The 57,671-nt window shown below is 43.6% G+C and carries 57 protein-coding genes, 1 pseudogene, 1 riboswitch and 1 other annotated feature (2 of these 60 running past the window's edge); of the genes and pseudogenes, 49 read left to right on the top strand and 9 right to left on the bottom strand.

What is annotated here, in order from left to right:
• The 5 genes from DUK53_RS06700 to DUK53_RS06680 form a co-directional block, all read left to right on the top strand.
• A protein-coding gene (locus DUK53_RS06700) for a CocE/NonD family hydrolase (RefSeq protein WP_036132503.1) crosses the window boundary here: on the top strand, window positions 1-741 show its 3' portion. Its footprint begins 957 nt before the window's first position; 741 of the gene's 1,698 nt are visible here — the last part of the coding sequence; its start codon lies beyond the left edge, outside the window; its stop codon occupies window positions 739-741.
• Window positions 742-940: 199 nt separating this feature from the next.
• Window positions 941-2,218, top strand: coding sequence for a D-alanyl-D-alanine carboxypeptidase PBPD1 (gene pbpD1 / locus DUK53_RS06695; RefSeq protein WP_052164994.1), 1,278 nt, complete (start codon window positions 941-943; stop codon window positions 2,216-2,218).
• 325 nt (window positions 2,219-2,543) lie between these two features.
• The gene (locus tag DUK53_RS17960; protein WP_036093043.1) at window positions 2,544-3,146 is read left to right on the top strand and encodes a xenobiotic acyltransferase family protein; all 603 of its coding nucleotides are present in this window, start codon (window positions 2,544-2,546) and stop codon (window positions 3,144-3,146) included.
• Between the two features lie 51 nt (window positions 3,147-3,197).
• A complete protein-coding gene (locus DUK53_RS06685) occupies window positions 3,198-4,571 on the top strand; it encodes an O-antigen ligase family protein (protein WP_036132507.1) in 1,374 nt (457 codons plus the stop codon).
• 22 nt (window positions 4,572-4,593) lie between these two features.
• Complete coding sequence (locus tag DUK53_RS06680) at window positions 4,594-5,664, top strand: CgeB family protein (protein WP_052164975.1); 1,071 nt, start codon at window positions 4,594-4,596, stop codon at window positions 5,662-5,664.
• Window positions 5,665-6,172: 508 nt separating this feature from the next.
• On the opposite strand, the gene DUK53_RS06675 is transcribed toward DUK53_RS06680, so the two are convergent.
• Window positions 6,173-6,991 (bottom strand): histidine phosphatase family protein, encoded by an 819-nt coding sequence (locus tag DUK53_RS06675; RefSeq protein ID WP_036093046.1) that lies wholly within the window; start codon window positions 6,989-6,991, stop codon window positions 6,173-6,175.
• A 982-nt stretch (window positions 6,992-7,973) separates the two neighbouring features.
• Between DUK53_RS06675 and DUK53_RS06670 the strand changes: the two genes are divergently transcribed.
• Window positions 7,974-8,606: an NlpC/P60 family protein gene (locus DUK53_RS06670; protein ID WP_036132509.1), complete on the top strand. Its 633-nt coding sequence runs from the start codon at window positions 7,974-7,976 to the stop codon at window positions 8,604-8,606.
• Window positions 8,607-9,483: 877 nt separating this feature from the next.
• On the opposite strand, the gene DUK53_RS06665 is transcribed toward DUK53_RS06670, so the two are convergent.
• From DUK53_RS06665 to DUK53_RS06655, 3 genes are all read right to left on the bottom strand, one after another.
• Entirely contained in the window at window positions 9,484-11,139 is a 1,656-nt protein-coding gene (locus DUK53_RS06665) for a peptide ABC transporter substrate-binding protein (RefSeq protein WP_036132515.1), read from the bottom strand.
• A gap of 685 nt (window positions 11,140-11,824) precedes the next feature.
• Window positions 11,825-13,534, bottom strand: coding sequence for an aminodeoxychorismate synthase component I (gene pabB / locus DUK53_RS06660; RefSeq protein WP_036093050.1), 1,710 nt, complete (start codon window positions 13,532-13,534; stop codon window positions 11,825-11,827).
• Entirely contained in the window at window positions 13,512-14,114 is a 603-nt protein-coding gene (locus DUK53_RS06655; RefSeq protein WP_036093052.1) for an anthranilate synthase component II, read from the bottom strand. Before DUK53_RS06655 ends, pabB begins: the two co-directional genes overlap by 23 nt.
• A gap of 552 nt (window positions 14,115-14,666) precedes the next feature.
• Window positions 14,667-14,883, top strand: a binding site (T-box leader).
• 267 nt (window positions 14,884-15,150) lie between these two features.
• On the opposite strand from DUK53_RS06655, the gene serS reads away from it, so the two are divergent.
• The 34 genes from serS to DUK53_RS06490 all read left to right on the top strand — a co-directional run bounded on the left by serS (window position 15,151) and on the right by DUK53_RS06490 (window position 45,824).
• Complete coding sequence (serS, locus tag DUK53_RS06650) at window positions 15,151-16,437, top strand: serine--tRNA ligase (protein ID WP_036132518.1); 1,287 nt, start codon at window positions 15,151-15,153, stop codon at window positions 16,435-16,437.
• A gap of 211 nt (window positions 16,438-16,648) precedes the next feature.
• Window positions 16,649-17,305 carry an HI_0552 family protein gene (locus DUK53_RS06645; RefSeq protein WP_052164976.1) on the top strand — a complete coding sequence of 219 codons (657 nt, stop codon included), beginning with the start codon at window positions 16,649-16,651 and terminating at the stop codon, window positions 17,303-17,305.
• Window positions 17,306-17,481: 176 nt separating this feature from the next.
• The gene (licT, locus tag DUK53_RS06640; protein WP_036132691.1) at window positions 17,482-18,330 is read left to right on the top strand and encodes a BglG family transcription antiterminator LicT; all 849 of its coding nucleotides are present in this window, start codon (window positions 17,482-17,484) and stop codon (window positions 18,328-18,330) included.
• 478 nt (window positions 18,331-18,808) lie between these two features.
• Window positions 18,809-19,528 (top strand): glucosamine-6-phosphate deaminase, encoded by a 720-nt coding sequence (locus DUK53_RS06635; protein WP_036093215.1) that lies wholly within the window; start codon window positions 18,809-18,811, stop codon window positions 19,526-19,528.
• A gap of 22 nt (window positions 19,529-19,550) precedes the next feature.
• The gene (locus tag DUK53_RS06630; protein WP_036132520.1) at window positions 19,551-20,984 is read left to right on the top strand and encodes a 6-phospho-beta-glucosidase; all 1,434 of its coding nucleotides are present in this window, start codon (window positions 19,551-19,553) and stop codon (window positions 20,982-20,984) included.
• Window positions 20,985-21,091: 107 nt separating this feature from the next.
• The gene (locus tag DUK53_RS06625; RefSeq protein WP_124892639.1) at window positions 21,092-21,259 is read left to right on the top strand and encodes a TIGR04197 family type VII secretion effector; all 168 of its coding nucleotides are present in this window, start codon (window positions 21,092-21,094) and stop codon (window positions 21,257-21,259) included.
• 3 nt (window positions 21,260-21,262) lie between these two features.
• Window positions 21,263-21,397, top strand: coding sequence for a hypothetical protein (locus DUK53_RS17920; protein ID WP_255410880.1), 135 nt, complete (start codon window positions 21,263-21,265; stop codon window positions 21,395-21,397).
• Window positions 21,398-21,407: 10 nt separating this feature from the next.
• Complete coding sequence (locus DUK53_RS06620; protein WP_052164977.1) at window positions 21,408-21,770, top strand: DUF3958 family protein; 363 nt, start codon at window positions 21,408-21,410, stop codon at window positions 21,768-21,770.
• Entirely contained in the window at window positions 21,767-23,344 is a 1,578-nt protein-coding gene (locus DUK53_RS06615; RefSeq protein WP_081964447.1) for a polymorphic toxin type 15 domain-containing protein, read from the top strand. The genes DUK53_RS06620 and DUK53_RS06615 overlap by 4 nt, the downstream gene beginning before the upstream one ends.
• Window positions 23,345-23,354: 10 nt before the next feature.
• Window positions 23,355-23,894 carry a T6SS immunity protein Tdi1 domain-containing protein gene (locus DUK53_RS06610; protein ID WP_036132523.1) on the top strand — a complete coding sequence of 180 codons (540 nt, stop codon included), beginning with the start codon at window positions 23,355-23,357 and terminating at the stop codon, window positions 23,892-23,894.
• 223 nt (window positions 23,895-24,117) lie between these two features.
• Complete coding sequence (locus DUK53_RS06605; RefSeq protein WP_036132531.1) at window positions 24,118-25,449, top strand: AAA family ATPase; 1,332 nt, start codon at window positions 24,118-24,120, stop codon at window positions 25,447-25,449.
• Window position 25,450: 1 nt separating this feature from the next.
• Window positions 25,451-26,329 carry a DUF4435 domain-containing protein gene (locus tag DUK53_RS06600; protein WP_036132533.1) on the top strand — a complete coding sequence of 293 codons (879 nt, stop codon included), beginning with the start codon at window positions 25,451-25,453 and terminating at the stop codon, window positions 26,327-26,329.
• A gap of 134 nt (window positions 26,330-26,463) precedes the next feature.
• Entirely contained in the window at window positions 26,464-27,924 is a 1,461-nt protein-coding gene (locus DUK53_RS06595; protein ID WP_036132535.1) for a glycoside hydrolase family 1 protein, read from the top strand.
• A gap of 109 nt (window positions 27,925-28,033) precedes the next feature.
• Complete coding sequence (locus DUK53_RS06590; protein ID WP_124892637.1) at window positions 28,034-28,561, top strand: TetR/AcrR family transcriptional regulator; 528 nt, start codon at window positions 28,034-28,036, stop codon at window positions 28,559-28,561.
• Window positions 28,562-28,615: 54 nt separating this feature from the next.
• The gene (locus DUK53_RS06585; protein ID WP_036132538.1) at window positions 28,616-29,032 is read left to right on the top strand and encodes a MarR family winged helix-turn-helix transcriptional regulator; all 417 of its coding nucleotides are present in this window, start codon (window positions 28,616-28,618) and stop codon (window positions 29,030-29,032) included.
• Window positions 29,033-29,046: 14 nt separating this feature from the next.
• Entirely contained in the window at window positions 29,047-30,006 is a 960-nt protein-coding gene (locus DUK53_RS06580) for a ring-cleaving dioxygenase (protein WP_036093060.1), read from the top strand.
• Between the two features lie 64 nt (window positions 30,007-30,070).
• Entirely contained in the window at window positions 30,071-30,841 is a 771-nt protein-coding gene (locus DUK53_RS06575; RefSeq protein ID WP_036093061.1) for an alpha/beta hydrolase, read from the top strand.
• A gap of 58 nt (window positions 30,842-30,899) precedes the next feature.
• Window positions 30,900-31,544: a histidine phosphatase family protein gene (locus DUK53_RS06570; RefSeq protein WP_255309528.1), complete on the top strand. Its 645-nt coding sequence runs from the start codon at window positions 30,900-30,902 to the stop codon at window positions 31,542-31,544.
• Between the two features lie 4 nt (window positions 31,545-31,548).
• Window positions 31,549-32,361 carry a sugar-phosphatase gene (gene yidA / locus DUK53_RS06565; RefSeq protein ID WP_036132542.1) on the top strand — a complete coding sequence of 271 codons (813 nt, stop codon included), beginning with the start codon at window positions 31,549-31,551 and terminating at the stop codon, window positions 32,359-32,361.
• Window positions 32,362-32,370: 9 nt separating this feature from the next.
• Window positions 32,371-32,505, top strand: coding sequence for a (4Fe-4S)-binding protein (locus DUK53_RS06560; RefSeq protein WP_077947559.1), 135 nt, complete (start codon window positions 32,371-32,373; stop codon window positions 32,503-32,505).
• Window positions 32,506-32,697: 192 nt separating this feature from the next.
• Window positions 32,698-32,973, top strand: coding sequence for a GNAT family N-acetyltransferase (locus DUK53_RS06555; protein ID WP_036132544.1), 276 nt, complete (start codon window positions 32,698-32,700; stop codon window positions 32,971-32,973).
• 135 nt (window positions 32,974-33,108) lie between these two features.
• Window positions 33,109-34,545 (top strand): glycoside hydrolase family 1 protein, encoded by a 1,437-nt coding sequence (locus DUK53_RS06550; protein ID WP_036132546.1) that lies wholly within the window; start codon window positions 33,109-33,111, stop codon window positions 34,543-34,545.
• Between the two features lie 140 nt (window positions 34,546-34,685).
• A complete protein-coding gene (locus tag DUK53_RS06545) occupies window positions 34,686-35,069 on the top strand; it encodes a hypothetical protein (RefSeq protein ID WP_036132548.1) in 384 nt (127 codons plus the stop codon).
• 5 nt (window positions 35,070-35,074) lie between these two features.
• On the top strand, window positions 35,075-35,665 hold the full coding sequence (locus DUK53_RS06540) for a VanZ family protein (RefSeq protein ID WP_052164979.1): 591 nt from the start codon (window positions 35,075-35,077) through the stop codon (window positions 35,663-35,665).
• 316 nt (window positions 35,666-35,981) lie between these two features.
• A complete protein-coding gene (locus DUK53_RS06535; RefSeq protein ID WP_036132550.1) occupies window positions 35,982-37,055 on the top strand; it encodes a chitinase in 1,074 nt (357 codons plus the stop codon).
• 150 nt (window positions 37,056-37,205) lie between these two features.
• Window positions 37,206-37,730, top strand: a complete 525-nt coding sequence (locus DUK53_RS06530) for an HdeD family acid-resistance protein (RefSeq protein WP_036093072.1) — start codon at window positions 37,206-37,208, stop codon at window positions 37,728-37,730.
• A 260-nt stretch (window positions 37,731-37,990) separates the two neighbouring features.
• A complete protein-coding gene (locus DUK53_RS06525; protein ID WP_036132552.1) occupies window positions 37,991-38,791 on the top strand; it encodes a ChbG/HpnK family deacetylase in 801 nt (266 codons plus the stop codon).
• Window positions 38,788-39,201, top strand: coding sequence for a fluoride efflux transporter CrcB (gene crcB / locus DUK53_RS06520; protein ID WP_036132554.1), 414 nt, complete (start codon window positions 38,788-38,790; stop codon window positions 39,199-39,201). The genes DUK53_RS06525 and crcB (DUK53_RS06520) overlap by 4 nt, the downstream gene beginning before the upstream one ends.
• A complete protein-coding gene (gene crcB / locus DUK53_RS06515; protein ID WP_036093076.1) occupies window positions 39,201-39,563 on the top strand; it encodes a fluoride efflux transporter CrcB in 363 nt (120 codons plus the stop codon). Before crcB (DUK53_RS06520) ends, crcB (DUK53_RS06515) begins: the two co-directional genes overlap by 1 nt.
• Before the next feature lie 304 nt (window positions 39,564-39,867).
• Window positions 39,868-39,912, top strand: a riboswitch (PreQ1 riboswitch).
• Window positions 39,913-39,922: 10 nt separating this feature from the next.
• Window positions 39,923-40,414 carry a preQ(1) synthase gene (gene queF / locus DUK53_RS06510; RefSeq protein ID WP_036093078.1) on the top strand — a complete coding sequence of 164 codons (492 nt, stop codon included), beginning with the start codon at window positions 39,923-39,925 and terminating at the stop codon, window positions 40,412-40,414.
• Window positions 40,415-40,420: 6 nt separating this feature from the next.
• Complete coding sequence (gene queC, locus DUK53_RS06505; protein ID WP_036132557.1) at window positions 40,421-41,095, top strand: 7-cyano-7-deazaguanine synthase QueC; 675 nt, start codon at window positions 40,421-40,423, stop codon at window positions 41,093-41,095.
• Entirely contained in the window at window positions 41,092-41,520 is a 429-nt protein-coding gene (queD, locus tag DUK53_RS06500) for a 6-carboxytetrahydropterin synthase QueD (protein WP_036132558.1), read from the top strand. The genes queC and queD overlap by 4 nt, the downstream gene beginning before the upstream one ends.
• The gene (locus DUK53_RS06495; RefSeq protein ID WP_036093084.1) at window positions 41,517-42,131 is read left to right on the top strand and encodes a 7-carboxy-7-deazaguanine synthase QueE; all 615 of its coding nucleotides are present in this window, start codon (window positions 41,517-41,519) and stop codon (window positions 42,129-42,131) included. The genes queD and DUK53_RS06495 overlap by 4 nt, the downstream gene beginning before the upstream one ends.
• A 189-nt stretch (window positions 42,132-42,320) precedes the next feature.
• Entirely contained in the window at window positions 42,321-45,824 is a 3,504-nt protein-coding gene (locus DUK53_RS06490; protein ID WP_036132559.1) for a pectate lyase-like adhesive domain-containing protein, read from the top strand.
• A gap of 43 nt (window positions 45,825-45,867) precedes the next feature.
• On the opposite strand, the gene DUK53_RS06485 is transcribed toward DUK53_RS06490, so the two are convergent.
• Genes DUK53_RS06485 through DUK53_RS06475 form a run of 3 tightly spaced genes read right to left on the bottom strand, consistent with a single transcriptional unit; the run spans window position 45,868 to window position 49,383 of the window.
• Window positions 45,868-46,917 carry a sensor histidine kinase gene (locus DUK53_RS06485; protein WP_036132566.1) on the bottom strand — a complete coding sequence of 350 codons (1,050 nt, stop codon included), beginning with the start codon at window positions 46,915-46,917 and terminating at the stop codon, window positions 45,868-45,870.
• Window positions 46,918-47,589 carry a response regulator transcription factor gene (locus DUK53_RS06480; protein ID WP_036093090.1) on the bottom strand — a complete coding sequence of 224 codons (672 nt, stop codon included), beginning with the start codon at window positions 47,587-47,589 and terminating at the stop codon, window positions 46,918-46,920. It abuts the gene before it with no gap.
• A 57-nt stretch (window positions 47,590-47,646) separates the two neighbouring features.
• Entirely contained in the window at window positions 47,647-49,383 is a 1,737-nt protein-coding gene (locus DUK53_RS06475; protein ID WP_036132571.1) for an ABC transporter ATP-binding protein, read from the bottom strand.
• 334 nt (window positions 49,384-49,717) lie between these two features.
• On the opposite strand from DUK53_RS06475, the gene DUK53_RS06470 reads away from it, so the two are divergent.
• Window positions 49,718-50,392 (top strand): Crp/Fnr family transcriptional regulator, encoded by a 675-nt coding sequence (locus tag DUK53_RS06470; RefSeq protein WP_036093093.1) that lies wholly within the window; start codon window positions 49,718-49,720, stop codon window positions 50,390-50,392.
• A gap of 133 nt (window positions 50,393-50,525) precedes the next feature.
• Window positions 50,526-51,170 (top strand): fructose-6-phosphate aldolase, encoded by a 645-nt coding sequence (fsa, locus tag DUK53_RS06465; RefSeq protein WP_036093095.1) that lies wholly within the window; start codon window positions 50,526-50,528, stop codon window positions 51,168-51,170.
• 24 nt (window positions 51,171-51,194) lie between these two features.
• Here fsa and DUK53_RS06460 read toward each other — a convergent pair whose 3' ends face one another.
• Complete coding sequence (locus tag DUK53_RS06460) at window positions 51,195-52,097, bottom strand: alpha/beta hydrolase fold domain-containing protein (protein WP_036093096.1); 903 nt, start codon at window positions 52,095-52,097, stop codon at window positions 51,195-51,197.
• Window positions 52,098-52,176: 79 nt separating this feature from the next.
• Between DUK53_RS06460 and DUK53_RS06455 the strand changes: the two genes are divergently transcribed.
• The 3 genes from DUK53_RS06455 (at window position 52,177) to DUK53_RS06445 (ending at window position 54,741) form a co-directional block, all read left to right on the top strand.
• Window positions 52,177-52,449 carry a helix-hairpin-helix domain-containing protein gene (locus DUK53_RS06455; protein WP_036093098.1) on the top strand — a complete coding sequence of 91 codons (273 nt, stop codon included), beginning with the start codon at window positions 52,177-52,179 and terminating at the stop codon, window positions 52,447-52,449.
• The gene (locus DUK53_RS06450) at window positions 52,449-53,144 is read left to right on the top strand and encodes an NAD-dependent protein deacylase (RefSeq protein WP_036093100.1); all 696 of its coding nucleotides are present in this window, start codon (window positions 52,449-52,451) and stop codon (window positions 53,142-53,144) included. Before DUK53_RS06455 ends, DUK53_RS06450 begins: the two co-directional genes overlap by 1 nt.
• Before the next feature lie 280 nt (window positions 53,145-53,424).
• Entirely contained in the window at window positions 53,425-54,741 is a 1,317-nt protein-coding gene (locus DUK53_RS06445; RefSeq protein ID WP_036132577.1) for a hemolysin family protein, read from the top strand.
• A 49-nt stretch (window positions 54,742-54,790) separates the two neighbouring features.
• Here the strand turns inward: DUK53_RS06445 and DUK53_RS18005 are convergent.
• Window positions 54,791-54,958: pseudogene (locus DUK53_RS18005) on the bottom strand (hypothetical protein); the annotation flags it as partial.
• Window positions 54,959-55,040: 82 nt separating this feature from the next.
• Between DUK53_RS18005 and DUK53_RS06435 the strand changes: the two are divergent.
• The 4 genes from DUK53_RS06435 to DUK53_RS06420 form a co-directional block, all read left to right on the top strand.
• Window positions 55,041-55,451, top strand: coding sequence for an isochorismatase family protein (locus DUK53_RS06435; protein WP_052164980.1), 411 nt, complete (start codon window positions 55,041-55,043; stop codon window positions 55,449-55,451).
• A gap of 345 nt (window positions 55,452-55,796) precedes the next feature.
• Entirely contained in the window at window positions 55,797-56,750 is a 954-nt protein-coding gene (locus DUK53_RS06430; RefSeq protein WP_036132579.1) for a LacI family DNA-binding transcriptional regulator, read from the top strand.
• A 63-nt stretch (window positions 56,751-56,813) separates the two neighbouring features.
• Window positions 56,814-57,182 (top strand): hypothetical protein, encoded by a 369-nt coding sequence (locus tag DUK53_RS06425; RefSeq protein WP_036132581.1) that lies wholly within the window; start codon window positions 56,814-56,816, stop codon window positions 57,180-57,182.
• Between the two features lie 29 nt (window positions 57,183-57,211).
• Window positions 57,212-57,671: the 5' portion of an HAD family hydrolase gene (locus DUK53_RS06420; RefSeq protein WP_036132583.1), read on the top strand. Its footprint extends 146 nt past the window's final position; only the first 460 of its 606 coding nucleotides appear in the window; the start codon lies at window positions 57,212-57,214; its stop codon lies off the right edge, out of view.

Here is a 57,671-nt window from a genome sequence, read left to right as displayed (position 1 = left end):
TGGCTAAAAGGGGAACCATTACCGCACACAGCGCCGATTCAAATTTTCACGATGGGAATTAATAAGTGGCAGGGAGCTAAAAATTGGCCGTTGGAGAACACGAATTTCACGCCATTATATTTCCACAGCGAAGGCAAGGCGAATACGCTTCATGGTGATGGAACAGCGGATTTCAAACGGCCACAAACTGCTGAAACGAGTGATGTTTTTGCATATGATCCGGAAAATCCGGTGCCATCTCACGGCGGTGGAACGCTTCATAAAGCTATTCAAGCCGATGGTCCGCGTGATCAACGCCATTTAGAGGAGCGCGAAGATATATTGTGTTACACAACAGGCCCGTTTACCGAGGAAATCGAAGTAACAGGACCAGTCGAAGTTGTTTTATGGGCGAAAACAGATGCTATAAACACAGATTTCACGGCTAAATTAATAGATGTTCTGCCAGACGGAACCGCTTATAATCTCACAGAAGGCATCATTCGCGCTTCTAAACAACACGGAGATAAAGTGCAGAACGGATTGCATAAATATACGATTAATTTATGGTCTACAAGTAATGTATTCCTGAAAAATCATGCCATTCGTGTTGAGATATCATCTAGTAACTTCCCAAGGTTCGACGCGAATCCAAATACAGGTGCCAGCTTTATCGACACGACGGAGAGCGTTGTTGCCAATCAAACTATTTTTCACGATGTAGAGCATCCATCCCATATTTTGCTGCCGATAATTAAGTAATTTCATGACTAAAGTTCCTATACTAGCCATTTAATTCATGGTAGAATGGTGAGGTATCTCTAATTTTAAAGTACCTTTCAAGAGGCTAAGGGAGCTTGATCTTGACTGTTTAATAATAAAAAAAGATAGTGTATGAAGGAGCGGTAAGGTGAGAATTTTTTCAAAAATAGGTGTTGTCTTTTTAGCGGCAACTTTGGCAATGAGCAGTTTAGTACATGGACCGGTGACGGCGGATGCGGCAGTAGCACCACCAACTGTCAATGCAAACGCGGCAATTACAATTGAAGAAGGCACAGGAAAAATTTTATACGGCAAAAATGCGGATCAACTCATGGGCATTGCGTCAATGACCAAAATGATGAATGAATACTTAATCTCGGAAGCTGTAGCGAAAGGCAAGCTGAAATGGGACGATAAAGTCACGATTTCGGATTATGCGTATGAAATTTCGCAAGATCGCTCGCTTTCCAATGTACCGCTCAGACGTGGCGAGGAATACTCTGTTGAGGAACTTTATCAAGCCATCGCGATTTATTCTGCGAACGGTGCAGCCATTGCGGTTGCTGAAAAAATCGCTGGTTCAGAGGCCAAATTCGTCGACATGATGAACAAGAAGGCCGATGATTTGAAACTTGGCGCGCACAAATTTGTCAATGCAACAGGCCTGAATAACTCCGATTTAAAAGGCAAGTTTCAAGTTGGAGGCGCGAAAGATGAGAACCAAATGACGGCTCGTGGCATGGCAAAACTGGCACAGCACATCATTCAAGACTATCCCGATGTACTGAAAACATCAAGTATTGCTAAGAAGAAATTCCGCGAAGGTACCAGCGACCAGATTGATATGACGAACTGGAATTGGTTACTGCCGGGCTTGATTTATGCGCGTGAAGGCGTGGACGGCTTGAAGACAGGAACGACTGATTATGCAGGACAATGTCTCACGGCGACTGCGGTTCAAGACGGTATGCGCGTGATTACAGTAGTGATGCATGCGAATGGCGGAACTAGCGCACATGACAAAACCCGTTTTGACGAAACGAATAAAATGCTCGATTTCGCTTTTAACAATTTTAAAGTAATGGAAGTTCGCAAAGCAGATACAGCGGTGAAAGAGACGCTCGCCGTTAATAAAGGCAAGGAAGATAGCGTTGCCCTAATGACGAAAGACGCTGTGAAAATCGTTGTTCCAAAAACGACAACCGAGCCAAAACTAGATGAAAAAGTGGCATTAGATGAAAAAACAATCGATGCACCGGTGAAGAAAGACACGAAAGTCGGGACAATGGCAGTTCAGCTGAAAGACGGTGATACGCTGGGTTACGTAGACGGCAAGAAAACCGATACAATCAATGTTGTCACAAAAGACGATGTCGATAAAGCAAACTGGTTTATGTTGATGCTCGGTAGTATCGGTGACTTTTTCGCAGGCATTTGGAATTATGTTGTAGATGGAATCAGTGGTTGGTTTAATTAAATAGAAAATAGACTGAGCTCAACGCAAAATCGAGCTCAGTTTTTTCATTGTGTAAAAAATATTAAATTCCGTTCACAGTATAGACATTTCATTCACGGAACGACTCAATTCGAGTTGCTTCTGAGCGGGGTTAAAACGGCAATAATAGGATTAAGCGCATTTATCCATGATGTATAATAAAATACGTTTACAAAAAAAGAGCTCAAAAGGAGTATTTGCATTTAAAAACAACTCGTTTTGTATTGAAAATAAAACATAGCTCCTTTATACTATTAATAAGCTTAAGGACATTGATTGCTTCTAAAAATGATGGGGGATCTACAATATGAATATGAAACAGTATATGCCATTGGGGCTAAGAGGTTATATGAATCTGATTAAATGTAGAAAACGATTTCCAAAAAACAGAATTCAGTCGAGTCAAATTGGCGCGAATGTTACATTAGGAAAGGAGTGCTGGATCAATAAAGATGTTATCATCGGCAGCAACGTGAGTATTGGCGACTATTCCTATGTCAATAAAGGGGCGATTATTGCTTCCGGAATTATAGGAAAGTACTGCTCGATTGCCGCTTACTGCCAAATTGGTTTAGATGAACATCCAATCGACAAACTGTCCACCTCACCATTCACTTACGACAGCAGAGATTGGGACAATTTTCAAAATCCGCCGGTCATTGGGAACGATGTTTGGATAGGCGGGGGAGTTCTCGTAATGCAAGGTGTGAACATCGGTGACGGTGCTATATTGGCTGCCGGCGCTGTGGTAACGAAAGATGTGCCGCCGTACGCGATTGTTGGCGGCGTCCCTGCTAAAATTCTCAGAAAAAGATTTGCGGAAAATACCATTGAAAATCTCGTAAAAGAAGCTTGGTGGGAGAAACCAGATCCACCAACGAATCTAGATATAAAAAACTTCATTAAATAAATGTAGCAAACAACGACCCGATTGTATCTACAGATTTGAGAGGACATTACCATGAATAGATGGAATGAAACTTGGGATGGTAAAAAACGAAATGTGATTATTTTCTTCATGCTGTTGAGTGTAGTGGTTCCTTTTGTACCAGCTATTTTGGCGATGCTTGTTATCGCGATTACTTGCTACATGATGAAGGATATACCGCTTCAAAAATTGAATTATTATCTTTTTATAGGCGTTGTGATAAGCGGGTTTTTAGGACCATATCTTGCCCTGCCAGCATTTCCGAGCTTCTTTCTTTTCCGAATTTTAATTATCCTACACATGCTTTTATTTTTATTCGAAAAAAAGGATTTCAAGAAATTAGATCGCGTCAAAATACCGTTAATCCTGTTCATAATCTGGATTTTGTATTCTATTTTTAGCTTATTATGGACGCAATCTCCATCGCTCAGCATCATGGCGATATATTACCAAATAGAGTCATTTTATCTACTATTTGCGTTTATTTATTACATCGATAACTTTGCAAAATTAAAGCAAATTCTAACGTGGATCGTACTCATCTATATCGTGACGATAGCGATTGGTCTATGGGAAAGCCTAACGGGAGATCATCTGAAATACTCTGCGGGCAACATTTTATCTTACGGAGACACGCGACCTACAGGGCTACTCGTCAACACGAACGATTACAGCTCCTACCTCGCATTCTATATCCCAGTTTTACTACTCTGCCTTTTCCACAAAAAAACAATTTTCAAAAGCCTTATCGGCATCGCAGCACTTGGAATTCTAACCTTCATCATCTTAGAAACCGAGTCCAGATCTGGGCTGATCGCTTTTGCAGTCGTCGTTTTACTAATGCTGTACAAAATATTTCATCATAAAATCATGTTCTTTTTCGGATTGATCATGAGCACGCTAATAGGATTATGTTTCTTACTCGTTCAACATGGAGCGCAATTAACGGCCTATTTCACGGGAAAAACAGATTCCACCAACCAAAGAGCATTTATGTACGAGACCATTTTCCAGCTGTGCAAAGAGCATCATTTTCTAGGCGTCGGCATAGGTGTCACGCCAAAATTCGTTTTTACGGCATTATACGGGACATCGAATATACCGGATACGATGCAGCGAACGATGAGCGCGCATAACCTATGGCTTTCGAACCTATCCGATGTGGGTATTCTTGGCTTTTTTCCATTCATTTTGTTTGCTATATGGTTCATTGTCCACACTATGAGAGTATATGCGCAAAACCAGCAGTTACTAGCAGCAATCCCAATCTGTATTTTAGTCGCGTTTGCAGCGATATCGATTGGCAGTAGCAGTATTTTCGAAATGCGAATTGTGTGGCTCGGACTCGGTTTAGCTGCTACGCTCATCAATTTAATAGAGCAGAAACGCGACATACAAATAACTTGAAAATTAGAACAGGAGTGGCGATATGAAGAAACAGCTCAAAGTTTTAGCCGTTGGAGCGGGTTGGCGAGGTTCTAATAGTAAATCGCTTTTCAATGGCTTTTCTAAGCTAGGATGCGACGTTCGAATTATTGAAACGGACGGCTATTTTTACAATTATTCCATACCAGAACGGTTATACATGAAGGTTCGCAAGGTTCCGCTGAAAGTTAAATTTCAAAAATTCAATAAAACCATTGAGCGGACAATTGACTCCTATCGACCAGATATTTTATTTGTTGTGAAGGGGCTCTGGGTGACTGAAGCAATCATTCAGTACGCTAAGTTAAGAGGGATTACAACGATACATTTCCATCCAGATTTTCTTTTTGATGATCGTTATCACACGTCGCTGATTTTGGATAAGGCGATTCTTTCGTATGATATGGTGGTGACTGCGAAGACAACCGAAGTCGAGAAATATAAGCAGTATGGATGTCGCAATGTGCACTTTATGAAGTATGCATATGACCCAGATATTCATCACCCAGTACAGTTGAGCGCAGCCGAAAAACGTGGATTCCAAACTGATGTAGCGTTCGTTGGCAGGATGGAGCCACCGAGGGCAGACGCATTAAATAGCCTTGCAAAAGAGAATTATGATTTAAAAGTATGGGGAACAAAGTGGGACAAGATTCCAAAAAACTACGAATTAAATAAGTATTGTGAAGGTCGGCCCATTTTTTGCGAGGAAATGGCGAAAGTTTTTCAAGGTGCAAAGGTTTCGGTGGGGTTTTTGACGCAATTATCCGCAGAGCAACACACAGCGCGGACGTTTGAAATTCCAGCATGTCGGGGCTTTTTTCTGGGAACACGAACCGAGGAACATGTCGAAATTTTTAAACCCGGAGTGGAAGCAGATTTCTTCGGTAGCACAGAAGAATTAGCAGAAAAAGTGGCATTTTACACTCGAAATGACGAGTTGAGGGCGCGCATTGCACAAAAAGGCTATGAAAAAGTCATCAAATTAGACGCAACGTATGAGAACCGTGTGAAAGGTATTTTGGATTTTGCAGAGATTGTTCAGAGTGGGTCTGATCGATTGGTGCTTCGCTGAGGTGTGGCGTGACCTTCAGAATTATAATTCAGACAAAATTTCTAGAAAAATATACAACAAAAAACCACCACGGAAAAGGGAGTAACCACTGTGGTCAAAAAGGGAGTTTGGTCTTTCAGCGAAGCGACAAACGCTCACCTCCGTCGTTAAAAGCTGTGTTCCGATGCTCACGTACCTTAGTACATTCCGCGTCGGTACGCGCTTTTGCCTAGGATCTAAGCATTTGTCGCTTCGCTGAGGTGTGGCGTGACCTTCAGAATTATAATGAAGACAAAGTTTCTAGAAAAATATATAACAAAAAAACCACCGCGGAAAAGGGAGGAACCGCGGTGGTCAAAAAGGGAGTTTGGGATTTTATTCTCAGGGGAAAGAATAAAAATTTAATTTGTTAGCTTATAACTATATAATAACGGTCGTCGGGGAGATTTAGCTGTGATCTAGATTAGAATTTAATTAAAAAATAAACTTGGTGCGCGTATTTGGATGACGTGCGCCAAGTTTATTGGTGTTATTTTTCTTTTGCGCCATTTTCAACGTAGCTTAAGTCGTTAACGTCGCCAATCGTGAATTTGCCGTCTTTGTACTCGATTTTTGTGACGCTGGCATTTTTTAAGCCACCATCTGGTAGTTTATAGCCCGGTGAAATGCTGTCAAGTAGGGCGCCGATGCTCAAGCCATGGGATACGAGGAGTACATTGTGGTCGCCTTTTTTGCTTTCTTTTTTCGCGACTTCGTTAATGCCTTCTTGTAGGCGCGCGGTGATTGTTGCGTAGTCTTCGGCTGGCCAGTTGGCATTGTCTTTCACGCGCTCTTTATCCAGCGCCGCGACACTATTCGCAAAATCTTTCGGTGAAATGCCTTCGCTTTGCCACTGTTCTAGCGTTTTTCCCTGGCTTTTTGCGATGTCAGTCCACATATTGTGATTTAAATCGCCTTCATATGTCCCAAAATTAAACTCACGGAAGCGCGGATCTGTCTTCAACTCCACACCATCGGATTTCTTATTTTCTTTCAAAATAATATCAGCCGTCTGAATCGCTCGTCCGCTATCACTGCTATACGCTGAGCCAAATTTAACATCTTTCAAACCTTTACCGGCATCCGTGACAACTTCTTCACCAGCAGGCGTAAGTACAGCGTCAGACCAACCTTGCACGCGATCTGTCGTGTTAAGCATCGTTTTCCCGTGTCTCACTACGTAAAAAGTAACCGTTCCATCTTTTGCCGTGGTATCCTTGTCCTTAGAGTCAGCGCTCGTGTTACTGCAACCAACGACTAGCATTAAACCACAAACCAACATCAAAATCTTTAACATCTGCTTTTTCATCATTTTGCTCCTTTTTTGTTAAAATTTTATCTCGACAGTTGAGGGAAACTGTTGAAAACTGGTCAAAAAAAGAAACCCAAACAGATTCAAGCGGCATCAAAAAGACGCGACTTCAAATCCATTTAGGTTATGCCCGAATAAACGGTAACAATCCTTACAGAATATGATATGTAAATACAAAATTTATTAAGTTTAATATAGCACGTATTGTAAACGTTTTCAAGGTAATTGTTAAAAAATTTTTCAAACGCAAAAAAATCGCTATGGAAAATGTTGAATTCACAGCAATCATAGTTTCTCGATTTGGTTTGTGAGTTGTTGCAATAAGTAGCTTGTCCTTCAGAGTTATAATTAAGACAAAATTTCCAGAAAAACACACAACAAAAAACCACCGCGGAAAAGGGAGTAACCACTGTGGTCAAAAAGGGAGTTTGGTCTTTCAGCGGAGCGACAAACGCTCACCTCCGTCGTTAAAAGCTGTGTTCCGATGCTCTTCTACACTGCGTTTCGCATAACTTCTCACATGGTCGGGGATAAGACTCCCTCCCTGTTTTCAGTCAATGTACCTTAGTACGCTCCGCGTCGGTACGCGCTTTTGCCTAGGATCTAAGCATTTGTCGCTTCGCTGAGGTGTGGCGTGTCCTTCAGAATTATAATGAAGACAAAGTTTCTAGAAAAATATACAACAAAAAACCACCGCGGAAAAGGGAGTAACCGCGGTGGTCAAAAAGGGAGTTTGGGATTTTCATTCTTAAGGGAAAGTATGAAAATTTATTTGCTTGTTGTTAGCTTATAAATATATAATAAAGCACCGAGAAAAAAATTTGCTGTGAGTTAGATTAGAATTTGATGAAAAATAACTTTTGGATTTAAAGGGATTGACGCGGGTTTGTAGCCTCCTTGTAATGTGCATCTGGTATGATGGGTTGCAAATGGGGAAAAGGGAGTGCATGTTTTGACGTTGAAATCTAGGAACAAATGTATGGCTATGTTACTTGTAATCATTCTGGCAGTAAGTGTCTTGATATTACCGAAGTCTGGGGAAGCGGCAAAAACTTACAAAATGACGACAACTGTAGAGAGCAATATTCGAACTGGGGATAGCGTGAAGTATGCAATTATTGGATATTACAAAGCAGGAACAACTGTTACATTCAACGCCAAAACTAAAAATAACTGGTACCGCATTACATACAAAGGCAAAGTGGGCTATGTATCGGGGAAATGCTTAGCGCCATATAAGGCACAGTCATTTACGGCACTGAATGTCGAAGCAAAAAAACATTTAGGCAAAAAGTATAAATGGGGCGCAACTGGTCCAACTTCATTCGATTGTTCAGGCTACACAAGCTATGTTTTCAAACAATCGATCAACAAAGCGATTCCACGTACGGCGAAGCAACAATACAATGCATCTACTAAAATTAAGGCCAATCAGCTAAAAGAAGGCGATTTGGTATTCTTCAATTACGGTAGCGGCATCGCGCATGTCGGTATCTATGTCGGCAGTGGAAAAATGATCAACGCACAAAATAATGGCGTAAAATACGATAATATTTCGAGCGGCTATTGGAAAAGATACATTGCAGGATATGGCCGCGTCGTGAATTTTTAAAAGCAGGGGTTGGGGAATATCTCCAATCCTTTTTTGCGCTCAGCGAAGCGACAACCGCTCATCTCCGTCGTTAAAAGCTGTGTTCCGATGCTCGTGTACCTTAGTACATTCCGCGTCGGTACTCGCTTTTGCCTAGGATTTAAGCATTTGTCGCTTCGCTGAGGTGCGGCGTGACATTCTGCATTAGGAATTTAGACAAAGTTTGGTGAAAAATACATAACAAAAAACCACCGTGGAAAAGGGAGGAACCTTGTGGTCAAAAAGGGAGTTTTATCTCTCAGCGAAGCGACAAACGCTCATCTCCGTCGTTAAAAGCTGTGTTCCGATGCTCACGTACAAATTGTCCGCTCCGCGTCGGTACTCGCTTTTGCCTAGGATCTAAGCATTTGTCGCTTCGCTGAGGTGCGGCGTGACATTCTGCATTAGGAATTTAGACAAAGTTTGGTGAAAAATACATAACAAAAAACCACCGTGGAAAAGGGAGGAACCTTGTGCTCAAAAAGGGAGTTTTATCTCTCAGCGAAGCGACAACCGCTCATCTCCGTCGTTAAAAGCTGTGTTCCGATGCTCACGTACAAATTGTCCGCTCCGCGTCGGTACTCGCTTTTGCCTAGGATCTAAGCATTTGTCGCTTCGCTGAGGTGTGGCGTGACATTCTGCATTAGGAATTTAGACAAAGTTTGGTGAAAAATACATAACAAAAAACCACCGTGGAAAAGGGAGGAACCACGGTGGTCAAAAAGGGAGTTTTACGAGCTTTCATCCAAAAAGGGGGAAAGAATGAAAGTTCGTTTGTTGTTGTTAGCTTATACTTACATATTAACGGTCGGGAAGGAAAACTTGCTGTGAGTTAAATGAGAAATTGATGAATGTTTTCCTAGTTTTTTGCCATTTCTATGAATTTGTAGCTGTATGGTGAGCCGAAAGCGTGTTTTTGAACGCCGGTTACTTTCGGATTCTGCAATACGGCCGTTTGGTGTTGATATAATGGCAGAATTGCAGCATCATCATCAAGTAGTACTTTTTCGGATTCGACAAAGGCGTTCCATCTTGCATTTGGCTCTGTAGCTAGTGTTGTATCGGTCGATTTAACGAGTTGGTCGTACTTGGGACTGTTGTAATTCATGCTGTTGTTGTAGTAATCAGATAGGAATAGACTGCTATATGTCCACGGATCCTTAAAATCGGGCATCCATGCGGCAAGCGAAAGATCATAATTGCTAGTGCGAGTCAGCTCCGTCGCGCTCTTGGCCGGCATCGTCTTAATATTGATCGTCACACCGGGCAGATTTTTTTCAAATTGATCTTTTAGGAAGGTAAAAATCGTTTTTGTCGTATCCTGGTCATCGCCTAAAAGTTCAAGCGTGATGGTATCTGTTCCCAGTTCTTTTTTTGCTTGAGCCAAATATTTGCTCGCTTCTACTTTATTAAAAGTGAGATGGTCCCCGCTGTCCGCTCGGAAATCAGCGCCTGTTTCTGGATTCTGCACAAAGTCTTTTGGCAATAATCCGTTCGCTGGAAATGAGCCGTCGCCTAGTATTTCGCTTGTTAATGCTTCTTTATCTACTGCCAAATTTAGTGCGTGACGCAGAGAGTTATTTGCAAGAGGTGTGGGTTTGCCGTCACGTTTTTGATTCAGGCGTAAGTAGCTGACGAGTGCATCTTTTTCGGTTAGAAAATCGGAGCGATCTTTATACTGTTTCGCGTATTCTCCAGAAAGTGGTGCACGGTCGGCTTCTTTTGTCGTGTATAGATTTACACCAGCGTTAATGTCTTTTGCTACCTGTACAGAGATTTCATCGACAGCTACTTGTTTTTTGTCCCAGTATTCGTTGTTTTTCGCGTAGGTCCATTTTTTGGCGGTGTTTCCATCCCAGTCTTTCATAACGAATGGGCCATTATACAACGTGTGGGTTGCATCTGTTCCATATTTGTCGCCCTGCTTCTCCACAAAAGCTTGTTTTTGCGGGAAAAAGGTTTCGAATGATAGTAGCGATATGAAGTAAGGCACTGGTTTTTTGAGTGTGATTTTTAAGGTTTCTTTGTCTGGTGCGGTCACGCCGAGTTCTGATACAGGCAATTTACCCTCGTGAATTTCCGTGGCATTTTTAATTGAATCTTTAAAAAGTGCTGCATAACTCGGCGCTGTTTTTGGGTCAACCGCGCGTCGCCACGCATATACAAAATCGTCCGCGGTGACTTGCGAACCATCAGACCATTTCGCGTTATCTCTTAGTTTTATCGTATATTCCGTCTGATCTTTGCTGATTACGGGCATACTTGCCGCAACGCCAGGCACGAAATTATCCTTTTTATCCAACGTGTAGAGCCCTTCAAATACTTGGTTTTGCGCAGTGAAACTAACAAAGTCTTCCTCCGCAGTCGTATTAAGCGTGAGCAATTCCCCTGTCTCTAAAAAGTTGATTTGTTCCGCCGCTTTTTCATTTGTTTTGCTTGTGTTTCCTCCGCAAGCCGCTAAAAATAGAACGCTTACTAATGATACAGTTGCAAATGCTTTTTTTGTGAAATGCATGTTGTTCCTCCTTTTTTCTGACTATTTTTATTAATTATATGTATTCCGATTGGATATGTCAACATTCAGCGAAGCGACAAGCAATCATCTCCGTCGTTAAAAGCTGTGTTCCGATGCTCATGTACCTGAGTACATTCCGCGTCGGTACGCGCTTTTGCCTAGGATCTAATTACTTGTCACTTCGCTGAGGTTTTGCGTGGCTTTCAAGGTCAGGAATTAAGAAAAGTAACACAACATAAAAATACACGCAAAAAAACCACCGTGGAAAAGGGAGGAACCAGGTGGTCAAAAAGGGAGTTTCGTCTTTCAGCGAAGCGACAAGCAATCATCTCCGTTGTTAAAAGCTGTGTTCCGATGCTCATGTACCTGAGTACATTCCGCGTCGGTACGCGCTTTTGCCTAGGATCTAATTACTTGTCGCTTCGCTGAGGTTTAGCGAGACCTTCAAGGTTAGGAATTAAAGCATTAATATTCAAAAACATAAAAATACGCGCAAAAAAACCACCGTGGAAAAGGGAGGAACCACGGTGGTCAAAAAGGGAGTTTCGAGCTTTCATCCAAAAAGGGGGAAAGAATGAAAGTTCGTTTGTTGTTGTTAGCTTATACTTATATAATAACGGTCGGGAAGGAAAACTTGCTGTGAGTTAAATGAGAAATTGATGAATGTTTGGCTAGCTTTCTTTCATTAATGTAAATCGATGTTGACCCAGCCTCGGACGCTGTTGATTAGCCAGGTTTTTGTGGCTTTTAACAGGTCGTTGCGGTGCAAGATTCGCTCGGTAATCGTGTTTTCGGCTAGGAGGGTTTCGCGCATCGTGCCTCCTAGTAAGCCGGATGATTGTTTTGGTGTGACTAGTTGCCCGTCTATTTCTGCGACGAGGTTACCGTTGATGAATTCTGTAATCTCGCCGCGTTCATTCCATAGTAGCGTTTCGTCGTAGTCAATTCGGCGCCGCTTTTCGTACATAGTCCGATTGGTCGTTTTGTGATAGAGAAATGGGTCGGTGCTGGTGATGGACTTGTCGGCAAAATGGGCGGTCCATGTGATTGGATCCGAAATGATGAGTGTGCCTTCCACTGTAATGTCGCCAGCGTTATTTGAGAGCAGACGAACTTTCCAAATATCGTTTGGGTGCTCTTTCGCGAATGCTTCTAGGGCCTCATTTGCGGCATCAATGTTCCACGTGAAACCAAAATAATGGGCGCTTTTTTCGATGCGTTTTAGATGTAAATCGGTGCGATAATAGGTGCCATCTTCCAAGCGTAGACTTTCCAGTAATTCAAATTCTGGTAAGTAGGTGGTGAGAAGGGCTGCTTTGGCTTGAACTTCTTCGTACTCAGCGCCGCTACGTGAATCCCAGACAATGCCACCGCCAACGCCGTATTCAGCTGTTTTTTCTTCTGTGTCGACCACAACGGTTCGGATCGGGACGTTAAAAATAGCTTCCTTATCTGGTGTTACATAGCCGATCGCGCCGCAATATACATTACGCGGGGAGGTTTCTGATTCGGCGATAAGCTGCATCGTTTTCACTTTAGGTGCGCCGGTGATGGATCCACATGGGAAAAGCGCTTCGAAAATAGCTGTCAAATGGACTTCTGGCAATGTTTCAGCGACGACTGTCGAGGTCATCTGCCAAACGGTGGGGTAGCGTTCGACATCAAATAGTTGGGGAACTTTGACGGAACCTGGTTTGGCGATTTGGCCGAGGTCATTGCGTAATAAATCTACTATCATCACGTTTTCCGCTTGATTTTTTGCAGAAGCTGCTAGCCAGTCGCGTGCTTTAAAGTCATCTTCTAGCGTCATGCCGCGCTTTGCGGTGCCTTTCATCGGCTTGGTTTTGATGACGCCGTCTTTCCAATGGAAAAAAAGTTCGGGCGAGGCGGATAAAATATGGAACCGGCCAGTTGATAAATAGGCTGAATAATCCGCTTGCTGTGCCGTTTTTAGCTGTTCGTAAAAATTCTCATCTTCCTCTGTAAAATCGCTTTGTAACCGGATAGTATAGTTGGTTTGATATGTATTTCCGGCTGCGATTTGCTCTCGAATTGAGTGGATACCCTTTGCGTAGGAGCTGTAGTCGGTGGTTGGTTGCCAGTCTAATTTTGGTGGCTGTGAGAGTGGAGTAGCGGTTTGCTCAATCTCACGCATTTCACGAAAAACGCCGAACCAAAGAAGTGGCATTTTGCCGGGTTGGTGTGTGATTAGATTTTTATTGAAGGCCGCAGCTGCTTCATAGCCAATATAACCCGCGACATAATAGCCGAGATCAACAGCCTGCTCGACTTGTTTCATGCGTTCCATCACGTCATCTAGATTGTCCGTTTGAATAATGGCTTCGGGAGACGAGAATAGTTGTGTTTTTCCTTTAAAATCGAACTGCATTTTCATTTTCGTAGCTCCGTTCCGTTAGTTTTACAAAGTTCTCCAAGATTTCGTGCCCGTGTTCGGAAAGAATGGCTTCGGGATGGAATTGAACGCCTTCTATTAAAAATTTGCGGTGACGAACGGCCATGATAAGGTCATCCTCGGTTTTTGCAGTGATGAGTAATTCGTTTGGAAAATGGGACTCTGCGGCTACGAGGGAATGATATCTGGTCACAGAAAAACGCGCGCTTAAGCTTGTAAACACGCCTTCTTGGTCATTTGTAATTATCGATGTTTTGCCGTGAACGGGTTCAGGAGCGCGAATGATTTCACCGCCAAATGCTTGAACGATAGCTTGGTGACCCAAACAGATGCCAAGAATAGGGATTTTACCAGCAAATTCGCGGATGACGGCTAGACTGATTCCCGCGTCATCGGGTGTACCGGGTCCAGGTGAAATGACGATCGATTCGGGATTTATTTCACAAACTTCGGCTACGGTTATTTGATCATTTTTCACAACACGTACTTGTTTGCCGAGCTCTAATAAATATTGATATAAGTTGTATGTAAACGAGTCGTAATTATCGATTAACAGGATCACAATATCACTCCTAAATGGAATTTCAATGGATATACGTCCACCCTATTTATAGCAAACTAGTTACGGTTTGTCCAATAAGCAGACTTGTGATTTCACAAACTTTGTTGGGTTGAAATGCGGGGGTGAGGAGGATGATTGCAAAGGAGGAGAGGAATTGTTATAATGAGTGAGAAAAGGAAGCTGTGTGGCAAACACAACTTCCAATTACAAACACCATTTAAGATGGTGACAGCCTGAATATTTCAAATGCCACTCAGCTCTCAAGCCTAGGAGTGGTTTTTTACTTGCTATCGTTAATGATTCGAATACAGTCATGCTTTTTCCTTTCTGGAAGAAACCACGAACAACATGGCATCACCTACTTTCTTAGCTAGGCTGCCAACCACATCATAAACTTGATTTTAAGCCTATTATAGCATGGGTTTCCAGGGTTTCTTTGATGATTATGTAATGCAATTTTTAGGTGAATATTACAAATTTGGAATGGTGGGAAGTTTTCTGTTTTGGCTTGCTAATTCTGAGGTTATGGGGTAGAATGTTCTTAAATAATGAATTAAAACGTTGACAAGAGCTAGTAGTAAAAGTTGGGCTTTTTAGAGAGCTGATGGTTGGTGGGAATCAGTAGGAACGCTTTTATGAATCCGTCTTGGAGTGAGCAGAGGAAATGTGAGTAATCTGCTTCGGTGGGAACCGTTATATCAATTGAGCTGGAGTTTGAGATGTTTCTCGGACTCAATTAGGGTGGCAACGCGGTACTTCCGTCCCTTTCCATGTATTATTTGGGGAGAGATTTGGGGGTCTTTTTTTCGTTCAAAGAAAGCATATTCTGCTTTCTTTGAACGAAAAAAGCCTAGCGACAAACGATCATCTGCGTTGTTAAAGCTTCCGTTCCAGTGCTCACGTACAAGTCGTACGCTCCGCGCTGGTACTCGGCTTTGCCTAGCATCTAATCATTTGTCGCTAGGCTGGTCAAGGTCTATTTCAAATCTAACAACCAAGTAAAATCAAGATTATATTTTTATGAGGAGGAAAAGAAATGTTGGATGTTAAATTATTACGTGAGGATTTTGATGGTGTGAAGGCGAAGTTGTCGCATCGTGGGGAAGAGCTTGGGGAATTTGAGAAGTTTGGTGCGCTTGATACGCGGCGCCGGACGTTGATTATTGAAGTGGAGACGTTGAAGAGTCAGCGTAATGAGGTTTCGCAGGAGATTGCGCAGTTGAAGCGTGATAAGCAAGATGCGGACGCAAAAATTGAGGAAATGCGTGTGGTTGGAGATCGGATTAAGACGTTTGATATTGAGTTGAACGAGATTGATGAGAAATTGCGCAATATTTTGATGGCGATTCCGAATATTCCGCATGAGTCTACGCCGATTGGTGATACGGAAGATGATAACGTGGAGGTTCGCAAATGGGGCGAGGTTCGGACGTTTGATTTTGAGCCAAAAGCGCATTGGGATTTGGGTACGGATTTAGGAATTTTGGATTTTGAGAATGCGGCGAAGGTTGCGGGAAGCCGGTTTGTTTTTTATAAGAAACTGGGTGCTAGACTGGAGCGGGCGTTGATTAATTTTATGATGGATTTGCATGCGACGGAGCACGGGTATGATGAAATGTTGCCGCCGTACATGGTGAATCGCGATAGTATGACGGGGACTGGGCAGTTGCCGAAGTTTGAGGAGGATGCGTTCTTGATTGAGAAGGAGGACTATTTCTTGATTCCGACGGCGGAGGTTCCGGTGACGAATTATCATCGTGATCAGATTATGAATGTGGATGACCTACCGCAAAAGTATACGGCTTACAGTGCGTGTTTCCGTTCTGAGGCGGGTTCTGCGGGCCGCGATACGCGTGGTTTGATTCGCCAACATCAGTTTAACAAAGTGGAAATGGTGCAGTTTGTGAAACCTGAGGATTCTTATGCGGCGCTCGAGGCTTTGACGGATAATGCGGAGGAAGTGTTGCGTCTGTTGGAGTTGCCGTATCGTGTGCTGAGCATGTGTACTGCTGATTTAGGGTTCACGGCTGCGAAAAAATACGATATCGAAGTGTGGATTCCGAGTGGTGACAGCTACCGCGAGATTTCTTCTTGTAGTAATTTTGAGGCGTTCCAAGCGCGTCGTGCGAATATTCGTTTCCGTCGCGAGCCAGGTGCGAAGCCTGAATTTGTGCATACGCTAAATGGTTCTGGACTTGCGATTGGCCGTACGGTTGCAGCGATTTTGGAGAATTATCAGTTGGCTGATGGCTCTGTCGCGGTTCCAAAAGTATTGCAAAATTATATGGGTGGCGTGGAAGTTATCACAGCACCGAAAAAATAATAGATTATGTGAAAAGGGCTTTTCTCTGAATGTGGGGGAGAGTCTTTTTTATTTGGAAGATCAGGAAAATTATTGAATCAGGAGAGGGCAGTAGTATAAAACTCCCTTATTCACCTAGATGTTATGAAAGAAATTTATAAAAGGCTTGTTTTCGTGCAAGCCTTTTTGAGGTATAATGGCATACAAAGATTGGATAAAGGAGTATGACATAATGCGATTTTATGAGGAAGATTTTGTGCTTTTTGATCGGGATTATTTTCAGTTTCGGCAAATGAAGGAGTTTACGCCGACGCTGGTGGAGGGTGTGAAGGCGGAATATAAGGCTAAGTGGGATGTTTGGAAGGATTTTGCGGCGTTGTGTCAGCGGGAAACGGTTGGTTTTGGGAAGCCGAAAGTGGAGAGTTGGACGAATGGATGGCAGGTTCGGTCGCATTTTTGGGCGTATTATAAGGGGTTGTCGCGGCAGGATTCGGCGAGTATGATTGCGATTTTGCTGAACAAGAATAATTTTCGGATTTATTTAGAGTGGCATGCGTATCGGAGTTCGGATTCGGTGACGAGTTATGAGGATCACGCGAAATGGGTCGCGTTTTTGCCGGAGTGGATTCGGGAGTTGGGAATTGATGTGCGGGAATATCGGGTTTGGACGTCGTATGAGGATGAGCCGGATAATTTTGTGACGTTGGCGGATTATTTGGAGGATCCGGAACCGATTCTTGCACTCTTGGAAAATTCGAAAAAATGGCTGCGAATTGGGCGAATTATTCCGAGAGAGGAAGCGGTGAAATGTGTTGCTATGGAAGAGATTGTAAGGAAGTCGATGATGGAATTGGCGTATTTATACAGTAAGACGGAAAGCTTCGAATAAATTTGAAAAATTCCGTTGACAGCGCTTTCGAAATGGTGCTATACTTAGGCATAGGAAAAGGATTGTTACTGATTCGATCAGGCATTACCAACATCGACGGGGGAGCACGTATTGGAGTACGTGTGGCTGCGTGTGATATTGGTATTTTTTTCGTCCATGAAAGCGAGGAGGCTTCTATGAAGATTATTAAAGCGATTAATAATAATGTTGCTCTGGCGGTGAATGAGCAGGGACATGAGCTCGTGATAATGGGCAAGGGTGTTGGATTCCAGAAGAAGATGGATGATATTATTGATGATGCGGTGATTGAGAAGGTTTTTGTTTTAGAAACGGACGAGTTGTCTGAGAAATTGATGGACTTACTTGGCGAAATTCCAGCGATTCATTTGGAAATAGCGGATGAAATTGTGAATTATGCGAAGGAAAATTTTGATGCGAAAATCAGTGATAATGTGTATTTAACGCTCACGGATCATATTAGTTTTGCGATTGCGCGTCATGAAAAAGGGATGCTGATTCGCAATGTGATGTTGTGGGAAATCAAGAAGTTTTACAAGGATGAGTTTAAGATTGGTCTGAAGGCGCTGGAGATTATTAAGGAGCGGCTCGGGATTCAGCTTGGTGAGGATGAGGCTGGGTTTATTGCGCTGCATATTGTGAATGCGCGGACGGATGGTCAGGCGATGAAGACAACGCTTGATATGACGCAGGTTGTGCAGGATGTGCTGAACATTGTGACGTACCATTTTAATGTGGTGTTGGATGAGTCGTCTCTGAATTATACGCGTTTTGTGACGCATTTGCAGTATTTTGCGCAGCGGCTTTTGCGGAATGAGATTGTGGATTCTGGCGATGATTTTCTGTTTGATCAGGTGCAGGTGAAATATCCGGAGAGCTTTGCGTGTACGGGAAAAATTGACGCGTATTTGCAAAAGGCGCATCACGCTACGCTTACGAAGGATGAACGGGTGTATTTAACGCTTCATATTCACCGGGTGACGGAGCGGAATCGGACAAATGAATAAGATGGCAATCAAATGAAGGATTGTTACTGGTGCGACCAGGCATAACCTAGATTGATGGCAAGAACGGGGCATATTTTTTGTGCTCGGGATTGTTGTTGGTTTGGGTTTTTGCTATTAGGGGATTTCCGGGCTTTTATGGTTTTCTGGTTTTGCGCCTTCGGATCTAGCTTCAACGGCTAACTCCTCGAAAACTTCACGCCCTCCATAAAAATCAAAAGCAGATTTTTACTGCGGCCGCTCCAGTTTTTTTCGGAGCTGAACGAGCCGTTTCAGCTTTTCAGTGATCTAGCTTCACGCGCTAGTCTCTCGGAAATTTCGTGGTCTCCGCAAAAACCAAATGAAGGTTTTCACTGCGCCCTCTAACAATTTCTTTCGAGCCTAACGAGCGCGTTCAGCTTTTCGTTTGACCTGCAATGCATTACACAGTTTACACTTGTTTTAGGTTATAAAATATAGAGGAAGATTGGGAGCTGATTTTTTGAAATTTATTATCACGGATTCGTATGAAGAAATGAGTACGGTTGCAGGACAGCATTTATTGGGTTATATGTATCAGGATCGCCGCGTTAATATGTCGATCACGGCTGGGAATACGCCACTTCGGATGTATGAGCAGCTTGTTCCGCAGGTGAAGGGGAAATCTTATTTTGATAATGTTCATTATTATAATTTTGATGAGATTCCGCTCAAAGGAACTGGTGATCCAGGTGTGACGATTAGTAATTTGGCGAAGTCGTTTTTCACGCCAGCGGGGATTCCGGCTGAGCAGATTCATGTGCTTGACGAAACGAATTATGAGACGCATGACGCGCGGTTGAAAGCGGACGGCGGGCTTGATGTGATGCTGCTTGGTATTGGTGCGGATGGCCATTTTTGTGGGAATTTGCCGGATACGACGGACGTTCATGACGAGACGGTTGCGGTTCCGACGACGCCTGAGATGAAAGAGATTTTGATTGGCGAAGTCGGTGGCGATGCATCGAAGGTTCCTGATTTTTATGTGACGATGGGGCCAAAAGCGGTGATGCAGGCGAAAAATATTATTATGTTTGCGAATGGGAAGCATAAAGCGGAAATCGTTAAAAAAGCCTTTTTCGGTGAGGTTACGAAAGATGTGCCGTCTTCTATTTTACAATTGCATCCATCGATTACGGTTATTTTAGATAAGGAAGCAGCGTCATTATTAACTAATATTTAATATAGAGAGGAAGAAAATTATTATGACAAAATCACCATTTCCAGAAGGATTTTTATGGGGCGGCGCGGTTGCTGCCAATCAATGTGAGGGCGCGTATTTAGAGGATGGCAAGGGCTTGTCGCCGGTCGATGTTTTGCCGTCTGTTGAAGGAGGCCGTTGGGATGCGGTTATGAATCCGACGAAAGCGCTTGAAACGAAATATGATTATTATCCGAGCCATGAGTCGATCGATTTTTATCACCGTTATAAAGAGGATATTGCGTTGTTTGCGGAAATGGGATTCAAGTCGTTCCGTTTGTCGATTAGCTGGCCGCGTATTTTCCCGAATGGCGATGATGCGACGCCGAATGAGGCGGGCCTTGAGTTTTATGATCGCGTTTTTGATGAGTGTGCGAAATATGGCATTGAGCCTGTCGTGACGATTAACCATTTTGATACACCGGTGGAACTTTTCAAAAATTATGGTGGCTGGAAGAACCGCAAATGTATCGATTTTTATATGAATTTCTGTGAGGTTATTTTTAATCGCTATAAAGGAAAAGTGAAGCATTGGATGACGTTTAACGAGATTAATATGATTTTGCATCTGCCGTTTTTCGGTGGTGGTATGGATGTGAATGGGGAAGCGAATCCGGAAGAGGCGAAGTATCAAGCGGCGCATCACCAGTTGGTGGCTTCTGCGATGGCGACGAAATTGGCGCATGAGATTGATCCGGAAAACCAGGTTGGTTGTATGTTGGCGGCTGGTTCGACGTATGCGTTCTCATGTGATCCGAAAGATGTTTGGAAAGCAATGCAAGCGGATCGTGAGGGTTATTTCTTCATTGATGTGCAGGCGCGCGGCTACTATCCAAGCTATAGCAAGCGATTCTTCAAAGAACACAACATTAACTTGGTGATCGAAGACGGCGATTTGGACGTTCTGAAAAATCATACGGTCGACTATGTGGCGTTTAGTTATTATTCATCGCGCCTAACAAGTGCGGATCCTGAAGTGATGAAGGAGACTGAGGGCAACGTTTTTGCGACATTGCGTAATCCGAATTTGGAAGCGAGCGAATGGGGTTGGCAAATCGATCCACTTGGCCTGCGTATCACGATGAACGCGATTTACGACCGCTATCAAAAACCACTTTTCGTTGTGGAAAATGGTCTTGGTGCAGTGGATACGGTGGAGGCTGATGGATCGATTAACGATGATTACCGGATCAATTACATGCGTGAGCACGTGCGCGAAATGGGTGAGGCGATCGAGGACGGTGTCGATTTGATTGGCTATACGCCATGGGGTTGTATCGACCTTGTTAGCGCTGGTTCTGGCGAGATGAAGAAGCGTTACGGTTTCATTTATGTGGATCGCGATAATGAGGGTAATGGTACACTGGATCGTTCTAAGAAGAAGTCGTTCCATTGGTATAAAAAAGTGATTGAGAGTAATGGTACTGATTTAGTTTAATAAGGTTTGAAAAGGAGCATCCTGTCTTAGATAGGGTGCTTTTTGGTGTGGCTGTACAATCGGAAAAATATTGAATATAATAGAAAGATACGGAGGTGGGAGCTAACATGAGCCAAATAAAAAGTAATCTTGGTCGGGCAAATCAGGTGGCGACTTCGATGGGACATGCGGGAGATGCGATGCGGCAATCGGGTTTGAAGCAGGTGCAATTGGCGAATCGGACGAGTGTGAAGGTGAGTCACGACGCGAAACAGTGTTCGGATAAAGCCGAGTAATTGATGATGCAATTGGGTAAGAGTTTTGGGCGGGACGTGGCGCATATTCGTTCGGTCGCGCAGGAGTTTGAACGAGTGGATCGCGAAGTTGGGAATGGACTTGATTTTTCGGGGACAGCTCCACGTATTGGGAAATGAGGGATGGCAGATGCGTGATAAAGATAGAGAAATAGATAGTTGGAATCAGCGGTTGCGGAATGTCGCAGATGACCAGTATGCGAAGGAACGGGAGATTCGAAGGCAGAAGCAATTGTTGGATGAAGTGGACTTTGTACATAATCGGAACAATCAGCTGTTTCATGAGCTTGGCAGTACATGGCATCGAGATCGAGAAATGGCGGTATTTTTGGATACGCAACGACATGAATACCAGCGGCAACATTTTCATGTGGTGGATGGCATGGAGGAGGAGCAGGTCAGGTTGGAACGTGAAAAACGTGCGCTGATGGACAAGGAATCGGATTATTATGTGGCTCGTCGAAAAGTAGAGTTAGGCGGTGAGCAGGCATGAGTTTGAATGTTTTCTTGGGTGAAATCGAAGCGCAATCGGAGAGCATGGTGGCGTCGTATCATGATATGATAGAGGCAATGGAAGGTTTGATGCGTGCGGTGAATGAGTTCGCTTTTGACAGAGAGTTGCAGGGGAAAACGTATGACAGCGCGAAACAGTATTTTGCAGCGACATATCGACCATTGGCGCAGGGCATGATTTGTTTGTGTGAGGAATTGATACGACAAAATCAAGCGTTGCCACAAAAATTTCAAGCCGATGTAGCGACGACAGATGTGATTGAGGATGAAATTCGGAATCAGATTCGGCAATTGGATGGGCAGATTCAAGATATCGAAAAGTTGAGCAATAATGTGGTTGGCATGGCGCTAATCACGCCAATCTTTGTGGATTTGAAGCGGAAGTTGCAGGAGAAGTTAGAAGCTTTGTATCGATTTGATGCGGAGACGGCGACTTCATTTGATCGAGCGATGGATTTGACGGCGAATATTGTTCGTGGGTTGGCGGAAATCGATAGTGATAAAGCCTTTCAAGCCAAAACTGGAACTTTTAATATGATGGGCTTGAATATGGCGTGGCGTTCGGCATTGCAGAAACAATGGACGGCGCGAGAAGAAGCGATGGCGAAATTGGCAAAAGATAATGAAACAGCTAGATTGATTAAGGCGGCAGAAAATGGCCCACTACCTGTTATACCAGAAGGAAATATAGCGGGATTTGTCACGAAAGACGGAAAATTAGATGGGAAAGCGACTTATGACAATGCGAAATGGCAACAAGCCCATGTCTTGGCAGGGATGAAGAATGCTATTTTCTTGATTGATATGGTCGCCCCTATTTTCGATATCTACCGCTGGAAAACCGGACTCGATCCAATAACTCAAGAGAAGCTCAGTCCTTTTGAGCAAAACGAGGCGGCAGCATTTACGGCATTGAATTTTGTTCCATTTGGGAAGTTAGGAAAAGCGGCAAAAGCCATCAAAGCATCGACGAGAACGGATGAATTTAAGTTCTTGTTTGAAGGCGTTGGCGAGATAAAACAAGCGGAAAATGCGAGTAAAGCCACGAAAATAGCCAAGTTCATGAAATTAAATAAAATTGAAGTGACATTCAGTCGTAACCCAAATCATGACCCCGCAGAATTTGCGAGACAACTAGCAGACCAAGAAAAAGGAATGAACGAGTTGACGGTTAGTGAGTACTTAGCGAATCGGGAGATGTATTTGGCGAAAGGTAGAGCTTTGGAAGGAAATGTGGCCCAGAAGGCTGCCCGAGAAGAAAACTTTACTCAAAAAGTTAATGAATTAAGAAAAAGCGGCATATCGCTTACAGAGGCTAGGAAACAAGCTAAGTCATGGATGGATACACAAGCCGCATTGCATAATCCAGACCAAATTGCCGGTGGAAATCCTTTGAATATAGGAGGGCTTGGAGATAGACGTATTAATTCATCAATTGGAGGCCAGTGGAGGTATCGAATAGATATTGTTGATGAGCAAATAAACCAGATGATAAGTCAAGTACCAAAAGAACAATGGAAGGACATTTATTTAAATGTTAGCTTAAAACATTAGGAGGTAGGGCATGAGCGTGTTAGAAGATTTTAAATTGGTTGAAAGAGTTTCTGATGATATTTTGGAAGAGTATCGTGCTAAGCTACCAGAAGAAATGATTAACTTTTGGACGAAGTATGGATTTGGTATTTTTATGGGAGGCTATTTTAAATCAGTAAATCCAGCAGAATATAAAGATGTCTTAGAGAGCACAAGCGAACGGTATACAGATGGTATCGTCCTGTTCGCAACTGGCATGGGTGACTTAATAATATGGTCGGATGGCTATGTACGATTGCTTAATTATCGATATGGTATAGTGAAAACTATTTTCTTCTCATTTGAATTCTTTTTTGAAGATACTGCGGACGAGGAATTTCGGATAGCAGATCTTATGTGGAATCCATACCAAGAAGCTGTAAAAAAACTAGGAACTCCCAGCTATGATGAGTGCTTTGGCTATGTTCCAATTTTAGCCCTAGGTGGTTCAGAAAAAGTAGAGAACTTGCAGAAGGTGAAGCTAAAAGAGCATATCCTATTAATTTCAGCTTTAGCAGGAGCAATTCAATAAGTAAAACTGAAATAAAATACAACCATTTGGGGAGTTAAGGAAAGCTGTAAAAACCATAAGAGTATCCACCAAACCGTTTAATTTCAATTTATAAAGGATGTTTTTCATAAATTATTCGTTAAAGCCAAAAAATATGTTTGAAAGATGGCATAGTGAATAAGTAAGTAATAGAAACCAGTATCAATTGAGGGAAAATATATATTTATGAAGGGGAGCACATAAAATGATTGACTATATATATGTGAAAAAAATATTTGGAGAGTTTGATTATAAGATATCTTTAGAGAATCAGATAAAGCTTATAATTGGGCCCAATGGTTGTGGGAAAACCACTTTCTTTAAAATAATTCATTCTTTGATATCACAACGTCACGCTGGATTGTATGATTTAGAATTCGAGAGTATTGAAGTGGGACGAGGCAATGACATATTGAAGCTTATTAAAAAAATGTATAGCCATCCAAACATGGAGGATGAGGAATTTTCGGGGGAAGAAATGAAGGAGGATATTGAATATTACTTGAATGGCGAATTTATAGGAGTACTAAAAGAACAAAAGTCAGTAGGTTTAAGCTATTTTGTGAATAATGTACCGAATTTATTCAGATATGGTGCGGGTTATATAATTGATAGAGAAACTAATCAGATATACGATAAGAATTCTATATATGATTTAATAAAAAAGTACCACAACATACTGCCAAATGATTTCTCAACATTACCAAAAGAAGCTACTAAATTTTTAGCGGAAGAAAAAATTGATTTTATTTCTACAGAAAGGTTATTGCATGAGCCAATAGATATAGATCCTTATGAGAGAAATCCACAACCTACTAAAACAATAAATGTATATTCTAAAAAAATAAAAGATTTGATATCAAACAACACCTCGATTTATGCCAAAATATCCCAAAACATAGACCAGGTATTCCCTAAAAAAATAGTGGATATTTTAAATGCTGGCTCAGTGTCAATAGATAAGGCTCAGATACAAGAGCAAGTTGAGAAGATACAAAATTTGAGAAATAAATTGATAAATACAAGTGTTATAGAGCCAAACAATCAGGTGGAGCAATTACTTATAGAAGATTTTAAGGATATGGATGGTACAACACTTCTAGTTCTACAGGAGTATTACAAGTCAACTTTGGAGAAGCTGGAGTCTTTGGAGCCTTTTGCTAATCAAATAGAGCTTTTTTTAGAAAAATATAATAAGAAGCTAAATACTAGTGGTAAAAAAATAAATATTGATCACTATAATGGGTTTTATATCACTAATAGAAACGAAGAAATTATTGATATTTCTAAGCTTTCTTCGGGTGAACAACATGAATTCATCCAGTTGTATTCATTAATTTTTAATACAAAGGAAGATCAATTAATTTTAATTGATGAGCCTGAAATTTCTTTGCAGGTATCATGGCAGAGAGAGTATGTTGAGGATTTAGAAAGTATTATAAAGCATAAGAACCTGAGAGTTATAATCGCTACACATTCAGTGCAAATTGTTAATAATAATTGGGACAAAGTACTTAATATGGGAGAGGTTGAATAAGGTGAGTATAATTTGTCACAGCCCAGATGAGCTTGCTACGGAAATAAAAATGAGTAATAACAAAAGATATATTGTGTTGGAAGGTAATAGTGATATAAGGTTTTGGAGAATAATGCTAGGCAAAGAATCAGATAAGTATGTATTTGTAACAAGGCATAATTATAATGATAAAAATATCAATAGAAGCAATAAAAGATATGTTATTGAGACTATAAAAAAAGTTAATAGTCTGAAAAACGATAATTCCCATTTCGGAGTAGTTGATTTAGATTATGATTATATCATAAGAAAAACGGAAGAAATAGATAATATTTATTATTATAACGGGAATAGCTTAGAGACAGCCTTGATAGGGTCTAATGCGCTTGGAAAAGTATTAACGCTTTTTTACTCTGAGGAAAAATCAGGATATACTAGTGATGAAGTAAGGCACAAATTATTAGAGCTATCTTACGGTATAGGTATTTGTAGGTTAATTTCCCAAACGACGGAATTTGAATGGAGGCATTCGTTTAGCGATATTAAAATGAACAAGTGCTATGATAAGAATAGATTGGAACCAGATGAGGAGATGCTCCTTGGTTATATTCAGAGGAAATTCTCCATTTCCAGTAAAGAAATTGAAATTTACAAGAAGGAATATCAAAAATACAAAGATAGGAAAATACCACCGAGGTTTATCTGTAATGGTCATGATGTGCTAGAGGTTTTTGAAAATATCATAAGTAAGCGCATCTCACCAGGGAAAAAAATGCATGGGCAAGATAATATATTTAACTATCTAATATCTATGTTCTCTGGGCACCTTGAAAGTAAATCTTTACCGAATTTTCTTGAAGGAAGTATATTATTGGCAAACATACCGGATTTTAGGCCCTAGAAATATTGACAATAAATACTGTGATAACGATAGTTAATTAAAGCTAAAATTCTCGCCATTTTTCTCTTGCTCTGTAATGCATTACATGAAGTATACTCAAAATGTAAACAAGATTGAGAGGGGCGAATATACAAATGGCAGAGATCAAAAAGCAATTTCCAGAAGGATTTTTATGGGGTGGCGCAACGGCTGCGAACCAGGTTGAGGGCGGCTTTGATTTAGATGGGAAGGGTCTTTCAACGGCTGATATGGTGAAATTTGTTCCGAAAGACGAGCGTGGTAATGGGCATGCGCTGGATGTGACTTCGGCTGAGATTGAGGAAATTTTGGCGGGGAAATCGAAGGCTCGTTTTCCGAAGCGTGATGGGGTCGATTTTTACCATCGTTATAAAGAGGATATCGCGTTGTTTGCGGAAATGGGATTCAAGACGTTTCGTTTGTCGTTGAACTGGGCGCGGATTTTCCCGAATGGTGATGATTTGACGCCGAATGAGGCTGGTTTGAAATTTTACGATAATGTGATTGATGAGTTGGTGAAGTATGGTATTGAGCCGCTCGTGACGTTGTCGCATTATGAGACGCCGCTTGGTTTGACGCAGAAATATAATGGTTGGGCGAGTCGCGAGGTTATCGATCATTATGTGCGCTATGCGGAAACGGTGATGACGCGTTACAAGGATAAAGTGAAGTATTGGCTGACTTTCAACGAGATTAATATCATCGCGATTAGCCCGTATACTGGTGGTGGCGTGGTCGTGGATCGCGTGGAGAACCCGCTGGAAGTGTCTTATCAAGCGGCACACCATCAATTTGTTGCGAGTTCGAAGGTTGTCAAATTAGGTCATGAGATCAATCCAGATTTCGAAATCGGTTGTATGTTGGCGCGAATGGAAACGTATCCTGCGACGAATAATCCGGACGATATCTTGCTTGCTCAACACCAAAATCAGATGAATCTATTTTTCACGGATGTTCAAGTTGGCGGTTACTATCCTGGTTTCATCAAACGCTACTTCGCGGAAAACGACATCACAATCAAAATGGAAGACGGCGATCTGGAGCTTTTGAAAGATTATCCGGTGGACTACTTGTCGTTTAGTTACTACATGACGTTATCCGTTTCGGCAGATCCAAACCGAGATCAAACGGGCGGAAACTTTATGGGCGGCGTGAAAAATGAATACTTGGAGAGCTCGGATTGGGGCTGGCAAATTGATCCTAAGGGCTTGCGTGTGACGCTGAACGGGTTATATGATCGCTATAGAGTACCGCTTTTCATCGTGGAAAATGGTTTGGGCGCGTATGATACGGTTGAGGCGGATGGCGCGATTCATGATCCGTACCGCATTGATTATTTGCGTCAACATATCGAGCAAATGGCAGAAGCGATTGCGGATGGCGTGGATTTGATTGGCTACACGAGTTGGGGTCCGATTGATTTGATCAGCGCATCTACGAGTGAAATGTCGAAGCGTTACGGTTTCATTTATGTGGATCAAGATGATGACGGAAACGGGACGCTTGCTCGATCACGCAAGGATTCATTTTTCTGGTACAAAAAAGTAATTGAGACAAATGGTGATGATTTAGCGTAATTTGGAAAAGAGGTTGGCTGGTTTTGTGGCTAATCTCTTTTTTGCCTTGATTAACGGTGGCGTTTGCGTTACATTAAACGTAATAGCGCAACGGAAAGCAGGGTTTGAAATGAAGAGACAGGAACTAATTGATGCAGCAATACAGGTAATTCAGGAAGATGGCGTACATCAGCTAAGCTTGGCTAAAATCGCTGAAAAAGTCGGAATCACGAAACCTGCCATCTTCTATCATTTTAAAAATAAACAGGATTTAATGATGGCTTTGACGTACTTCACGGTTGCGGAGTATGAACAAACAATCGCAGAGGAATTCGAAAGACTACCGGAAAATGATGCTTTGCGTCACGTCCATGCTTTTTTGAAGGGGAATTTGCGTCAATTAAATGATTCTGAGTTGATTAAGGTACACGCGGCTTCGATGGAGGTTCTCGTTTCGAATGATGAGGCAACGGCGGTTTGGCGGGACGTCTATAATCGGGAACTGGCGAAAATGACTCCGGAGATTGGCGTCGTGCGTGCGGATTTGCTCAGTGTGGCGCTAGATGGCATGTGGTATGGGGCTATGTGCGGGGTCTGGGACGCCAAACGTGCGGAATCGGTCATTACATATTTGGAGAAAATCATAGAGCAGGATTAAATAGTTGCTTTTTTTATAGTTTAGAACTAAACTAATGGTGAGGAGGGGATTCCCTTGGTGAAAAAAGAGCAACGGTTAGGCGTATTACTTTGGTTTAGGCTCAGCAGATTTTATAACCGTAATATTAAATTGACCAACCAAAATCTCAAAAAAGCGAATCTCTCGATGGCACAGTTTGACGTGATTGCTCAAATTGGTTTGGAGGGCGAAAGTACGCAGAAGTCGCTTGCAGACAGGCTTGTGGTGACCAAAGGCAATATCACGCAACTACTTGTGAAATTGGAAGAGCAGGGCTTGATTTGTAGACGAAAGCAGGGCAAGGAGAAGTACATTGCTTTGACGGAGCAGGGTAAGGCGTGTTATTTGGAAAACGTACCTGCGCAAGAGGCGTTTCAGCAGGAGCAATTCGGCAAGTTAACACGTGACGAGCAGAAACAATTGCTTAGTTTGTTAAAAAAATTAGACGATTAGTGAGGAGTGGCGAGATGGAATTAAGAGGAATACATCATATTTCGATTATCACGGAGAATGCACGGGCTAATTTCGATTTTTATACGAAGGTTTTGGGATTGCGGTTAGTGAAAAAAACGGTGAATCAGGATGATCCGTACACATATCATTTGTATTATGCGGATGAGATTGGAAATCCAGGTACGACGGTTACGTTTTTTGAAATTCCACGGGCGAATCGGGGAAGTAAGGGATATAATTCGATTGCGCGAATGGGGCTACGAGTGCCGAATGATGAGGCGCTAGCTTATTGGGAAGAGCGTTTAACATTGTTTCACGTGAAACATGAGGGCGTTTATGAACAGTTTGATCGCAAGGTTTTAGATTTTGAAGATGTGGATGGACTGGCGATTCAGCTTATTTCTGATCAACGTAATAAAGGCGTTGCTGGTGGGAATCCGTGGCAGGATAGTCCGGTTCCTGTTGAATTTGCGATTACTGGGCTTGGTCCGGTTCTATTTTCGACATTGAAAAAAGAGAAGACGGACCGTGTGTTGACGAAAATTCTGGGATTCGATCGGATTGGTGCATATGAGGACGATGAGCGTTTAGTGACAGTGTTCCAAGTAGGTGAAGGTGGGTCCGGCGCGGAGGTTCAGTTGGAGGCTAATTTCAAAGATCCGCATGCTGTCGAGGGAATTGGCAGTGTACATCATGTGGCGTTTCGCGTGGCTGATGATGCAGAGTTGCGCGATTGGGTGACGTATATTCAAGATTTAGGATACCCGAATTCTGGTTTTGTGGATCGTCATTATTTCCATTCGCTTTATTTTAGAGAGGAAAATGGTATTTTGATTGAGCTTGCGACGGATGGACCAGGCTTTAAGACGGATTTTGCGAAGGAACATGGCACGTATGTGGAGCTTCCACCCGCATTGGAGGAGCGTCGAGCAGATATTGAGGCGCATTTGACGGAGCTTGATAGTGATAAATAATAATGGTAAAAGACAGCAGTATCTATTATGATAGGGGTAACATAATAATAGGCGGTGAAACAATATGACGGAAAACAGGTATGAAGGCATAGCCAACAAGGACTGTCCTAATTTAGAACGATTTTTAGTATCTAGTAAGCATGACGTTCCAGCCATGTTGATTTTTCAGGGTGGTGGTTATGGAAATCGGACGGAGCGTGAGGGTAAGCCTGTCGCGGAATGGTTGAATAGTATTGGAATTGCAGCGTTTATCGTGAATTATCGGGTGGCGCCGCATAAACATCCTGTTCCTTTGGAGGATGCAAAATGGGCGATGCGAATGGTGCGACATCGTGCGGAGGAATGGGGCGTGGACCCGAACCGGATTGGTGCGATTGGCTTCTCGGCTGGTGGGCACTTGGCTTCGACTTTGGCGACACATGTAGATGAAGGGCGACCTGACGCGGAAGATCCGATGCATCAATATAGTACGCGTCCTGATGTGTTGATATTGGCGTATCCAGTCATCACGATGCGAGCGCAGACGCATAAAGGTAGTTTGCATAACTTGTTGGGAGAAACGCCAACGAAGCAGCAGATTTTGGAACTCTCGAATGAGTTACACGTGACAAATCACACGCCACCGACTTTTTTGTGGCATACGGAAGAAGATCAGTCGGTGCCAGTGGACAATAGTTTTATTTTTGCGGCGGCGCTTAGAAGGCATAATGTGCCACACTCGGTTCATACGTTTGAGCAAGGTAGGCATGGGCTTGGGATGGCGAAGGATAATCAGGAGGCGCGAATTTGGCCGGAACTGTGTGAAAATTGGTTAAAAGTGCGAAACTTCATTTAACTTTCCGCGAAACAGTGGTACAATTTTAGTGGAGAGTTAATTTGGAGGAGGCAATATTTTGGGTAAACGCACTTTTTATTTTGTACGTCATGGTAAAACGGAGTGGAACTTGGCTAGGAGAATGCAGGGTTGGGGCGATTCGCCATTGATTGAAGAAGGTATTAATGGTGCGATTGCAACAGGGGAAGCATTGCGAGATGTGGACTTTACGGCTGTTTATTCTAGCCCAAGTAAGCGCACGGTGGACACGACTGGGTATATTATTGGTGATCGAGATATAGATGTCAAAACGCTTGATGGTCTTCGCGAAATGAGTTTTGGAATTTGGGAAGGCGAGCGTTTTGTCGATATTACGGAGAATTATGGGGAAGAGTACGCGATGATGCTGGATAATCCGGCAACATATGAGGCGAATGTGAGTAAGGGTGAGACTTACTACCAAGTGAAGGAACGCACAAAGCAAGCGGTGGAGCAGATTTTGGAGGAGCAACCGGAGGGCAATATTTTGGTCGTTTCACACGGAATGGCTTTGCGTGTCTTGATATTCGTTGCTTTGCAGGAGGCTGATTTACAGACGCATCGCACGGAAACACCGCATATTTTGAATACGAGTGTCACGGTTGTGGAATACGAAAACGGCGAATTCCGCGTAGTTACGGCAAATGATACCGCTCATCTTGAGGGTATAGTTGAAGGAGTTTAGACGGATGATAAAATTAGTAGCGATCGATATAGATGGAACATTACTCAACGATAAGCATGAAATCACGCCCGAGGTTCACGCCGCGATTCATAAAGCGAAAGCCCAAGGTGTCAAAATTGTCTTGTGTACAGGGCGCCCAATTACCGGTGTGCAGCAATATTTGTCGGACTTGGAGCTAAAGCGTGAAGGCGACTACGTGATTACGTTCAACGGTGCGATGGTGCAAGATACGTTTACAAAAGAGGTTATTTCACATTTGACGCTTGATCACGCGAATATTATGGATATTTATGCAATGAGTCGCGAACTTGGCTTGCATATGCATTTCAATGATATGAGTAATCTGTATACGCCGAATCGTGATATCGGCAAGTACACGGTTTATGAGTCTTATTTGACGAATACGCCATTGTTCTACACGCCGATGGGTGAGGTGGCCGAGGACATTATGGTTTCCAAGGCGATGTTTATAGATGAGGAAGAAATTTTGGCACCGGCTATTGCGAAAATTCCAGCGAGTTTTGGCGAAAAGTATAACTTGGTGCGGAGTTCACCGTTCTTCTTGGAGGTTTTAAATCCTGAGGCGAGCAAGGGGAATGCGGTTCATGGTTTGGCGCAGAAGCTTGGAATTAAGCAGAGTGAGGTCATGTGTATCGGTGATCAAGAAAATGATTCGACGATGATTGAGTACGCAGGTGTTGGCGTTGCAATGGAAAATGCGATTGATAAAATTAAAGCGATGGCTGATTTTATTACGCTCTCTAATGAAGAAAGTGGCGTGGCGCATGCGATCAATAAATTTGTTTTAGAAGGATAGGTGCGACGGATGAGTGATTGGATAGAGAAGGGTTATCGTGAATACCGAGGCGAGAAGATCGATGTTTATTTTAATACGGCGATTTGTGAACATGCAGCGGAATGTGTGAAGGGTGACCCGGCTGTGTTTGATACGAGTGACTAATTGCCAAACCTCAGAGGAACGAGAAGTGCTTAGTTTCTAGGCAAAAGTGAGTACCGAAGCGGAGCGTACGATTGTACATGAGCATCGGAACGGAGCTTTTAACGACGAAAATGAGTATTTCTCGTTCCTCTGATAGCCATCGCTGTCCGAGTGGTGCTCTGGAAGTATCGAGTGAAATAGGAGGTTATGATGATGGAATTTGTGAAGGGTGAGAATCGTTTTTTTAAGGAAGATGAGGACGGAAAATTGATTGCGGAAGTGACGTGGGTTCCGAGTGGGGATTCGCTTGTTATTTTGGATCATACTTTTGTTGATGAGAGTCTTCGTGGGCAAGGGATTGCGTCACAGCTCGTGGAGAAAGTGGCAGAGACAATGCGTGCAGAGGGTAAGAAAATTACAGCAACCTGCCCGTTCGCTAAAGCTGAGTTTGAGCGTAAACCCGAGAAATATGATGATGTGAAAGCCTAAAATGTGAAGCCCGTTTGCAAATCTGCGCGGGTTTTTCGTTATTTCCCGGGAAATAATGACCTTTCTGCTACCAATTTAAAAGAATATACTTTAAAATGAAGAAGAATATATTTTACCTAAATGGAGGTTTTAATAATGGAGCACAAACAACATACGGCTTTTCCGAAAGATTTTTTATGGGGTTCTGCATCAGCGGCGTATCAAATTGAGGGTGCGTGGGACGCGGATGGTAAGGGGCCTTCTGTTTGGGACAATTTTGTGAAGATTCCTGGTACGACATACGAGGGTACGAATGGTGATGTGGCGGTGGATCATTATCATCGTTATAAGGAAGACGTGAAGTTGATGGCGGATGCTGGACTGAAGGCGTACCGTTTTTCGATTGCTTGGAGTCGTATTTTCCCGACTGGTAAGGGTGAGGTGAACGAGGCTGGTTTGAAGTTCTACGATGATCTTATCGACGAGTTGTTGAAGTATGATATCGAGCCGCTTGTGACGCTTTATCATTGGGATATTCCGCAGGCGTTGATGGATGAGTACGGTGGCTGGGAATCGCGCCAAGTGGTGGAGGATTTCACGAATTATTCGGTGGCGTTATTCAAGCGTTACGGCGATCGTGTGAAGTATTGGGTTTCCTTGAACGAGCAGAATATTTTTGTATCGCTTGGTTATTCGATGGCGCTTCATCCGCCGAAAGTGACGGACGACAAGCGGATGTATCAGGTAAACCATATTGCGAATTTGGCAAATGCTAGTGTTATCAATGCGTTCCATAAAATCGTGAAGGATGGAAAAATTGGACCGAGTTTTGCTTACACGCCGTATTATCCAGTTGATACGGATCCGAAAAACGTACTTGCTGCTGAAAATGCGGAAGACTTGAACGGTTATTTTTGGATGGATATTTATGCGTGGGGCGTTTATCCGAAGGCGGTTTGGCGTTACTTGGAAGAGAATGATTTGGCGCCGACGATTGAGCCTGGCGATATGGAATTGCTTGCGTCTGCGAAACCAGATTTCATGGGCTTGAACTATTACCAATCAGCGACTGCGGCTCATAATCCACTGGATGGAGTTGGCCAAAGTAATACGTTCAACACGACTGGTAAAAAAGGAACGGCGGAGGAGACTGGGATTCCTGGTTTGTACAAGAAAGTGAAGAATCCTTATGTGAAAACTACGGACTGGGATTGGACGATTGATCCTGATGGGCTTCACATCGCGCTTCGTCGGATTAATAGCCGCTACCAGTTACCAATTTTGATTACGGAAAATGGTTTGGGTGCGTTTGATAAGTTGGAGGATGGCGAAGTGCATGATGCGTATCGGATTGACTATTTGAGCTCGCACGTGGGCGCTATTCAAGCGGCGATTGATGATGGTGTGGATATGCTCGGCTATTGCACGTGGTCGTTCACGGATCTTCTGAGCTGGCTGAACGGCTATCAAAAACGTTACGGTTTCGTGTATGTGGATCGTGATATTTCTGATGATGCCCCGATGACGCGGATTCCGAAAGATAGTTTTTATTGGTATAAGAAAGTGATTGAGACGAACGGGAAAGAGTTGTAATATAAAAAAGAGCCGTTTTCCATGTTAGCTTTTGCTAGGGTGGAAAACGGTTCTTTTTGACATATAGAGTTGGAAATCTAAATTGACTCGACACATAATGTGTGGTATTTTTTAATTATACGAAAAAGGAGTTGCTTGGAATGGTTAAAAATTTGAAGTATTGTATCGTTGCAGTTGTGTTTTCTATGGGTATACTTGTCCCGCTGACAGCTTATGCGGCTGTTAATAATGTATCGTATGATTTTAAGCATATGGTCGCAGTTAACGGTAAGATGAATGCGACAAAAGGGATCTTATCAGGAAGTGTGAGTGTGAGTAATTGGGGTAAAGATAGTTCGTTTAGTGTGAAATTATTTGAACATCGAGTAATTTTAAATGATATCTACAAAGGTGGAACTTATTTTTCTCCAACAGGGAATAAAAAGTTTTCGTATTCTGTAACTAAAGGCAAATCTTATTGTGCAGAGTTTTGGAAGAATCAAAATGGTAAATATATTAGTGGAAAAGCTAGTTTTAGCTACTGAATCTTATGTTGAAATTTATTTTTCCATTGTTAATTATGATTGTTACATTCATCTGTACTCTAATTATTTACAAGAAGACAGTAAATAAAAAAACAAATCGGGAACTTATGATGATTTCATTTTTTGCAATTTATATTATGATAGTTATTTGTCTCGTTATTTTTCCGTTACCGGTACAAAAAGAATATATATTGGATATGATTAAATATAAGCAGGGCGTGTCTAATAATATGATTCCATTTAGGGCATGGATTGACGCAATGAGTGATATAGATTATGTTGGTATACTAGGTGCTTTTTATCAACCAGTTGCGAATATAGCTTTGTTTTTCCCATTTGGATTTTATCTGCCAATTATTTTGCCAGAATTCGGATTTAAAAAAATTATCTTTATTTCATTTTTGTTTTCCTTGACTATCGAGTTAACTCAAGAGGCTATCAATTTAATTTTGGGCTTTAACTACCGCTCATTTGGTGTGGATGATCTTATTTGTAACACATTTGGGGCGTTGCTTGGCTATGTATTATTCAAGTATATCGCCAAGTTTGTCGCGTTTCTTAAAACAAGGGAAGAAGGAGATATTGATGCTCTTTAAAACTATGAATTGCGGTGTATTACTTCGGTTTGCACTTGAGGAAGCTGGATGCGTCTGGCTTCTTTTTTATTTGTCTAAAAGTCTGATTTCAAAAAAAGCCCAATTTTATTTTTGTTAGAATTTAAACAAATCGGACAGTCGTGAAAGCGTTGACAAGACAATCAAATCTACCAAATTGGTATAGACCCATTATAGTTTGAACCAATTATTTCCGAGGTTTACTCCTAAAGGGCACGGGTACTTGCTTAGTGTCAGGGATTATGACAAAATGCAAAAAACGCTTATTGAAAGCGTAAACAATGAGGGGGATTTACGAATGGTAGATTGGAAGAACACGAAGAAATGGGTAGCAGGCGGAGTTTTGACAGCGGCGGTGGCAGTTGGGGTTTCTTTAACGGGAGGAACACAGGCTCATGCTGCGGTTGATGATGCGACACCAATGCCTAGCATTCAAGGGAAACAGGTTTTAGTCGGTTATTGGCATAGTTGGAAATCCACGGGCAGAGATGGCTACAAGCAAGGTACTTCGGCTGATATCGCGTTGAAAGATGTGAACGCGGCGTATAATGTGGTTCCGGTCTCCTTCATGAAGGGCGATGGCGTGAATCGGATTCCGACGTTCAAGCCGGTTGGGTTAACGGATAGTGAGTTCCGCGCACAAGTCGGAGCTTTAAATAAACAAGGACGCAGCGTGTTGTTGGCGCTTGGTGGTGCAGATGGACATGTTCAACTGCAAACTGGTGACGAGCAAGCGTTTGCCAATGAAATTATTCGCCAAGTAGAGACGTACGGTTTTGACGGCTTGGATATTGATTTGGAGCAAACGGCGATTACGGCTGGGAACAACCAAACGGTGATTCCTGCGGCGCTTAAAATTGTGAAAAATCATTATGCGGCGGAAGGCAAGAACTTCCTGATTACGATGGCTCCGGAGTTTCCGTATTTGAAGCCAGGTGCTGCGTATCAAAGCTACATTACGTCGCTAACTGGTTACTATGACTATATCGCGCCTCAATTTTACAACCAAGGTGGCGATGGTGTCTGGGTTGACGAAACGAGCCAATGGATTGCGCAGAATAACGACACGCTGAAAAAAGAGTTCATTTATTACATGGCGGATTCGTTAATTCATGGTACGCGTGGCTATCTGCAAATTCCGGCTGACAAGCTAGTTATTGGTTTACCGACGAATAATGATGCGGCGGCAACTGGTTATGTGGTTAATCCGCAAAACGTTTTCGATGCTTTCACTATGTTGAAAAACGCGGGAACTCCGCTGAAAGGTATCATGACTTGGTCTGCAAACTGGGATGCTGGTAAGAGTAGTGCAGGCGTTTCGTATAATAACGCATTTGCGAACACGTACGGCCCATTCTTAGGCACAAAATAATAAAATGTGAGCCGAGTAGTCTTTTCGATTACTTGGCTTTTTCCTGTTTTCAGAAAAAAATGTTTGGCTTAAAAGTAGATTTAACGGTGATTCTTAGGGTATAGTAGTAAAGCAAAGGTTTTGCAATACTATCAGGGGAGGAATGGAATCATGCGTAAATTTTATTTGTATTTTATTTTAGTAATGGGACTTGTAATGATTGGGCTGGGACTTTGGTTTGTATTTAATCCAAGTACGTCGCTTGCGGCTTTCACATTCGTAATCGGAATTGTGTTATTACTAAATGGTTTGAACGAGATTATTTCTTATTTCAAAGGTCGGAAGGTTTTGAAAATCTCGAACTGGATTCTTTTGGATGGTGCTCTATCGTTCCTAGCGGGGTTAATTATTCTGATTAACAACAATATTGGTGAAAAATTCATCGTGCTAATTTTCGTTATTTGGGTACTTGCTTCGGCGATTCTGAATATCGTGATGGCATTCTCGGTGAAAGGCTCAAAAGGCTGGATTTTCATCATGATTATCGGTATTATTGGTGCTTTAATCGCAATCATCTCGTTGTTTAGCTCAGCGATTGTTGCGGTAACTGTCGGCTTGATACTCGGCGCGTTCTTTATTTTCCAAGGAATTGCGTGTTTGTTACTATTTAACGGGATTCGTAAACAAATGAAATAATGGAAAAACTCCTTGTGGCGCGTCCATGAGGAGTTTTTTTGCGTGGATTGAATATCTTTTTGGTGTGTGTTAGAATTGGGGTGGAAAAGAGAGCCATGCGCTAACATGACTTCCTGGTGTAGAGCCGTTGAAAAGATGATGGCCTAATATTTGTGAAAAATCATCTACCTCCGCGGGGAAAAAGTGAGTTGGATGGTTATTTTTTGTCTTTATTTAGTGCTGTGATGAAGGTCTAGGTAGGAAGAAAGGAGTGATGGATAATGCAAAAAGTGATAGTGAACGCGGATGATTTCGGAATGTCAAAAGGGATCAATTATGGCGTTATGGAAGCGTATTTAAATGGAATTGTGAGTTCGACGTTGTTGATGCCGAATTTAGAGGCTGCGGAACATGCTGTGAAATTAGCAAAGGTGGCATGTCCGGATTTATTTATTGGGCAGCATACGAATTTTTTGCTCGGAAAACCGTGTTCTGATCCTGCTAAAATTCCTTCGATGGTTGATAAAAACGGGAATTTTCATCGTTCGGCGTATTATCGGAGTGGCAATGGGCATTTTGTGTATGAGGAGGTTCGCCTGGAAACGATTGCGCAGATGGAGCGGTTTCGGGAGCTGCTTGGTCATTTTCCAGAGCATATTGATTGTCACGCGGTCGGTGATGAGGTTGTGGATCAGGCGTTTTATGATATTGCGCTGGAATATGGGATACATACGACGTTGAAGTATAGCGGGGATAAGGTTTGGCCTTCGTTGCCGGGATATGTGGAGACGGGATTGCTTTTGGAGGTTAATGGATTGCCGTTTATTGAGGCTGGGACGCTGGTTGAGAATTTTTTGCGGGATGATTTTGGGTTGCTTCGGCAGGATCCGGAAAAAGTGATTGAGATGCATTTTGATGCGGGATTTTTGGATCAGTTTGTGCTTGATAATTCATCCATGACGGCGCCGAGATGTCGAGAGCTTGCGACGCTTTGTGATCCGCGGGTTCGTGCGTGGTTTGAGGAGAATGGACTGGAGCGGATTGATTTTGCGGATTTGAAATTGGGTGAGGTTAGCGAATGAAACGGTTTTTGATGATTGGCGTCGCAGGGATTGCGGGGGCGCTGTGCCGGTATTTTGTTGGAATGGGCGTCGGTGTTTTCTGGGGAACTGATTTTCCGCTGGGGACATTGCTTGTGAATTTGAGTGGGTGCTTGGTACTCGGATTTTTCACGACGTATTTGTTTCGGTTGACGATTTTGAATACGGATTTGGTGATTGCAATTGGAACGGGGTTTTTGGGCGCGTATACGACTTTTTCGACGTTTAGCTTGGAAGTTGTACGGCTTTTTGAGTCGGGAAATGCAATTTTGGCGGTTACCTATTTAGGATTTAGTTTTTTAGGCGGAAATTTGTTGGCGTGGCTAGGTTTTACGCTTGGTGAACGGCGATTCGTGCGCAAAAGAGAAGCGGTCAAGGAGGGCGATTTGTGATGTGGATGGACGTGATTTCCATTGCGATTGGTGCTTTCTTTGGGGCAAATGCGCGATATTGGCTGTCGACTTGGATAAAGCGCCGTGTAAAATGGGATTTTCCGATTGCAACGTTGATTATTAACTTGTCGGGAGCGTTTGTGCTTGGCTTTGTTGTACAGTTGCAGTTGTCGTTTGACTGGAATCTGCTTGCAACGACGGGATTTTTAGGAGCATTTACAACTTTTTCGACGTTTAAATTGGAAAGTGTGCAGTTACACGCCGAGCGCAAATGGAAAAAAGTGATTTTGTATCAAATCGTGACGTATTCGGCGGGACTCGCGCTGGTCGTTGCGGGAATGTTTTTAGGTTCGCTATTATAACAAAGAAGTGTGCGCTATTCGTCATCTTAGCGCACACTTCTTTGACTATTCCCAAAAACTGTGTTAATTTCTAAAAGAAGCTAAGACGAGTGGCTATACACGATGTGATGCAGAATTAGGTTTTTACCTTAGGGTAGGACGAAAAATTCTGCTTCACACAAATTGAGCGAAAGCGTTTGTATTCAGGAGATTCGGTGGAAGCCGGAAGCGGAGTGTACGACTGTACATGAGAACCGGAAGTCCGCCGAATCTCCTGAATGCGAGCGCTTGCCGCCGATTTACATCGTGTAGGCACAAGTTTAAAGTTTCCGTGGTTCGGGACAATCCCACGTAAAAAAACTAAGGAGTGAGAAGTAAATATGAGAAACCAAGATGAACTGGCTGGTGTCACACATTTAGGAAATCAGGGGACGGAGTATCGGATGGATTACGCGCCGGAAGTGTTGGAAGCATTTCCGAATAAGCATCCGGATAATGATTACTTTGTGAAATTTAATTGCCCTGAGTTTACGAGTCTTTGTCCGATGACTGGGCAGCCTGACTTTGCGACGATTTATATTTCCTATGTGCCTGGCGAAATGATGGTTGAAAGTAAGTCACTGAAGCTTTATTTGTTTAGTTTTCGAAACCATGGCGATTTTCATGAGGATTGTATCAATATCATAATGAAGGATTTGATCGAGCTTATGGGGCCAAAATACATTGAAGTATGGGGAAAATTCACGCCGCGTGGTGGGATTTCGATTGATCCGTATGCGAATTATGGCAAACCTGACTCGCGCTTTGAAGAAGTTGCGATGCATCGCCTAATGAATCATGATATGTACCCTGAAAAAGTGGATAATCGGTAGGAGGAAATGAAAATGACAAATAAAAAAGCGTTAGTGGTTTTTTCTGGTGGGCAGGATTCGACGACTTGTTTGTTTCAGGCGATTCAGGATTATGGGAAAGAGAATGTCGAGGTTATCACGTTTTTCTATGGTCAGCGGCATGTGATTGAGCTTGAGAAGGCGAAATGGATTGTGCAGGATTTGAATGTGAAGCAGACGGTGATTGATACGTCGGTTATAAAACAAACGACAAATAATGCGTTGATGGATGAGTCGATGGAGATTTCGCAAGGGAAATCGGAGGAGTATCCGAATACGTTTGTAGATGGGCGTAATGCGCTGTTCTTGTTGCTCGCGGGGACGTATGCGAAGGGGCAGGGCATTACGGATATTATTATTGGTGTATGTGAAACGGACTTTAGTGGGTATCCTGATTGCCGCGATGTGTTTGTGAAATCGATGAACGTGACGCTGAATTTGGCGATGGATTATCCTTTTGTGGTGAAGACGCCGTTGATGTATTTGACGAAGGCGGAAACGTGGAGATTAGCGGATGAGCTGGGACGGCTGGACTATGTTCGGGAGCATACGCATACGTGTTATATGGGCGTGGAAGGCGGATGTGGCGAGTGCCCGAGTTGTGAGTTGCGAGAGAAGGGCTTGACGGAGTACTTGGAGCAGAAGGCTGGAAGCGCGATATGATGCGGATTGCGAAGGAGTTTACGTTCGATATGGCGCACATGTTGGATGGGCATGACGGGAAATGTCATCATTTGCATGGTCATACGTATACGCTGCAGGTGGAAGTGGCTGGTGACTTGATTGCGGATGGTTCGAAGGCTGGGATGGTGCTGGATTACGGCGATATCAAGCGGATCGTGAAGGAGCACGTGACGGCGAAATTGGATCATGCTTTTGCTTATTTTGAGGAAAATGAGAACGAGTGCCGCATTGCAAAATTACTGCAAGAGATGGATCGCAAAACGGTCGCGTTCCCTTGTCGCACGACGGCGGAAGGTATGGCGATGGTGATTTTTGATTGGTTAGTGCCGTATTTGCCCGTTTCTGCGATTCGACTTGGTGAGACGCCGACTTCTTTTTGTGAGTATAGAGGTGAACGGGCATGATGGACCGCGAGTATCGAATTGTGGAGATTTTTGAGACGATGCAGGGTGAGGGTTATAATACGGGGATGCCGAGCGTTTTTATTCGTTTTGGCCGGTGTAACTTGGATTGCCCGTGGTGTGATACGAATTATAATGAGTTCGAGATGATGACGGGCCAGCAGATTTTGGACGAGGTGCATAAATATACGGCGCGAAATATTGTTATAACTGGTGGTGAGCCAACGATTCAACGCGGGATTGAGGAGCTTTTGCAAGTTTTGAAGGCGGAGGGTTACTATTTGGCGATTGAGACGAATGGCTTGAAGGAAGTGCCGGTGGAGATTGATTATGTGGCTACGAGTCCGAAACGTTTATACAGTAAAATGTATGAGAAGCGTCATTTATCGCGCGCGGATGAGGTTCGGATAGTTGTGGATGGCGATATTCAGGAATTTTGTGCGCAGATTGAGGTGTTGATTCCTGCGAAACGGTATTATTTATCGCCGTGTGAAGAGGATGGCGGATTTAATATGTTGGAGACGATTAGCCAGCTTGGAAAATTGAATGCGGAGCGTGGCGAGGATAAGTGGTCGCTCAGTATTCAGACGCATAAATTGGCGGGGATTGAATAGTTTAATAGAAGAAATGGAGCTTATCTTGTAAATTTGCGTTTACAGGATAAGTTTTTTTGTGGCGTCATTTATTCCTCGGCGGTAGAAATTTTTGATAAAAGGCCGTTTTTTCGTGTGTTGGCATGTAGTATAGAAGTGTAGCTAGATTAATGGACGTGGACGTGTGCCTTTACGAGAGGAGTTTTTTATATGATGAAAAAAAGAATGAAGATGCCAATTGTTATTCTTCTGATTTTTACGATTACGATGATTGGACCGATAAATAGTGCGGGTCTTGGTAATTGGTTTTCGACTGAAGTTTCGGCTGGAACTGGTTTGTCGCTTGTTGTGGATAAGCCAAAGCAGACGGAGAATCGCCAGTTTAGTTTGACTGTAAAAGACGATACGGCGCTGAGTTATTCGGATGATCCGCCGAGTGATGAGGAGACGGTGAATGCGGTTTCTATCGCGATTCCGGTTGGGATGATTTTGGATTTGGCGGCGACGCAGGAGCATAATGCTGCGAAAAATGCGGGTACGCTTGATTTTGATGAGGAGTCTGGGATTGCTCGGGTGACTTGGAATAGTGAAGCGACGGAGCATGTGTATGATTTACTTTTGACGGCTGAAAAGGCGCAGAGTTATGCGCTTCAGGCTGTGAGATATGATGCGAGTGGAAATGAAGTGAAGTCGGATGTGGTGACGATTGCCGCCGAGCCGGAACAAGTGGAAGAAGTCACGCCGAAAGTAGAGGAAGAGAAGACGGTGGCACCGCCGAGCCCGCAAGTGATGCCAAGAGTTGCGGACGAACTGGTTACTTTTGCGGATGTTATAGATCCAAGCGTTGCCAATGTGAGTACGTTGACGGAGTTTCATAATGCGATGATGAATAAGGATATCGCGACAATTAATGTTTTAGCGGATATTAATTATGCGGCGTTTTCTGCGGCGGATGCGAGCCCGACGAATACGGGTGCTTATTATCAAAGGATGCCGGAACGTCCGTTTACGATAAATGGGAATGGGCATACGATTGATTTTAGAAACCAGTCTTATGCGCCTTACGATACGTATTCTTTGCCAAAAGTGGTGACGTTTAATGATTTGAATACGTATGGGAAAAATTATTATGGTTTTTATACTGATAATTCGGCTGGTGGAACGAATGCTACGAATACGATTGTTTATAATAACGTGAATTACCGTGGTTCTCAAGCGATTCATGCCCCAGCGACAACGACTAAAATTTCTGGAAAATCATCTTTTGCGCAGACGAATAGTTATGTGAGCCCTTTTGATGGTGTGAGTTATACGACGCTTGCGAATCAGACGACGTTTGCGGTTGGTGATATGAATATAATGCAAGGCGCGGATGTGAAGGTGACGAATGAATCTAGTGGCGCGATGTATATTTATACAGGTGGAACGGTAGATATTGCGGAGAACTCGGTTTTGGATATTTATACGTCCGGAACGAATTCTACGGTCGCGGATGGTGCGGTTTCAGGAATCACTAGTTATGGAAATATTAACGTACGTGATGGCGCGACGCTGAAGATGGATAATGCGGTTCCATCCTCGGGGACTGCGGTTGGCGGGATTTGGATGAACGCTGGTACGTTTAGTGTTTCTAATAACGCAAAAGTGGATATTAAGGCTCGTGGCGCGATGTATTATGGTAGCCCGTTTTATATTAATGGTGCGGGAACTTTGAATGTTAGCGATAATGCGGAGTTTAAGCTCGAAGCGACGGATACTGGGACTTCTACGCAGGATGTTTTTAGTACGGGAACTGGTACGATTTTGATTGGCAAGGATGGCGTGTTTGATGTCAGCTCGGATGGGACTGGGGCTAAGAACTTGGTTTATCTGCGTGGGACTTCAAAATTCCAATTTGCGAACGCGAAACGTGTTGATCTTAGGTTTAATAATGTGAATTCGGCTGCTGGTGCTCGTTTGTTGCGGATGTCGGGGAACTTGGATGTGGATGTTCAGTCGATTCAGGCTTGGAATACGAAGGCTTGGACGGATGGCATGGATGATAATTCTAGTTTTCTTTGGAATCCGATGTTTCAGGTTAAGGTGACGTATAGTGCGGCGAACGTAACGACTGCAACGGGTCAATCGGTAAATGCGGCGACGAAAAATAGTTTTACGACGAACTTTAGAACGCAGAATTTCAAGCGTGTCCTTTTTGAAGGGATTCCGGATGTGGATGTGACGATTGGGAATTTGAGTGATAATGTGGAGCGTGAAAACAGTCGGGTGATTACTGGGAAGGCGAATCCGGGTGCTTCGGTGCAACTTTCTGGTGACCCTGCGATTCCTGTTGGGACGCTGGATTCACCGAATGAGGAAGATAAGACGACGAAGTTTCATTTGATTGCGGATAATGACGGGAATTATCGTTATGAGTTGCCTGCGGGGACGTTTTTGACGGCTGGTAATACGGTGCAGATTTATGCTTTCTTGAACGGGAAGGATGCTTCGGCGCAAACGGTTGTTCAAGATGGTACGGCTCCTGAGGTACCAGTTTTGGCCGCGATTAAAGATGTGGATGCGGTGATTAGTGGGCAAGCGGAGGTTGGAACGACGGTTACGATTTACGACGCGGAGGATGATAGTGCGTTTGTGAGTGGTGTGACGAACGGGACGGGGAATTTTGCGATAACGGTTCCTGCTGAGAAACGCCCGATGACGCCGAACACAGTGTATTACGCGGTGGCGAAGGATGCGACTGGGAATACGAGTATCATGTCTAATCAGATGACTGTTGTGGATACAACGGCTCCGACGGCGGACGTTATTAGGCAGTTTGTAACGCTTGGTGATAAGTTCACGACGAATCCGAAGAATCTTGTGGAAAATGTGACGGATAACGCTGGAAACGGCGATGATAATATTAGTTATGCGATTACAGAAGTGCCCGATGTTTCTAAAATTGGCTACACGACGGCGACGGTGACGTTGACGGATAATGCTGGGAATGCTGCGGATTTTGTGATTCCGGTTTTTGTGCAAAATGATAGCTCGATTAAAGATGAGAATTCTTTCTTGCATGCGAACGATTTCATAGTAGCGACGGCGGACGTGCCAGGACCACCGGCTGCTTTGAAGGACATGGTTTTAGAAATGGCGAATGTGCAGGCGTACTTTATTCCAACGGGTGAGAGCGTGATGGCTTTTGTTCAGGTAACTGGATATGAGGCGATTACGTCGACACCTGGAAAATATCAAGTGAAAGTGACGTTGGGCGAGTTAGAGCGTGAGATTACGGTGACGGTTCTGGCTGGAACGTTACAATTTAAATCAGCGACACCGGAAATTTCATTTGGAACGGCGGCTATTAGCTCACGTGAGCAGTTTTTGAAGCCACAAGATGATGTGAAGTTGACGGTTGAAGATACGCGTTCGGAAGGGACTAATTGGAAACTGACGGCGCAACTGGATTCTCCGCTCGCAACGGCGGATGGTGAGGAATTGATCAATAGCTTGTTTGTTCGAAATCAGCAAGACGGGAATGTGATTATGACCCCGCTAAATGGCGTGGCGAATGAGTTTTTCTCAAATACGTCAGGTTCAGATGGTGTGACGGAGATTGATTTAAATACGGCGGATGCTTCTGAGTTAGTCTTGAATGTTCGTCCAGGAACGGCGCGTGCGAATAAGGAATATAGCACAACGATTCATTGGACATTAGAGGATACGCCTTGATATAGATAAGAAAAAACATCAGAATGCGCACATTCTGATGTTTTTATTTGGGTAGTTGAATCGTTATCTTAGTTCCATTTCCTTCACTACCATCCACGGAAATCGTCATTTCATGCAGGTCGGCAATTCGTTTTACAATTGAGAGTCCGAGTCCACTGCCGCCGATTTTGGCTTGGCGAGAGAGGTCGGCTTTGTAAAATCGTTCAAAGATGCGTAATTGGTCTTCTTGGGAAATGCCGATGCCGCTGTCTTGGATGGTGATTTCGGTTTGGTCGTCTTTATTTTTGGCGAGTGTGACTTGGATTGTGCCTTTTTCTGGTGTGAATTTGATTGCGTTATGAAAAAGGTTTTGCCAAACTTGGTAGAGTAGGGATTCGTCGCCGTAGATTTTGGTTGGTGTGAGGTCTACGATGACGTCTAGTTGCTTGTTTTGCCACTGGGGTTCGGCGGTTAGAATCATGTCGCGGATTTGATAGTCTAGCCGGAACTCGGTGGGGTTTAGTTTGTAATCGTTTTTTTCTAGGGCGGTTAATTTGAGTAGGTTCTCGCTGATTTTGGAGAGTCTGCTTGTTTCTGCTTGGATGATTTCTAGGTAATGGGTGCGTTTTTCGGTGCTTAGGTTGTTGTCTTGGAGCAGTTTGGTGAAGCCGGAAATCGATGTGAGTGGTGATTGGATTTCGTGGGAAACGTTGGCGATGAAGTCTTGCCGCAGTGTTTCCATTTCGCCGAGTTGTTCTGCCATTTTTTCGACTTGAAAAACGGTGTCGCGGATATTCCCGTCGTCCATGCGTTGCAAAGGAATTAATAGCTCGCTGACTTGAAAATTACCGCGTCCAATTTCTTCTAGGACGGAGCGGAAAATTTTGAAATAGGTTCTTTCGTGTCGGAAAAAGAAGCGGCTGAGGATGAATCCGATACAAACCATGATAATGATGCCGCCAGCCGCGATGACTGCTTGTTCCCAGATGGTTGGCCAAGAGAAATGGATGGTTGTTTTTAGCCAAGTGAAAACGGTGTAGGAGGCAAGGTTGGATAGGACGAAAAAAATGCCGACCAGGATGCTACTGCCAATTCTTTTGAGTGTTTTTATCATTTAGGCTTCCTCCAAGCGATAGCCGAGTCCGCGAATGGTGCGGATTGAAAAACCGGAGATGTCGGTTGGGAATTTTTCACGAAGGCGTTTGATGTGGACGTCCACTGTGCGTTCGTCGCCTTCGTAATCGTAGCCCCAGATTTCTTCGATGAGTTGCTCGCGAGAAAATGTTTTATCGGGATAGCCGGCGAGTCGGAATAGGAGTTGAAATTCCTTGAGTGGTAGCGTGATGGCGCGGTTTTGAAGCATGACGAGCATCTCTTTTTCGTTGAGGGAGATGTTGCCTATGCGGATTTCTTGGGTTGCTAGGATTTGATAGCGCTTCAGAAGGACGCGGATTCTTGCTACGAGTTCTTCTGGGGCGAATGGTTTGACGACGTAATCATCGGCGCCGAGGCTGAACCCTTTGATTTTCTGCTCGATTTCGCCACGTGCGGTTAAGAAAATGACGGGAATTTCTTGAAAATTTTTGATTGCGCTGCATAGTTCCCAGCCGTCCATGTTCGGCATCATAATATCGATAATCGCTAAATCGACCGTCGTTTTTTCAAGGACGGCGAGCGCGTCAACGCCATCTTCTGCATTGAAAACGGTGAAGCCTTCTTTTTCTAGAAAAATGGTGACGAGTTCGCGAATGTTGCTATCGTCATCTACCATCAAAATGCGGTTCATTGTTTCCACCTCCGAATTGTAGCGATATTTCCCGGGAAATATCGCTACTTTTTTCAATTAAGTCAATTGTTGTTCTGCGAATGTTGCGTATAGTGGGTGACTGGCAACGAGTTCGCTATGTGTTCCGCGGCCTGTGATTTCGCCGTGTTCGATAAATAGGATTTGATTCGCGTTCACAATCGTGGATAGGCGATGGGCAATCACGAATGTTGTCCGACCTTCCATCAAGTTCGCCAAGGCTTGTTGGACAATGCGTTCAGATTGGCTGTCAAGGCTAGCTGTTGCTTCGTCTAGCATCAAGATTTTTGGATCGCGAAGGAACGCTCGTGCAATCGCGATGCGTTGACGCTGACCACCGGAAAGTTTCACCCCACGTTCGCCGACTTCGGTATCTAGTTGATTTGGCAGTTTTGCAATGAAGGTGTCGGCGTAGGCTAGTTTTGTAACGGCCCACAGGTCATCGTCGCTGAATTCTTTATCTAAACCATAACATAAATTGTCGCGAATTGTGCCGGATAGCATCGCGCTTTCTTGGGAAACATAGCCGATTTGACTGCGCCATGAATGAATCGAAATCTCGTTCAAAGGTTGCCCGCCAATCAGGATTTCACCGGAATTCGTCTTGTAGTAGCGCTCAAGAATGGCGAATAGGGTCGATTTACCGCCACCACTTGGCCCTGCGAACGCAATAACTTCGCCAGGTCTTGTCTCAAATGAGATATCTTGCAAAATTGGCTCCTCTTCATTATAGGAGAAAAAGAGATTATTTGCAGTAATTTTCTTGCCGCTAACATCGACTTTGGCGCCGTCATAAATGTTTTCTTCTTCATGTTCCAAAATTTCGGAGAAGCGTTCTGTGGCACCTTTTGATTTTTGGAGTTGGGTGAAGAAGGTGACGAAAGATGTGACGGGAACGATAATTTGGAATAGGTAAAGTAGGAACGCAATCAGTGTACCGGTGGAAAGTGTGCCGGCTGAGACGCGGATACCGCCGTAGCCGATGATTCCGACGATGACACCCATCACGACGAAGAGCATCAAGGGGCCGATAACGGCTGTTACTTTTGCTTCACGGACGCCGAATCTTAGTAGGCGCGTGATGCCGGATGTGCCGTCATTGATTTCTTTTGCCTCTGCGTTAGACGACTTAACAAGGCGTACTTCGGATAATGTTTGGCTGATAGAACCCGTGAAGTCGGCGGTTTCTTTTTGCATGCCTCGGGATATTTTGAACATTTTTTGACCGAGTGGTGCGATGATGACTGCTGTGATTGGAACGGCGACGATGAGTAGCAATGTCATTTTCCAGTCCATAACGAATAGGATGGTGATGGCGCCGATAACGGAGATGACGCCGGTTACGAACTGCGGCAGGCTGTCGGCGATGAGCTCTTTGATGACCACGGTATCGTTAATCATTCGGCTGACCATTTCACCAGACTTGGTATTATCAAAATACGATACTGGCAAATTGAGCGTTTTTTTCCATAGTTTTTCACGCATCGACGCGACCATTTTTTGGCCCATTAAGTTGAGTAGAAAAATCGCAAAACCGTTTGTCACGGCTTGGAGGATAAAGACGGCGACGATGGTTACGATCATTTGCCAGCTCAGTGAGGATGGCGAAAAACCGTCGATCAGATTTTTGGTGAACAGCGGGATTAGGAGTCCTGCCGCGGTTGTGACTAAACTTGCTAAAAAGCCGCCGATGATGACTGCTTTTGACGGTCTAGTGGAAATGAGTAGTTGGAAAAATTGTTTCCAGCTATAGGATGACTTGGCTTTCTTTTTCATGTTTTTTCCATTCCTTTCGATGTTACGATATCTTTGTGAGGTTTCCCTCCTGCCACTCTAATATAAAGCATGATTGTGAATGGAATATGAACAACGGTTAATGTGATAAAAACTACATTTATTGTGCGGTTTCATAATTGTTAAAAAACTGAACTAAAATTCCTGTTTTGGGATTTTATCGTGTATATAATTTACGATTTAGGCTTTAAAATCGTATTTTTAATGACCAATGTGTCTAAAATATAAACTTTTCGACGGTAATATAGTAGTCATTTTTAGTTATCATATGTTATAATTCAGAGATACATCGATTGGAAAGTGAGAAGGAGAGCCTATGCTATTTCTAAAAGAAGGAAAATCAAGTATTACTGTAACGAAATTAATAGAGTACTGTTTTGAGCATCCGGATTATAATAAGTATTGTTCTGTAAGCCGTACGAAAAAAGGCGATATTTTACGGAATAAGCAAGACAAAGAATTCAAAATATACTTTATTTTGAGTGGTATCTATGGCGTGGTGATACAAGATGAGAAGCCAAAGGGCGGTATTACGCGTTTCATAGGGAAGCACGATTGTTTTGGACTGCACCATATTTATTATGATACTTGGAAGCCGAGCCAAAAGTTGCTAAGCTTAGGACATGGCGAAATTATGGAAGTGGATAGTACATTCTTGTTTTCAATTTTGGATGAACACGAACAGGAAGGCACGTTTTTCATGGCGCAGTGTTTGGCGGAAGAGCTACAGGAATACCAATTTTTCTGCAAGCTGACTTTTTTGAAGAAGGAAGAGCGGATTAGGAAGGTACTTCTGAAAACGGGGCTTGAGCTGGGCACGGAGACTGACGACGGGATTATTTTGCCGAGACAACTCACGCAAGAAATTTTGGGAAGATATACGAATACGTCGCGTGAATATGTGGCGCATACGGTGATGAGTCTGATTGAGGCGGGAATTCTCCGCAATCGGCCGAAGCCATTACTTATTGTAGATAAGGATAGATTATAGAACAATGCTAGGCATGACGCGAATGTTGTGCCTATTTTTTGTGGAAAAGGCAGTTCATGAGACATTTAGTGGCAAAAGGTATACAATGAGGTGGAAGTTATGAAAGCGTTTAACGCGTATGAGGAGGATGAACATGAAATTTTTTATTGATACTGCAAATGTAGAGGAGATCCGGAAGGCGAACCGAATGGGATTCATTGCTGGGGTGACAACGAACCCGTCATTGATAGCGAAGGAAGGTCGGGATTTTAACCAGGTCATCGAGGAAATTACGTCGATTGTGGACGGGCCAATCAGTGGTGAAGTCGTGAGTTTGGAAGCAGAAAAAATGATTGAAGAAGGTCGCGTGATTGCGAAAATCCATCCGAATATGGTCGTTAAGATTCCGATGACGGGTGAGGGTTTGGCTGCGGTCGCGGTGTTAAATAAGGAAGGTATCAAGACGAACGTGACGCTAGTTTTCTCGGCAGCGCAGGCTTTACTTGCGGCACGAGCGGGTGCTACATATGTTTCGCCGTTTTTAGGACGCTTGGATGATATCGGTTCGGATGGCTTGATTTTGATTCGCGACATTGCGGAAATTTTTGAAGTGCATGATATTGATACGGAGATTATTTCGGCGAGTGTGCGTCATCCGATTCACGTGATTGAGTGCGCGCGTGCGGGTGCGGATATTGCGACGATACCGTTTAAAGTGTATGAGCAAATGTTGAAGCATCCGCTGACTGATTCGGGTATTGAGAAATTCTTGGCGGATTGGGAAGCGACGCAGAAATAATAAGGAAACGAAGAACAAGCCATTCTAAATTTGTGGCTTGTTCTTTGTTTTGAGCTGAGAAATAATTTTGCGACGGGCATCTTCACCTTCTGGAATAGGATAGATCGGGAAGATATGTGGATAATCTGGGTACTCGTAGTAAGTGGTGTTTTCCTTGTGCTTCTCGGCGAAAAGGCGTGTGTCGGGATTCGTTAAATCACCTGTACTGCTAAAAATAACGCGGGGTGCTGTGTGGGTGAAATCACCGAAAAATGGGCTGATAATGGGACTTTGCAAAGTGTGCGTACCGCGATACCATTCTCCGATTTCTTTTAGCGCGGGAGTGCCGACGATGTAGTCTTTTGCTTCAATTGCAGCGATGTCAGGATTTGAGAATGTGAGATCGACGACTGGTGAGATGGCAATGATTTGTTTTGGTTGCGGTAAACCTAGTGTTTTCAGGTATATGCTAAAGGCCAGCGCCAAGTTGCCACCTGCTGAGTCGCCCATGATGGTGATTGCTTCGGGTTGTTGCTGTTGAGTGCTATTTTTATAGATGGTCGTGAGGTATTGCATGACGGTATCGACATTGTGATTGGGTGCTAGTGGGTAAAGTGGGACGATGACTTTGCTGTTCGTTTCGTCGACTAATAATTGGATGAAGTCCCAGTGTAAAGAGCTGATGGGAAGCACGAAGCCTCCGCCTGCAAGATAAATAATGAGATTTTTCGCATCGGATTTTGGGGAGACTTCATAGAGATCGAACCCTTCTATTTGATGGGAAGTTACCGCGCAAGATTCGCGTAATTTTTTGGATGGAAGGGCTATTTTGCTTTGTTTTTTTGCGATTGTGGTTTTTAGTGCAGAGCCTTTTAAGTACCAGAGTTTGTTTATTTTGCCTACTTTTGCGATGGTTTGGATCATTTTTAGTTGGATGCTGGTTTTCATTGGGTGACGCTCCTTTAAATGTTTGGTAGTTAGTATAGCATGCGTGGTAGAATAGAGGCAAGGAACGGAGGCGGTCGTGATGAAAGATGAGTTATTGCAAATACCTGGAATCGGGAAGCGTTTGAGTGAGGCGCTGCATAATATTGGTGTTTCTAAAATGGCGGATTTGAAAGGGAAGAATCCACTGCATTTGTATGAGTTGATGTGTGAATTTGAGGGCGCGCGAGTTGATCCTTGTGTGCTGTACACGTTTCGCTGTGCGGTGTATTTTGTGGAGACGGAAGAACCTGATCCGGCGCTTTTGAAGTGGTGGAATTGGAAGGATCGCGTGTATCCTGGGGAGGTGGAGTGATGATGACGCTTGCGGAAAGTCTGGCGAGTAGTGAACGGATTGTGTTTTTGACGGGAGCGGGTGTTTCGGTGCCCTCAGGAATCCCAGATTATCGCTCGAAAAATGGACTTTATACGGGACGGGAAAATCCGGAGTATCTGCTGAGCGCGACGTGTTTGCGAAACGAGCCGGATAAGTTTTATGCGTTTGTGCGGGATAGTATGTACTATCCGGACGCGGAGCCGAATGCAATTCACGAAAAAATGGCGGAGATCGAGCGGCGCGCGGGGAAAAAGGTGACGGTCGTGACGCAAAACATTGACGGTCTGCATGAAAAAGCGGGGTCGCGCAACGTGGTAGAATTTCACGGCAGTCTATATCGCTGTCACTGCCAGAAATGCGGCATGACGGTACGTTCAGAGCAATATTTAGAATCAGATAAACACGAAAACTGCGGCGGCATCATTCGCCCAGAAGTCGTACTATACGAAGAAAATTTACCAGAAGAAGCAATAAATGGCGCGTTAGCAGCAATCACGAAAGCAGATTTGATAGTCATCGTAGGAACCTCTTTCAAAGTCAGTCCATTCTGCAACCTAACCGACTATCGCAAAAGCGGAAGCACCGTATTCGCAGTGAACCAAGAGCTGCTACGACTGCCCTTCCAATACACAATGATCCAAGACGACGCTGTCAGTATTTTTAAAGAATTATGATTTCTTGCAGAACCGTAGCGAAACATGGTAGAATTTTATAAGTATGGACAAACTCCGAATGAAGTTGAGGTTCTTATTTTTATCTTTTTGGGTAAGATGAAGACTACGCTTTAAACAAATTGAGCGAAAGCGTTTGTAATCGAACAGTTTGGTGGAAGCCGGAAGCGGAGTGTACTTGTGTACATGAGAACCGGAAGTCCGCCAAACTGTTCGATTGCGAACGCTTGCCGCCGATTTACTCGGAGTATGCTCTACACTACGAAAAGGAGTGGATGGTTGGATGAACCCTGACCCCGAGAGTCAGCAGATTATTGTACAATTAATTCTTATTTTGGTGTTGACGTTATTGAATGCGTTTTTTGCTTCGGCGGAAATGGCTTTGGTATCGCTCAATAAAAACCGTGTCAGATCACAGGCGGAGCAAGGGGATAAGAAGGCCCAGTTGCTTGTGAAAATGATAGATGATCCGAGTCGATTTATCGCGACGATACAGGTTGGTATCACGCTTGCTGGATTCTTCTCTAGTGCGGCGGCGGCAACGAGTATTGCCTCTGTTCTGGGGACGCGATTTGGTGGAACTGCTTTTGCGAATGAGATGGCTGTAGTCGTTGTGACGATTATTTTATCTTATATTACGCTTGTTTTTGGTGAGCTTTATCCGAAACGGTTGGCTTTGCAAAAAGCGGAAGCGATATCTCGTTTTTCAGTACGACCAATTATGATTATCAGTACGGTTTTAGCGCCTTTCGTTAAATTTTTGTCGTTCTCGACGAATATGCTTGTGAAAATAACGCGCATGGATAAGAATGAGAATACGGAAAAAATGACGCGTGAGGAAATGCAGCTTATTATTGAGACTGGTCGGCGTGATGGTGCGATTGAAAAGGCGGAACTGGACATGCTTCGTGGTGTTTTTGAAATGGACACGATTTATGCGAAGGAAGTGATGGTGCCGCGGACGGATAGCTTTATGATTGATGCGAATGAGGATTCGGGTGTGTTGGTGGATAAACTTTTGGAGCGTAATTATTCGCGTATTCCGGTTTATTTGAATGACATGGACTCGGTGTATGGTATTCTGCATATGAAGGATGTATTTTTGGCGGCGAGGAAGTATGGTTTTGATAATATCGACGTGAAACAGTTAGTAAAAGAGGCTTTCTTTGTGCCGGAGACGATTTTTGTGGATGATTTGTTGAAAGCAATGCAAAAATCACATAATCAAATGGCAATCTTGATGGATGAGTATGGCGGCGTTGCGGGTATCGTGACGGTGGAGGATTTATTGGAGGAAATTGTTGGTGAGATTGATGATGAGTTTGATGCGTTGTCTGACGAGGTGAAGCAGTTGGATGAGCATACATTTATTGTTGAGGGACGTATGCCGATTGACGATTTCAATGAATTGTTTCACGTGGAACTTCCTGATAAGGGGATTGATACGATTGCGGGCTTTGTGTTGACGCAGCTGAAGACGATTCCAGATGATGGTGAAGAGGTCGTTTTGGAATATGAGAATTTAACTTTTATTGTGACGGAGATTAAGGATTCACGTGTTGTCACAATGCGGGTGGAGATAGAACGAGAAGAAGAGTAATCATAAAAATGCGTTTCCAAGGTAGTTTTGGAGACGCATTTTTGTGGTTTTAGAGGATCGTTTTTAATACTTGATCGATTTTGTAGCGCCCAAATGGGAGTAGTTTTTGTAGAAATGTGTCTAGTTCTTTGTTGTCGAAATTGGATTTTATCATGTAGCATGTGTCGCCGGTTGTTTTGTTGGATTCGATGATTTGAGGGTGGCTTTTTACGAGGTTTTCGAATTCTCTTTCGTCGGGTTATGTTAATGGGATGCTTTTTTCGTTACACTTAGTATATCAAATAAAAGAGGTGTTTCAAGTGAAAAAAGGGCTGATTGTGATAGATGTGCAAGATGACTATTTTGAGGGCGGCGCAATGCCTTTGTTTGAGCCGAATGAGGCGTTGAAAAATGCAATTCGTGTGCAGCGGGATTTCAGAGAGAAGCAGTTGCCGATTTTTTATGTGCAACATGCAGGAACGCCGGAAGCTGGGTTTTTAGTGGAAGGTACGGAAGGCGCGGAAATTCATGCGGGGTTGTTGCCAATTGCGGATGAGAACGAGTTTATTGTGCGTAAAACGACGCCTAATAGCTTTTTTGAGACGGATTTGGCCGAAAAGTTGGCAGAAGCGGGCGTTGAGCAGGTAGTGATTGTTGGGATGATGATGCGTGTGCAGGACCCGATGTTGTATTTGATGGGAAGAAAACGAGTGCGGAAAATTTGCAGGTAGCATTTATGGCAGCGCTTGGATTCTTTGCAGATGTGCAGAGAAGAATCTTTTAATATTTTCATTGTTAGCGTAGTATTTTTTATTTTGCTCGTATCTTTTAAGAAATGTTGTCATAAGATCTATTCGGTTGGAATGAATGTCTTTGGTGCAGTAGGCATGATGTAAGATGAAAATAGCGAGGATATCATGGATGCGTTCTACTGCTAAGCATTTTGTGGATTAGTTCGTCATAGCTTAAAAATGGTTTTGAGGCGAAATACGGTTTTTTCGCTGTACATTTTTGAGACTTGAGATGCTGGGGCTTTATGGGTATGATAGGGGTAGGTGAAAACGGAGGTGCGTGGCTTGTCGAATATTAAGGATATTGCAAAATTGGCGGGGGTTTCGGTGACGACGGTTTCGCGGGTTTTGAATGAGCATCCGTATGTGGCGGAGGAAAAACGTAAGCGTGTGCAAGAGGTGATGGCGGAGCTGGATTATAGTCCGAATCGGAATGCGGTGGATCTTAGTCGGGGGCGGACGAATACGATTGGTTTTGTGCTGCCGTATAATGATCATCCGTGGTTTGATAAGGTGATGAATGGTGTTTTGGAGGCGGCTTTTGCGAAGTGTTATTCGGTTGTGATTTGTCCGACTGGGTATGATCGGGCAGAGGAGGAGCGGTATTTGCGGATGCTGAAAACGAAGCGGATTGATGGGTTGATTATTGCGTCGCGGGCGAATGATTGGAAAACGATTGCGCCGTATGCGAATTATGGGCCGATTGTGGCTTGTGAGTATATTAATGATCCGCTGATTTCGTGTGCTTATGTGGATCAGTTTCAGGCGTACACGGACGGGTTTCAGGCTTTGAAGGATGCTGGGCATGGGCGTGTTGGCTTTACGGCCGGACGCGCGGAGCAGTGGAGCAATAGTACGAAGTTGAAAATAATGGCGTATGAGGCTGTATTCGGGGAGCTGGACGCGGGGCTTATTTTGCAGGATTGTTATGATGTGGCGGACGGGAAGCGGGCGGCGGAGTCGTTTTTGACTTTGGCGGAACCTCCGACGGCGATGTATGCGAATGGAGATGAGGTCGCGGCTGGGATGCATTATTATGTGACGCATCGGGGCTTGGATGTGCCGCGGGACATTGCGATTTTGGGTGAGGAGAATTTGGCGATTGCGGATGTGCTGGATATTTCGACGGTGGATAAGAATTTGCGGGAGATTGGGAAGTGCGCTGTGGAGCTATTTTTGAGTGGAAAAGTGGAGAAAAAACTGGTGCAACATAAAATTATTATGCGAAATTCGATATAGGGGCTTGACCTGAAACGCATTTCATCGTTTATCTTTAGTGTAGAGATTAAGGAGGCGATTGGGATGCGTGTGGAAGGTATGTGTAAAGTGACGGCGAATTTTGGGATGGAGTTTCAGTACGGGGAGTTTTATTTGGAGCGGGATTATCTTGTTTTTGATCGGAATTATAGCTTGGGCTTGAAAAAGCGGCAGACGTTTCCGATTGCGAAGTTGACGGATATTGTGGTTATTCCGGAGGATGGACGGCTTTTCGTGACGTTTTCTTGTGGGGATATGTGTTTTGAGTTGGGTGAGGCTGTGGATGGTGATTTGGCTGATTTTGCGCGGGAGTTACGGACGGCGCGATATGGTGTGAAACCGGAAGTGCAGCGTTTTAAATATGAGAAGAGACGGCAATATACGACGCATCACCAGCATCATTTTGTGGAGTGAGTGGTGCGCGCGAGAGGAGCGGTATTTTGGTGTATAAAACGGTGATTTTTGATGTGGATGGGACGCTTTTGGATACGGAACGCGTGGTTTTACAGGCGTTACGCGTGGCGCTCGGGAATGTTGGTTTGCATTATGAGCAGGATGATTTGCGGTTTGCGCTTGGGATTACGGGCGAGAAGGCGTTGGCGCAACTGGATGTGAAGGATCGGGATGCGGTGATGGCGGACTGGTTTGCGATGGAGGCTAAGCTGAATGAGGAGATCGAGGTTTTCGACGGAATCGTGGAGGTTTTGGCGAAGCTGGACGGAATCGGTGTGGTGACTTCGAAAAATGCGGGCGAGATGGAGACGGGATTTTATCCGTTTGATTTGGCGCAGTATTTTGACGCGATTGTTTGTGCGAGTGACACGGAGAATCATAAACCGCATCCTGATCCGCTTTTACGGTGTATGGCGTTGCTTGGTGTGGATCCGGCGACGACGCTTTATG

The sequence above is a fragment of the Listeria sp. SHR_NRA_18 genome (assembly GCF_003856515.1).
In the GTDB taxonomy this organism is placed as follows: Bacteria; Bacillota; Bacilli; order Lactobacillales; family Listeriaceae; genus Listeria_A; species Listeria_A newyorkensis.
The sequence above is the reverse complement of the archived record's forward strand: the minus strand, read 5'-3'. Positions and strand labels throughout refer to the sequence as shown.

Coding starts and splice junctions, on each gene's coding strand:
- pbpD1 (WP_052164994.1), top strand. CDS start 941: ATGAGCAGTTTAGTACATGGACCGGTGACGGCGGATGCGGCAGTAGCA.
- DUK53_RS17960 (WP_036093043.1), top strand. CDS start 2,544: ATGAATATGAAACAGTATATGCCATTGGGGCTAAGAGGTTATATGAAT.
- DUK53_RS06685 (WP_036132507.1), top strand. CDS start 3,198: ATGAATAGATGGAATGAAACTTGGGATGGTAAAAAACGAAATGTGATT.
- DUK53_RS06680 (WP_052164975.1), top strand. CDS start 4,594: ATGAAGAAACAGCTCAAAGTTTTAGCCGTTGGAGCGGGTTGGCGAGGT.
- DUK53_RS06675 (WP_036093046.1), bottom strand. CDS start 6,991: ATGAAAAAGCAGATGTTAAAGATTTTGATGTTGGTTTGTGGTTTAATG.
- DUK53_RS06670 (WP_036132509.1), top strand. CDS start 7,974: ATGGCTATGTTACTTGTAATCATTCTGGCAGTAAGTGTCTTGATATTA.
- DUK53_RS06665 (WP_036132515.1), bottom strand. CDS start 11,139: ATGCATTTCACAAAAAAAGCATTTGCAACTGTATCATTAGTAAGCGTT.
- pabB (WP_036093050.1), bottom strand. CDS start 13,534: ATGAAAATGCAGTTCGATTTTAAAGGAAAAACACAACTATTCTCGTCT.
- serS (WP_036132518.1), top strand. CDS start 15,151: ATGTTGGATGTTAAATTATTACGTGAGGATTTTGATGGTGTGAAGGCG.
- DUK53_RS06645 (WP_052164976.1), top strand. CDS start 16,649: ATGCGATTTTATGAGGAAGATTTTGTGCTTTTTGATCGGGATTATTTT.
- licT (WP_036132691.1), top strand. CDS start 17,482: ATGAAGATTATTAAAGCGATTAATAATAATGTTGCTCTGGCGGTGAAT.
- DUK53_RS06630 (WP_036132520.1), top strand. CDS start 19,551: ATGACAAAATCACCATTTCCAGAAGGATTTTTATGGGGCGGCGCGGTT.
- DUK53_RS06625 (WP_124892639.1), top strand. CDS start 21,092: ATGAGCCAAATAAAAAGTAATCTTGGTCGGGCAAATCAGGTGGCGACT.
- DUK53_RS17920 (WP_255410880.1), top strand. CDS start 21,263: ATGATGCAATTGGGTAAGAGTTTTGGGCGGGACGTGGCGCATATTCGT.
- DUK53_RS06620 (WP_052164977.1), top strand. CDS start 21,408: ATGCGTGATAAAGATAGAGAAATAGATAGTTGGAATCAGCGGTTGCGG.
- DUK53_RS06615 (WP_081964447.1), top strand. CDS start 21,767: ATGAGTTTGAATGTTTTCTTGGGTGAAATCGAAGCGCAATCGGAGAGC.
- DUK53_RS06610 (WP_036132523.1), top strand. CDS start 23,355: ATGAGCGTGTTAGAAGATTTTAAATTGGTTGAAAGAGTTTCTGATGAT.
- DUK53_RS06605 (WP_036132531.1), top strand. CDS start 24,118: ATGATTGACTATATATATGTGAAAAAAATATTTGGAGAGTTTGATTAT.
- DUK53_RS06595 (WP_036132535.1), top strand. CDS start 26,464: ATGGCAGAGATCAAAAAGCAATTTCCAGAAGGATTTTTATGGGGTGGC.
- DUK53_RS06590 (WP_124892637.1), top strand. CDS start 28,034: ATGAAGAGACAGGAACTAATTGATGCAGCAATACAGGTAATTCAGGAA.
- DUK53_RS06580 (WP_036093060.1), top strand. CDS start 29,047: ATGGAATTAAGAGGAATACATCATATTTCGATTATCACGGAGAATGCA.
- DUK53_RS06575 (WP_036093061.1), top strand. CDS start 30,071: ATGACGGAAAACAGGTATGAAGGCATAGCCAACAAGGACTGTCCTAAT.
- yidA (WP_036132542.1), top strand. CDS start 31,549: ATGATAAAATTAGTAGCGATCGATATAGATGGAACATTACTCAACGAT.
- DUK53_RS06560 (WP_077947559.1), top strand. CDS start 32,371: ATGAGTGATTGGATAGAGAAGGGTTATCGTGAATACCGAGGCGAGAAG.
- DUK53_RS06555 (WP_036132544.1), top strand. CDS start 32,698: ATGGAATTTGTGAAGGGTGAGAATCGTTTTTTTAAGGAAGATGAGGAC.
- DUK53_RS06550 (WP_036132546.1), top strand. CDS start 33,109: ATGGAGCACAAACAACATACGGCTTTTCCGAAAGATTTTTTATGGGGT.
- DUK53_RS06545 (WP_036132548.1), top strand. CDS start 34,686: ATGGTTAAAAATTTGAAGTATTGTATCGTTGCAGTTGTGTTTTCTATG.
- DUK53_RS06540 (WP_052164979.1), top strand. CDS start 35,075: ATGTTGAAATTTATTTTTCCATTGTTAATTATGATTGTTACATTCATC.
- DUK53_RS06535 (WP_036132550.1), top strand. CDS start 35,982: ATGGTAGATTGGAAGAACACGAAGAAATGGGTAGCAGGCGGAGTTTTG.
- DUK53_RS06530 (WP_036093072.1), top strand. CDS start 37,206: ATGCGTAAATTTTATTTGTATTTTATTTTAGTAATGGGACTTGTAATG.
- DUK53_RS06525 (WP_036132552.1), top strand. CDS start 37,991: ATGCAAAAAGTGATAGTGAACGCGGATGATTTCGGAATGTCAAAAGGG.
- crcB (WP_036132554.1), top strand. CDS start 38,788: ATGAAACGGTTTTTGATGATTGGCGTCGCAGGGATTGCGGGGGCGCTG.
- crcB (WP_036093076.1), top strand. CDS start 39,201: ATGTGGATGGACGTGATTTCCATTGCGATTGGTGCTTTCTTTGGGGCA.
- queF (WP_036093078.1), top strand. CDS start 39,923: ATGAGAAACCAAGATGAACTGGCTGGTGTCACACATTTAGGAAATCAG.
- queC (WP_036132557.1), top strand. CDS start 40,421: ATGAAAATGACAAATAAAAAAGCGTTAGTGGTTTTTTCTGGTGGGCAG.
- queD (WP_036132558.1), top strand. CDS start 41,092: ATGATGCGGATTGCGAAGGAGTTTACGTTCGATATGGCGCACATGTTG.
- DUK53_RS06495 (WP_036093084.1), top strand. CDS start 41,517: ATGATGGACCGCGAGTATCGAATTGTGGAGATTTTTGAGACGATGCAG.
- DUK53_RS06490 (WP_036132559.1), top strand. CDS start 42,321: ATGATGAAAAAAAGAATGAAGATGCCAATTGTTATTCTTCTGATTTTT.
- DUK53_RS06485 (WP_036132566.1), bottom strand. CDS start 46,917: ATGATAAAAACACTCAAAAGAATTGGCAGTAGCATCCTGGTCGGCATT.
- DUK53_RS06480 (WP_036093090.1), bottom strand. CDS start 47,589: ATGAACCGCATTTTGATGGTAGATGACGATAGCAACATTCGCGAACTC.
- DUK53_RS06475 (WP_036132571.1), bottom strand. CDS start 49,383: ATGAAAAAGAAAGCCAAGTCATCCTATAGCTGGAAACAATTTTTCCAA.
- DUK53_RS06470 (WP_036093093.1), top strand. CDS start 49,718: ATGCTATTTCTAAAAGAAGGAAAATCAAGTATTACTGTAACGAAATTA.
- fsa (WP_036093095.1), top strand. CDS start 50,526: ATGAAATTTTTTATTGATACTGCAAATGTAGAGGAGATCCGGAAGGCG.
- DUK53_RS06460 (WP_036093096.1), bottom strand. CDS start 52,097: ATGAAAACCAGCATCCAACTAAAAATGATCCAAACCATCGCAAAAGTA.
- DUK53_RS06455 (WP_036093098.1), top strand. CDS start 52,177: ATGAAAGATGAGTTATTGCAAATACCTGGAATCGGGAAGCGTTTGAGT.
- DUK53_RS06450 (WP_036093100.1), top strand. CDS start 52,449: ATGATGACGCTTGCGGAAAGTCTGGCGAGTAGTGAACGGATTGTGTTT.
- DUK53_RS06445 (WP_036132577.1), top strand. CDS start 53,425: ATGAACCCTGACCCCGAGAGTCAGCAGATTATTGTACAATTAATTCTT.
- DUK53_RS06425 (WP_036132581.1), top strand. CDS start 56,814: ATGCGTGTGGAAGGTATGTGTAAAGTGACGGCGAATTTTGGGATGGAG.